Genomic DNA, 55942 nt, shown 5'->3' with positions numbered 1-55942 from the left:
TTGGGCTTGACCTTGGCTGCCACGCGTGCGCCATAGCCTGCAGAGTGGCCGACCGTGCCACCACCTGTGCCCTTGCCGCCGTTGGGGCCGCTGCTCTTTTCGGCAGAGCCGCTGCCGCCTGAGCCCGCAAGACCGGCCATGGCACGCAGGTTCTCCTGGCGAATACGCTCCAGTTCCTTGGCTGCCTTGGCATCCTTGGCGGCCTGCTCTTTCTTGCGCTTTTCTTCAGCCGCTTTTCTGGCAGCTTCCTGCTTGGCTTTTTCGGCCTTTTCTTTTTCCGCTTTTTCGCGAGCAGCCTTGTCCTTGGCGGCTTTTTCCTTGGCCGCCTTTTCTTTCTCAGCCTGCTCGCGTTTGGCTTTCTCTAAGCGTTCTTTTTCCAGACGCTCCTTTTCCAGGCGCTCTTGCTTGGCCTTCTCGGCTTTTTCGCGCTCGAGCTTTTCGCGGCGCTCCTGCTCTGCCTTTTCAGCCTTTTCCTTTTCGAGCTTGGCTTTTTCGGCCTTTTCACGCTCGGCCTTTTCCTTGGCCTTCTGGGCTTCCAGTTCGCGCTGTTTTTCCTCGGCTTCCTTTTTCTTGCGCTCCTGCAGTGCAATTTCTGCATCGCGCTGGGCTTGTAGCTCCTGCTGCGAAGGCTTGGGCGGCGCAGGTGGCGGCGGCGGTGGCAGCGGTATGGGTTCCGGCGCTGGCTCGGGTTCGGGCTCTGGGGCTGGCTCGGGCTCTGGCTGTGGTGCGGGCACAGGCACAGCGCGCGGCGCTGCCTGGACAAAGGTGTCAGACCACAGCTCTGCCTCTATGGCTGCGGGCTCCACGGCTTCAGGGGGAGAGACTTTCCACACCAGGGCGCCGACCAGCACGGCGTGTGCCAGCAGGGCCAGCACCCAGCTGCGCAGACGCCGGTTGTCGCGAGGAGGTGCAAAAGGATCGTGTTCGAGGCGAGAGGACATGGATGGGTCAGACAATCACATCAAGCGCTTACTGGGGCGAGGACTTCACGCCCAGCGCGACGCGTACATCAGCCGCCTGCAGCTGTGCCATGGCCTGCACCACGTTTTCGTAGGGCAGGGTCTTGTCTGCCAGGATCTGGATGGCGCTGTGCTCGGCGTCGCTGCCTTTCCAGGAGCTGGCCACAGCCTGCAGCTCGTCCAGGCTGATGGCCTGCTCGGTGTTCTGGGTCTTGAAGATGACGCTGCCGTCCTTGTTCAGCAGCACGTAGGCGATGTTCTTGGCGGCCGGTTTGGACGACTTGCCTGCCGTGGGCACATCAATATTGCCCGGCGTGAGCATGGGCGCTGTCACCATGAAGATGATGAGCAGCACCAGCATCACGTCGATGAAGGGCACCATATTGATTTCGTTGACGGTGCGGCGGCCGCGGCCTCGGGAACTCACTGCAGGCATGCTTTGCTCCTGTTGCTCAATAGCCGGAAGCGGTGGCGCTGGCAGCGGGTGCGCCGACATTGCGCTGCAGGATATTGGTGAACTCTTCCATGAAGGTTTCCTGGCTGGAGGCAATGCGGTCAATGGTGTTGGCGTAGCGGTTGTAGGCGGCTACGGCAGGGATGGCGGCAAACAGGCCCATGGCGGTGGCGACCAGTGCCTCGGCAATACCGGGGGCGACGGTGGCCAGGGTGATCTGCTCCATGCTGGCAAAGCCGGTGAAAGCGTGCATCACGCCCCACACGGTACCAAACAGACCGATGTAGGGGGTGATGGAGCCGACGGTGCCCAGGAAGGACAGGCCGGATTCGATCACGTCCATCTCACGCTGAAAGCTTGCGCGCATGGCGCGGCGTGTGCCGTCCATCAGCATGGCGCTGTCGCTGATATGGCGCTCGCGCAGTTTTTTGTATTCGCGCATGCCGCTGGCAAAAATGCGCTCCATGGGGCCCCCCGTCTTGGCGTTCTGGGTGGCGCTGCTGTAGAGGTCGTTGAGGCTGCTGCCAGACCAGAAGTCCTGCTCAAAGTCTTCGTTGAGCTGGCGCACGCGCTTGAGCATCTGCGCCTTGCGGAAGATGGTCGCCCAGCTGGCAACAGAGGCGGCGACCAGAATCAACATCACCAGTTGAACCACCCAGCTGGCCTGCATGATGAGGCTGAGGATGGACATGTCTTGGGCTGCGTTCATGAGAGTGTTTCCAGGATGGATTTCGGTATACGGGCAGGGCGCATGGTGGTGGAGTCCACCCAGCCGATGCGAATGCTGCCTTCACATAACAGTTGGGGTGCCTGATCGGATGACACTGGCTTCAAAAAAGCCTGCTGGGCAATCGTCATGGAGGCGCGGCCTGCAGACTCCAGCACGGTGGTGACTTCCATCACATCATCCAGCCGCGCAGGCTGGAGGTAGTTGATCTCTGCATGCGTCACCACAAACATGCCGCCCACTTCGTCACGCAGCTTCTGCTGTTCTACGCCCAGGTTGCGCAGCCATTCGGTACGCGCACGCTCAAAAAACTTGAGGTAGTTGGCGTAGAAGACGATGCCGCCTGCGTCAGTGTCTTCCCAGTACACGCGAATGGGAAAGGTGAAAGCCATCAAAGTTCCCCTTATTTGAAGAGCTGCTGCATGCGGCGCACGGCTTCCTGCAGCTGTTCCATGGAGTTGGCTGTGGAAAAGCGCACATAGCGCGCCGTGTCTGCCGTACCAAAGTCGCGGCCGGGCGTGATGGCCAGGTGGGCTTTTTCCATCAGGGCGTAGGCAAACTCCCAGCTGTCCTTGACGCCGAGCTTCTCGCACAGCGGTGTGCAGTCGGCCCAGGCGTAGAACGCGCCATCGGGCATGACATCAATGCCAAAGCCCAGTTCCTTGAGCGCTGGCAGGAAGTAGTCGCGGCGGGCCTTGAATTCGGCGCGGCGTGCTTCAAAGGTGGCAATGCTCTCGGGAGTAAAGCAGGCCAGGGCCGCGTGCTGTGAGATGGTAGAGGCGCAGATGAACAGGTTTTGCGCCATGCGCTCGACCACGGGCACCATGGCCTCGGGCACCACCATCCAGCCCAGACGCCAGCCCGTCATATTGAAGTACTTGCTGAAGCTGTTGATGGAGATGATGTCATCGCTGATGGCCAGCGCACTGTGGCCAAAGGCTTCTTCGTAGGACAGACCCAGATAGATTTCATCGACGATGGTGATGCCACCCCTGGCCTTGACCACTTCATGAATGCGGCGCAGCTCGGCCGGATCAATCGAGGTGCCGGTGGGGTTGGAGGGAGAGGCCAGCAGCACGCCACGGGTTTGTTCGCCCCAGTGCGCGGCGACTTGCTCGGCACTCAACTGGTAGCGCTCTGCAGCGCCGGTAGGAATCAGCTTGGCTGTGCCTTCTGCAGCGCTCACAAAGTGGCGGTTGCAGGGGTAACTGGGGTCGGGCATGAGGATTTCGTCTCCCGGCTCGATCAGTGCTAGGCAGGCCAGCTGCAGCGCCGCAGATGCGCCAGCCGTAATCACGATGCGCTGTGCAGGCACATCCACGCCAAAGCGGCTTTGGTACCAGGCGCTGATGGCTTCGCGCAGCGCTTCCAGCCCCAGGGCATTGGTGTATTGCGTGCTGCCTTGCGCAATGCAGGCACTGGCGGCCTGCTGCACTTGTGCTGGCGCGGTGAAGTCAGGCTCGCCAATGTTCAGAAAGATCATGGGCTCGGGGCCGTTGGCCACTTCCTTGGCCAGCTGCTGGGCCGCCTTGGCCACTTCCATCACATAAAAGGGTTCAATCTTGTCGGCGCGCGTAGAAAACTTCATGGGCAGGCAAAGCGCAAAGCGCTGTCACGTAGGGGTCTGAAAAGCAAGAAAAAAGGCAGCGGCCCGTGGAGCACGCTGCCTTTTGCAAGGAGCCATTATTAGGCGCTTTTGCCGGCCTTGTCGGCTTTGACCTCGTCGGGTCGCAGCTCAGGGGCCAGGGCATTGAGTACGCCGTTGACGTATTTGTGGCCGTCAGTGCCGCCAAATTCCTTGGCCAGTTCAATGACTTCGTTGAGCACCACGCGCCATGGCACGTCCATGCAGTGCATCAGCTCATAAGTGCCAATCCACATGCAGGCATGTTCGATGGGCGAGAGTTCGCTCAGCTGGCGGTCCAGCTTGGGAGCGATCAGCGCGTTCAGATCGTTCTCGGTGGTGATGCAGCCGTGCAGCAGTGCGTCGTAGTGCGCAGCATCACACTTGTGAAAGCCCGCCAGATCACGCGTGAACATGTCGATGGAGGCGGGGCTGTTCTTGCCGACCAGATGCTGGTAGAGGCCTTGCAGCGCGAATTCACGCGAGCGGGTGCGTGCCGATTTGGAAGCGGCTTTGCGCACGCCGGTGCTGGTCAGGCCCGTACGTTTTTGGCGGGGTGGGCGGCTGTTGCCAGCCGGTGTGGTGTGTTCGTCGCTCATGCTTGTTTCAGTTTTTGGAGCAGGCTAGCCATTTCAACGGCTACGCGTGCTGCATCCAGACCCTTTTCGGTCTGGCGTGCAATGGCCTGCTCGAGGTTTTCGGTGGTGATGATGGCGTTCGCAATCGGCAGCTTGTAGTCCAGGCTGACGCGGGTCACACCCGCTCCCGATTCGTTGGCCACCAGCTCAAAGTGGTATGTCTCCCCACGGATGATGCAGCCGATCGCCACCAGTGCATCGTAGCCGCCGCGCTCTGCCATGGCCTGTAGGGCAACAGGCACTTCCAGTGCGCCAGACACCATGACATGGTCAATAGCTTCAGCCTTCACGCCCAGTGTCAGCAATTCCTGGTGGCAAGCATTGGCCAGGGTATTGGTAATGCTTTCGTTCCAGCGGGCCTGGACCATGCCAATGCGCAGTCCCTGACCGTTGAGTTGTTGGGCCGTGCCTTTTTCTGCGTGCAGCATGTCTCTTATTCCTTTGTGATGTAGCCAGTAATTTCCAGGCCGTAACCGGCCATGCTGGGCATGCGGCGTGGGCGGCCCAGCAGTTGCATCTTGTGTACACCGCACTCGCGCAGAATCTGCGCGCCAATGCCGTAGGTGCGCAGGTCCATGCGGCCGCGCTCCGGGGCCTGTGCCGCACGTGCTTTGCCTTCGAACTGCGCCAGCAGCTGCTCGGCGCTTTCGCCACAGTTGAGCAGTACCGCGACGCCCTGACCGCGGGCGCTGATGTATTCCAGGCTGTTATCCAGGCCCCAGGAGTGCATGGAGCGGCCGACTTCCAGCGCGTCCAGCACCGACAGGGGTTCGTGCACACGCACGGCCACGTCGGTGTTGGCATCCCAGCTGCCCTTGACCAGTGCCATGTGCACGGAGTGGCTGGGTTTGTCCTGGAAGATGTGGGCGGTGAATTCGCCCCAGTGGGTATTCAGGGTGCGCGACCCTACTTTTTCCAGCAGCGACTCGGTGCGGCTGCGGTACTGGATCAGGTCGGCAATGGTGCCGATCTTCAGGCCGTGCTCGGCAGCAAACAGCTGCAGATCAGGCAGGCGGGCCATGGTGCCGTCGTCTTTCATGACCTCGCAGATCACGGCAGAAGGCGTGCAGCCAGCCAGTGCGGACAGATCGCAACCTGCTTCGGTGTGGCCTGCGCGGATCAGCACGCCGCCATCGACAGCCTGCAGCGGGAAGACGTGGCCGGGCTGTACCAGATCGGTGGGTTTGGCGTCTTTGGCGACGGCCGTCTTGATGGTGTGGGCGCGGTCGGCAGCAGAAATGCCGGTAGTCACGCCTTCTGCGGCTTCGATCGATACGGTGAAGGCGGTGCTGTAGACGGTGCCGTTGCGCGCTGCCATGGGAGGCAGCTTCAGATATTCACAGCGTTCGCGGGTCAGCGTCAGGCAGATCAGACCGCGGCCATACTTGGCCATGAAATTGATGGCTTCAGCGGAGACGTGGTCGGACGCCAGTACCAGATCCCCTTCGTTTTCACGATCTTCTTCATCCACCAAAATGACCATGCGGCCAGCGCGGATGTCCGCAATGATGTCTTCCACCGGCGAGATGGGCGCGGGAGTGAGGGGGGCGTTCATGGTGTTGTTCCTTGGATAACCTGTCTCGGTAGCCGGCTGCACGGCCTTGGTACGGGCGGACAGCCCTGCATGCGAAGTGCATGCGTCCAAAGAACATATGTGCAGACGTTACCGTCGCTTGCTGGCCGGCGCCGGATGGTGCGCGGTCTTATTGAATGGAAACCCGCATTTTAGTGCTTTGCAGCATGTCTGCAGGGAATGGATGGCGAATGGACTAGCTCTCGGGGGCTTGCAGGGTGACATCGCCATCCGGATAGGCCACGCAGGGCAGTACGCAGCCCTCGGCCTTTTCTTCCGGAGTGAGTCCGGGCCACTCTATCTTGTAATGCACGGAGCCCTGTTTGATCTGCCCCAGACAGGTGCGGCAGGTGCCATTGCGGCAGGAGCTGGGCCACTGCAGACCTCCCATTTCCATGGCGTCCAGCAGCGTATCTGTGGCCCATGCATCGCACTGTTCACCTTGGGGTGCGATGTAGAGGGTGTACAGCGGTGGGGTATCTGCGGGGGTCATGGTGCTCCTTGTCGTCAATCAGGCAGGCCGCCATTGTCGCTCTATCCGATGCAGGTCTGATGGTTGCTGGTGTGTGCTTAAAAAATGTGCAGCCTACTTGCGTGCCTTGCAGATCAAGCACTTGTGCGGCTTGTCGGGACTTTAGACAGGCTTATCCACATGGTTGTTCAGAAGAATTGGGGGCAACTGTGTTTTTTGAGACTCGCAACAAATGCCTTGCAGATCAAATGTTACGAATTGCTGAATCTGACTAAAAATTAATCATATTGATTTATTTCTAATAAAAACAACTACTTGTTATTGTTGTTTTATGGGTTTGTCTGATTTATCCACAGGATTGTTCATGATTTTTGGGGGCAAAGAACAAGTATGCTTTCGCTTGTGATTAAAAAATGTGCATTTGTAGGACATTCTTTCAAAACAAGGGCTTAGCGTGGTTGTTGGCGGTCATGCAGAGCTTGTCCACATGCTTGTGCTGCCTATCAGGGGATAAGCTGCAGTCGCATCGGTGAATGCTGCGGGGCAGCATGCTGCTTACAGTGTCTGGGTACAGATGCAACAAGGAGACAAAATATGCAGCAAAGCCTGTCATTTGAGGGTCAAGTCGCCATCGTCACTGGCGCTGGTGGCGGTTTAGGACGAGAGCATGCGCTTGCTTTGGCCAGGCGTGGTGCCAAGGTACTGGTCAATGATCTGGGTGGGGCTGTAGATGGCTCTGGTCGCTCGGTATCGGCAGCGCAGGCGGTGGTGGATGAGATTCGTGCCTTTGGCGGGGAGGCGATGGCCAATGGCGCCTCGGTGACCGACTTTGCCGCCGTGCAGGCCATGGTGCAGCAGGCGATCGATGCCTGGGGGTGTGTGGATATCTTGATCAACAACGCTGGCATCCTGCGCGACAAGAGCTTTGCCAAGATGGAACTGGAAGACTTTCGGCAGGTGGTAGATGTGCACCTCATGGGGGCGGTGCACTGCTGCAAGGCGGTGTGGCCCATCATGCAGGCGCAAAACTATGGTCGCATTGTGATGACGACCTCGTCTTCCGGTCTGTATGGCAACTTTGGCCAGAGCAACTACGGCGCAGCCAAGATGGCGCTGGTGGGGCTGATGCAGACGCTGGCGCTGGAAGGTGCCAAGTACCACATCCATGTGAATGCGCTGGCGCCCACGGCAGCCACACGCATGACCGAAGGCCTGATGCCCGAAGCCGTGCTTGCAGCCCTCAAGCCCAAGGCTGTGGTTCCAGCTATGCTGGTGTTGGCGCACACTTCGGCGCCAACACGCACCATCTTGTGTGCAGGGGCAGGTAGTTTTGAGGCAGCGCACATCACGCTCACGCAAGGGGTGTATGTGGGCATGGGGGAGGCAGCCCCTGAGCAGCTGGTGCAGCAACTGCATGCTGTGCTGGACCAGAGTAATGCTCTGGTGCCAGAAAGCGGCATGGCGCAGGGGCAGCTGGAAGTGGGCAAGGCCATGGCTGCGCGCGGTGCTGCGTCAGCATAGGATGGGCCTATCTAGGGCGTGTTCACGTAAACATTGGGTTCGCGCAGCCACGACAAGGCCGTCAATGCGCGACGCACGGCGCAGCGCGGGTGCGCACCCGCGTCAGGCGGGCAACACTGCAGGGGCGGCCTTGTCGTGGCTGCCCCTGATATTGAAATCACCAATGGGGTTGAAGGCTTGGGGCGGTCTGCGTTGTTGCGGTGGCTGGCAAGGCGCTCGGCATTGCTGCGCCACCGCGCCTAGCAGCCCATCCCCAAGCCTTCAACGCGAATTCCCAAGCTTTATGTGAACACGCCCTAGCGGCTACAAACTCAGTTTGCAAGCCGTAGCGATGGCGGCACAGCTTGTGCGTGGTTATGGAGAGGGCGAAGCTGCGCGTGTAAGAGCCTCGTCCTATGATTTCGTAACATCTGGGGTGCTGCATGCTAAGGTAGCGCCCCGTTTTCTGACCGTAACCGCTGACAAGCATGAATTCATCGCCCAAACCATTCTCCCTTCCCGCAGCAGAACGCCTTGCTGGCATACGCCGCGGTATTGAAAAAGAAGGTTTGCGCGTATTGCCGACGGGCTCGTTGGCGCTTACGCCGCACCCTGTCGCTTTGGGCGCGGCGCTGACCCACCCGCATATCACCACGGACTACAGCGAATCCCAGCTGGAGTTGATCACCGGTGTGCACCAGAGCGTGGAAGCCTGCCTGCAGGAGCTGCAGCAGGTGCACCAGTACACCTTGCGCAGCATGGCGCAGGTGAGCGAGGAAATGATCTGGAATTCCAGCATGCCCTGCCATCTGCCCACGGATGAAACCATTCCGCTGGCACGCTATGGCTCATCGCATGCCGGGCGTTCCAAGAGTGTGTACCGCATGGGGCTGGGCCACCGCTACGGCCGCCGCATGCAGACCATCTCCGGCATTCACTACAACTGGTCCATGCCGGGTGTGAGCAGCGAAGAATATTTCGCGCTGATTCGCAACTTCCGTCGCAATGCCTTTGTGCTGCTGTATCTGTTTGGTGCTTCGCCAGCACTGGGCCGCTGCTTTGTAGAAGGGCGTGAACACCGCCTGCAGCCGCTCGATGCGGCACAAAAGACGCTGCATCTGCCTTATGCCACTTCGCTGCGCATGGGGCGCCTGGGCTACCAGAGCGATGCGCAGGCGCAGATCAAGGTCAGCTACAACGGACTTGAAGGCTATGCACACTCCCTGCATCAGGCGCTGACTCAGCCATACCCTGCGTATGAGCAGCTGGGTATTCGCAACCCCGGTGGCGACTACAACCAGCTGGGCACCAGCCTGCTGCAGATTGAAAACGAGTTCTACAGCACCATTCGCCCCAAGCGCACTACACGCAGCGGCGAGCGCCCCCTGCATGCCCTGCGTGAGCGTGGCGTGGAGTATGTGGAAGTGCGCTTGATGGACATCGACCCGTTCGAGCCCCTGGGCATCAGCGCATCCACCATGCGCATGCTGGACGTGTTCCTGCTGCACTGCCTGCTCAGCGACAGTCCTGAGGATTCGCCCGAAGAAATCGAAGCCATCAAGCGCAACCAGCATCTGGTGGCAGAGCGCGGGCGTGAGCCCGGCCTGAAGCTGCAGTGCGGCGCGGAACAAGTGCTGCTGAGTGACTGGGCCAAACAGGTGCTCGACGACTGTCAGCCACTGGCAGCCATGCTCGATGGGCTGCACCAGACCGATGCCTATAGCCAGGCATTGGCCGAGGCGCAGCAGCGTGTGCAGCAGCCTGGCAGCACACCTTCCGCCCGTGTGCTGGAGCAGATTCGCAGCCTGCACCAAAGCAGCTTTGAGCGCTTTGGCAGGGCGCAGTCTCTGTGGGCACATGAGCACCTGCTGGCGCTGCCATGGAGTGAGGCACAGCAGCAGCATTACGCGCAGATGGCACAGGCGTCACTGGATGCGCAGAAAGCCATCGAGGCTGCTGATACAGGCACGTTTGAAGCTTGGCGTCAGCGCTATATGGACCCTGCTGCCCTGGGAGGCTGACAACGGGGTGGCTGTCATTGGAGTGTCATAGTGTTGACATTTTGTGACGCTAGATTCGCAGGCATCGTATGTAAAGATGTTTGCAGCAATGTCATCAACCAAGCTTTCTCTGGCTCCAGCGCCTGCCGCGGATGTGGTCAAGCGTTCTGTCTCCCCTGGCACTGCTCCTCGAAGAGGTTTGCTGCGTGACTGGCCGGTGGCAGCCAAGATGGCCTTCGTTTTTGGTGGCTTGCTGCTGTGCGGTGTGCTGGTGGCAGCAGGGCTGATCGCCTATCTGCAAAAGGTGGAATACAGCGCGGCCTTGAGTCTGGATCAGCACGATGCAGGCATTGCCCAGGCCCAGCAGTGGCAGGCACTGACACAAAAAGGGGTGGAAACTGCGCTGGCTAGCGTGCTGTCTTCGGAAGAAAACGTGATTGCCGCATTTGCGGACAAGGCACGTACGTATCTTGGGCAGGCTCGTGAGCTAGCGCAGGAGATGGCACACGGTCAGCCGTTGAGTGAGGCCCTGCTGCAGGAAGAGGCAGCGCTGGCGCAGAGCTATGAGGCGAGCTTCAGGGCCCGTGATCTGGGGATGGCCTGGGAGGCGGAGCGCCTGGTCAAAGAGTCGCTGAAGCCCGCTGCTCAGCGCTACCTGGAGTCACAGGTGCAGTGGCTGGCCCACCTGGAAGCGCAGCGCGACGCAGCCACGGCGGCGGCGGCGGACGCCCGCCAGCGGGCACAGCTGTGGGCTTTGCTGGTCTATGTGGTGTTGCTGGTGATTGGCGTGGGTATTTCTGTGGAAATTACGCGCTCCATTACCCAGCCCCTGGCGCGGGCTGTGGATCTGGCCGAGGCGATTGCCCATGGGGATTTGACGGAACAGGTGCGCGATAGCCGCAAGGATGAAATGGGCAGTCTGTTGCGGGCCTTTGACCGCATGGGGCAGCAGCTGCACGGGGTGGTGGCGCAGGTGCGCAGTGGCGTGGCCCATGTGGCGCAGACGGCCAGCCATCTCTCGCAGGGCAATGCCGAGCTGGCAGAGCGCACACAGCACACTGATATGCAGTTGCAGCAGGCGGTGACGAGCATTGAGCACATCAGTCTGCAGCTGGCAGATTCGGTGGCACATGCTGATCAGGCGCACAAGCTCTCGGCGTCGGCTGCGCAGTCCGCCAGTGATGGCGGAGTGGTGGTGCAGCAGATGGTGGAGAGCATGGGCAGGCTGCGGACACAGAGTACAGAGATTGCAGCCATTACGGGCGTGATCGATGGCATCGCTTTTCAGACCAATATTCTGGCGCTGAATGCTGCCGTGGAAGCGGCGCGTGCGGGTGATCAGGGCCGTGGGTTTGCTGTGGTGGCTGCTGAAGTGCGGGCACTGGCGCTGCGCAGTGCCAATGCAGCACGCCAGATCAAGGCGCTGATTGCCAATTCGCTGGAGCAGATGGAGTCTGGTGCTGGGCTGGCACAGGAGGCCGGTCAGCGCATGCAGCGCATTGTGCAGGACGTGCAGCAGGTCAGCGGGCTGGTGGCCAGCATTACGCACAAGGCGCAGGAGCAAAGTCAGTGCATGCTGCAGCTGCATGAAACCATGGTGGCCCTGGATGGCATGACCCAGGAGAACGCACACCTGGTGCAGGCCAGTAGCCGGGCTGCGGCCAGCCTGCATAGCCAGGCCGGGCACCTGTCTCAGCAGGTGGCGGTATTCAAACTGCAGGCAACACACACTTTGCCGGCATAGGGCGGCTGCCGCTGGCGGCGGCAGGCCTGAGCCAGCCGGAAGGTAACTGCCGCGAAGGCGATATCAAGATGGCTGGTCGTGCTGCTGCTCTTTGCGGCGGCGCAGCGCATACTGCCCCATGAAGGCTGCGCCCAGCACCAGCGCAAACCAGGCGGGGATGCGTGCGTGCACAAACAGCTCACGCGTGGGCGATGCGGCCATGAAATGCGGTGCTATCAGCAGCACCAGCCCGATCAGTACCAGGATGACGCCACGCACCAGCATGTCGTTGTTGAGTGGAGAGCGCGATGACTTGGGGTGTTGGGTGGTCATGATGAGGCAGCTGTGACGAGAAAACAGCTTGCGATTATCCTTGCGCCCCCAAGCATTGATTCCAAAAAAGAGAAAGCACGTCCATGGCAATCCAGTGGTTCCCCGGTCACATGAACTCCACGCGCAGGCTCATCGAGGAGCGCGTCAAAGACATTGACGTGGTCATTGAGGTGCTGGATGCGCGCATTCCAGGCTCCAGCTTCAACCCGCTGCTGCAGCAGCTGACCGGACACAAGCCCCGCATGAAGCTGCTGAACAAGCAGGACGTGGCCGACCCCGTCAAGACCCAGCTCTGGCTGGATTGGTACAACGCCCAGCCAGGCACCCGCGCCATTGCCATGGATGCAGAAGAAATTGCACCGGCACGCCGTCTGGTGGAAGTGTGCCGCCAGCTGGCATCCAACCGTGGCGGCATGGCCAAGCCCATGCGCGTGCTGATCTGCGGCGTGCCCAATGTGGGCAAGTCCACCCTGATCAACACCATGAGCGGCAAGAAGCAGGCCAAGGCCGCCGACGAAGCCGGTGTGACCAAGGATGAGCAGCGCATCGTGCTGGATCATGATTTCTACCTCTGGGACACTCCCGGCATGCTGTGGCCGCGTATCTCGATCGAGCAAAGCGGCTTTAACCTGGCGGCATCAGGCTCGATTGGCCGCAATGCCTATGACGAAGAGCTGGTGGCGCTGGAGCTGCTGTTGATTTTGCAAAAGCACTATGCCCAGAACCTGAACGAACGCTACAAGCTGGGCATGACGCTGGAGCAAATTCGTGACATGCCGGACTACGAGCTGCTTGAAGCCATTGGCCGCAAGCGCGGCTGTGTGATGAGCGGCGGCCGCGTGAATACGCAAAAGGCGGCCGAGGTGGTGATTACCGACTACCGCACCCATATGCTGGGCCGTATCACGCTGGAAACGCCCGAAGAGTTTGAACAATGGGCCGCTGCTGCTGCCATTGCTGATGCCGAGCGCGCCGCCAAGAAAGAAGCCATTGCCGCCGCCAAGAAAAAAGGCGTCAAGCGCTGGTAAGCGGCTGTGCGCATCAGGGCTGCACAGGAGTGCCGCCCTGATGCGTGGTTCAAGGCTTACTGGGCCTTGATGCCTGCTTTTTCAATCAGCACGCCATTGAGGGCGTAGTCACGGCGAATGGCTGCCGTGAAGTCTTCCACACTCATGGGGTGGGGTGTGTTGTCGAGCTTGCGCAGGCGCTGCTGCATGTCGCTGGTGGCAAGCAGACGCTGCACTTCCTGATTGAAACGCTCCACCACCTCGGGTGGTGTGTTGCTGGGTGCATAAAAGCCGAACATGGACACCAGATTGGCCTTGTCAAAGCCAAGCTCACCCAGTGTGGGCAGTTGGGGGTAGGAGGCAGGGCGTGCAGGGCCGGTGGTGGCCAGCACGCGCAGCTTGCCTTGCTCGATCAGTGCGTTGATGGGTGCAAAAGGGTTGGCCAGCAGCAGGTCAAACTGTGCGCCTGCGGCATCGGTGATCAGCTGGCTGCCGCCTTTGTAGGGCACGTGCACAAAGTTGCCGCCGGTGGCGCGAATCAGCTGCTCCACCATGATGTGGGCCAGCGTGCCGTAGCCTGAAGTAGCTACGCTCACGCCCTGGCTGGTGCGAGCCTGTGCCAGTACATCGTCCCATGTCTTGCCAGCAAAGGCTGTGGTGGCCAGCACCAGCACGGGGGAATACATCACGCTGGCAACGGGTTGTATGTCCTCCAGCGGGTGGTAGGCCACTGGCATCAGGTAGGGGTTGAGCGTCAGCGGGCTGATGGCGCCAAAGGCAAAAGTGTGGGCATCATTGGCCTTGGCCAGTTCCGCAATGCCAATGGTGGCGCCAGCCCCCGGCTTGTTTTCCACCACAAAAGGCTGGCCCAGACTCTGGGCCATGAGGTCGCCAAACATGCGGGCGACCACGTCATTCACACCGCCAGCGGGGTAGGGCACGATCATGCGGATGGGCTTGCTGGGCCATGGGGCGCTGGCATGGCTGAGCGTGCTCAGGCCGGAGGCAGCGAGGCTTGCGCTTGCCAGCAAAAGGGTGCGACGTGTGAGAGGGCGTGCAGTGGTCATGGTGAGTCCAGAAACAAAAAACCGCACCTGGGGTGCGGTTGGTAAACGCTGTGCTTATGGTGCTATCAACGTGCCTGCTCGAACCAGCGGCGTGCCAGCTGGTTCCAGAAGCGGGATCCCAGCTCGATATTGTCGTCGTTAAAGTCGTAGCCAGGATTGTGCAGGCCCACTCCGGGCTGGCCGTTCTTGCCATTGCCAATCCAGCCATAGGCACCGGGCACCTCTTCCAGCATGAAGCCAAAGTCTTCGGCGGTCATGGCAGGTTCAATGTCGGGGAAGGCATTGTCCTTGCCGACCAGCTCGGCCATCACGTCTGCCATGAAGCGGGCTTCCTTGGCGGTGTTGGTGGTGTTGGGGTAGCCGGGCTTGTGGATGTAGGTAGCCTCGCACATGTGGGCAGCAGCAACATGGCTGGAGATGCGCTTGAGGCCCTCGATCATGTATTCCTGTGTGGACTTCTTGAGCGTGCGCACCGTGCCATAGATGGCTGCTTCGTCGGGGATGATGTTTTCCACCGTGCCGCCTTCGATCTTGCCAATGGTCAGCACTGCGCTGTCCAGTGGGTCTACGCCGCGCGAGACCAGGGTCTGCAGCTGGCTGACGATGGCGCAGGCGACAGGAATAGGGTCCAGCGTCTTGTGGGGCATGGCAGCGTGGCCGCCCTTGCCGCGCACGCGGATTTCAAAGCGCATGGTCGATGCCATGATGGGGCCGACACGCACGGCCATCTGGCCCTGAGGCAGCGATGGCCAGTTGTGCAGGGCAAACACGGCATCGCAGGGGAAGCGCTTGAACAGGCCGTCTTCCATCATGGCCTTGGCACCCGCACCACCTTCTTCCGCAGGTTGGAAGATCAGGTGGACGGTGCCGTCAAAGTCGGGGTTTTTTGCCAGCAGGGTGGCTGCTCCCAGCAGCATGGTGGTGTGGCCATCGTGGCCGCAGGCGTGCATCTTGCCGGGTACGCAGCTGGCGTGCGCAGCGCCCGTGGTTTCTTGTACGGGCAGGGCGTCCATATCGGCGCGGATGCCGATGCTGCACCCGGGGTTGTCTTTGGAGTGGCCCTTGCCGTAGATGGTGGCCACGATGCCTGTCTTGCCCAGACCGCGGTGGATGGGCAGGCCCAGCGCATTCAGGTAGGCCGCAATCTTGTCCGCCGTGCGGTGTTCTTCATAGCGAAGCTCAGGGTTCGCATGCATGTCATGGCGGAAACTGAGCAGTTTTCCCAGATATGGGGTGATGTCGTTCGCGGTAGTCATCAGTTGTGGTGGCTGGTACAGCTTCGTGCAGCAGTCACTGATACGAGGATGAAGTCATTATGGGGCGGCCTGTGGAAACTGTCTGTGCGAATGGAATGTAAGTAAACGTACAAATCCCTGTGCATGTTGTATCGGTGTGGATGGCAAGTTTTTGATTTCTCATGGTTTCTGGCCGCATTTGCATGCAAAACAGGCATGAGGTAGCGAAATCGAAACATTCCAAACTTGCATGCAATGCTTGCGTGCGCCTTGGGCGAAAGCCTTGTGCTGTACGCAAGCACCATCGCGCAGCGACAATGGCGACAACATGAGAAAAAACATTCTTCCTTTGCAATTGCTGGTGCAGCCATCGCTGGAAAACGATGCGCGCCCCTACATCCTCTACCACGGTCGTCGCTGTGCGGACGGCTTTGGCGCGGCGCTGGCTGCGTGGCTGTACTTTGGTGACAAGGCCGAATACCGGGGGCTGGACCACGGTGAAATCCAGACCGTGGAAGACCTGGGCGAGCTCGATGGCCGCGCGGTCTATGTGATGGACTTTGCCTTTGGCCCCGAACTGCTGACTGCCATTGAAGCCAAGGTCAGCAAGCTGGTGGTGCTGGACCACCACAAGAGCGCGGCCGAAAAGCTGGAGGGCTACCAGTGCAACTGCGGCGTGGTGCACTTTGACATGAACAAGTCTGGTGCCAAGCTGGCCTGGGAGTTCTTCCACCCCGAAAAGCCCGTGCCCGGCCTGATCAAGTACATCGAAGACCGCGACATCTGGAAGTGGGAATTTGCAGAAAGCGCTCCTTTCCTGGCGGCACTGGACATGGAGCCACGTACCTTTGAGCGCTGGGCTGAGATTGCCGCCTTCACGCCTGAGCAGGAAACTGCCTTCATGGCGCGCGGCGGTGCGATGGATGAGAAGTTCCAGAGTCTGTGTGAAGACATCGCCAATGGCGCACAGGTGCTGACCTTCAATGGTTTTCAGGGCCTGATGGTCAACAGCCCCGGCGTGTTCCACAGCCAGGTGGGCGACATCCTCTCGCGCCAGAGCGGCAGCTTTGCACTGATGTGGCACGCAGGCACCAAGGGCGTGAAGGTGGGCCTGCGTTCGCGCTCGGAATTCAACTGCATTCCCCTGGCCGAGAGCTTTGGCGGCGGCGGCCATGCCCAGGCCTGCGGCTTCAAGATGGACAACGAGCGTTTGCTGGATCTGCTCTCGGGTGAGCTCAAGGCCGATCGTGCAGCGACCTACGAATTCGTGCCTGCCCCGCTGCTGGAGTTTGACGAAGAAGGCAAATGGATCAAGCCCAAGAAAGCTTGAATTTAATAGCTGCTAGCGCTGATAAATAAAGGGTTTCAGATACTTATCTATCTGAAGCCCTTTTATTTTTTGCGCAGGCAGCTATGTTTTTTATAAGGCCTGTGTGCTGGGAAGTGTGATGCCGCAGCTGGCTGGCAGACCGCGTGCCGTGGCCTGCCAGCCGGGCAGGGTCAGCAATTGCTGCCACTGCTGCACTTCCGGTACATGGGCCAGCTTGCGCCAGTCCGCGCAGAAATGCATGACTTCGCCCGTGCGCGGATGGGGAATGCTCAGCGCATGCGCGTGCAGCCACAGACGGTGCAGGCCAATGCGCTCGGCCCACCAGCGGTTCAGGGGGCCCTTGCCGTGGGTGGCGTCACCAATGATGGGGTGGGAGGTGTGCTTCAAGTGGCGGCGAATCTGGTGGCGGCGGCCCGTCCTGGGCAGGGCTTCCACCAGCGACACGCGCGTGCTGGGGTGGCGCGGGTCATAGGCCTCGGGCCAGTCCAGGTGGGCCAGGCAGCGCAGCAGGGTCTGCGCAGGCCGTGCGGGGGCGTCTTCCGGTGCATCGTCGGGCTTGAGGGCGTAGTCCACATCCACCTCATCAGGCAGCCAGCCGCGCGCCAGCGCCAGGTAGTGCTTGTGCGCCGTGTGGTCCATGAAGCAGGCTGCCAGCTTCTGGCAGCTTTCCTTGTTCAGCGCAAATACCAGCACGCCACAGGTGCCCTGATCGAGCCGGTGCACGGGCCAGACGTGCTGGCCGATCTGGTCGCGCAGGGTCTGCAGCACAAAGCGGGTTTCATGGCGGGCAATGGCCGTGCGGTGCACCAGCCAGCCTGCGGGCTTGTAGACCACGACCATGTCTTCATCCTGCCAGAGGATGTCCAGCGGATGGGTGTAGCAGGGGCGGTCAGTAGCTTCAGTCATGGTGGTGGGAGCAGGGCGCAAAGCGCGCAAGTGTAGTGCTGGCGCAGACGTGGAGTCGCACCTTCGCCAAATATGTGCACGCGCAAGGGCGAAAAATAGCGAGAATCACTGGTTTGGTGCGCGCGTGCGCTGTTTTGGCGCATGCTCACCGGTAAGTGAGCGTCATCGTGCGCACAAGCATAAGGGAGTGGGGATGTTTCAGGGCGTAGCGGCTTCGGTAGTGGCCTCGTGCATTTTTGGTGGCATTTACTACCTGGCCCCCTTGCTCCAGCCGCTGACGGGTGAACAGATCTTTGGCTGGCGCATGCTCATGACCATCCCGTTCACGACGGCATGGCTGTGCTACAGCAGTCAGGGCAAGGCTGTCTTGGCGCTGCTGCAGCGGGCGCGTGAGCACTGGCCGTTTGCGCTGATGCTGCTGCTGTCTTCGCTGCTGGCCGGTGTGCAGCTGTGGCTCTTCATGTGGGCACCGCTGCATGGGCATGCGCTGCCGGTGTCGCTGGGCTACTTTGTGCTCCCGCTGGCCATGGTGCTGGCGGGGCGGCTGGTGTTTCAGGAGCGGCTCACGCCCTGGCAGGCTGCTGCTTCGGCGCTGGCAGGCTGCGGCATGGCCTGGGAGCTGTGGCGTGCAGGCAGTGTGGCCTGGTCCACCTGGGTGGTGGTGATTGGCTACCCCGCCTACTTTGTGCTGCGGCGCAAGCTCCACACCAACAGCTTTGCAGGCCACTGGCTGGATGTGCTGCTCATGCTGCCTGTGTGCGCCTGGTTTGCCTGGGGGGATGCCTCGGCCGGCTACACGGGCTGGCAGGCCGTGACGCAGACAGCGCCGCTGCACGCGCTGGTGCCTTTGCTGGGCGTGCTCAGTGCGGTGGCGCTGGCTTTGTACATGACGGCCAGCCGCCTGCTGCCGCTGGGGCTGTTCGGGCTGTTGTCCTATGTAGAGCCGCTGCTGCTGGTGGTGGCCGCCTTGCTGATGGGCGAGCGTGTGCAGCCCGGGCAGGAGCCCATGTATGCGCTGATTGGTGCGGGTGTGGCCATGCTGGTGCTGGAAGGCGCCATGCAGCTGCGCAGACAGGCGCAGATGCGCGCGCAGGCTTCTGGCAGCAATACCTGAAGCTGTGCAGGAACAAGTGGCGGCAGAGACGAGCTCTGCTGCCGGAATTGGTAGTTTGGAAAAGGAAGTTGGTCTATGACGACAAAGCAGGCGAACCCGATCCGCATTGGCGTGGTTGGTTATGGCAATTTGGGCCGTGGTGTGGAAAACGCTGTGGCCAAGAACCCCGACATGGTGGTCGCTGGCATCTACACCCGCCGCGATCCTGCACAGCTCAAGCCTTTGTTTGAAGGCACGCCCGTGTTCTCGATGGCAGATCTGGACAGCCATGCCGACCGCATCGACGTACTGGTGCTGTGCGGTGGTTCCAAGGACGATCTGCCCGTGCAGTCGCCCGCGCTGGCAGCCAAGTTCTGCATTGTGGACAGCTTTGACACCCACGCTCGCATTCCCGAGCACTTTGCGGCCGTGGATGCTGCAGCCCAGGCGGGGCAGACCACAGCCCTGATTTCCGCTGGCTGGGACCCCGGCATGTTCTCCATCAACCGCATCATGGGCGAGTCCCTGCTGCCCGATGGCGCAACCTATACCTTCTGGGGCAAGGGCCTGAGCCAGGGGCACTCGGATGCCATCCGCCGCATTCCCGGCGTGGCAGGCGGCGTGCAGTACACCATCCCCGTGGAAGCTGCTGTGGAAGCCGTGCGCAGCGGCACACGCCCCGCGCTGACTACCCGCCAGAAACACGAGCGTCACTGCTACGTGGTGCTGGCCGAAGGCGCAGACGCTGAAACCGTGCGCCAGGCCATCGTGACCATGCCGCACTACTTTGATGAGTACGACACCACGGTCAACTTCATCAGCGCCGAAGAACTCAAGGAACAGCACAGCGCCATGCCCCATGGCGGTTTTGTGATCCGCAGCGGCAATACGACCGAGCAGAACAAGCAGGTCATTGAGTACCGTCTGCAGCTGGACAGCAACCCTGAGTTCACCTCCAGCGTATTGGTGGCTTACGCCCGTGCCGTGCATCGCATGAAGCAGTGGGGCATGACCGGCGCCAAGACCGTGTTTGATGTGGCTCCTGGCTGGCTTTCGCCCAAGAGCGCCGAGCAGCTGCGCAAGGAAGCGCTGTAAGGCACAGCGGCTGGCCGCCTAAAACAAAGCCCGCAGTTCCTGGCGGAACTGCGGGCTTTGTTTATGCATAAAAAATGGCTCTAAGGCTTATTAATACTGCGCTGAAAGCTATGAATTGAGTAGTCAGGAGTTGCTGGTGTGCTGGTTCTGGGCCTGCAGCTGGCGGCTGCGCTCGCAGCGGTCTGCCAGCGCACGCAGATAGCCTTCGGCAAAGAACACATCGTGGTAGGCCGTGCCTTCAAACAGGCGCAGCGGGTGTCGCTCGTTGTCAGTGACCACGGTGTCGCCATGCTGCATGGTGGCGTAGTAGCGCTGGCTTTGCTGGTCGCGGTGCAGCGCAAATTCCGCATTGCGCAGATTGAGTGGGCGGCTGTGCTTGCCAGACTTGTCGATGACATGCACGGTGCACATGTCTGCGGGGTCGAGGAACTCCCAGTCATCGCCCACGGTAGAGATGCGGGCCATCTGGCTCAGGGCATCTGCAATCTGGTTGGGGGTGGCTGTTTCGAGATTGATCGCTGTATCCCGCGTGGGGTAGCCCCCTAAGCGCTCATGCAACTCATTGCAGGCAGATAGACATGCACACAAACCCAGGATACCCATACCTCTCAGCACACAGCGCATAACAGTCAGATGTTTCGGAAAGCGAAGAACGGATTCAGACTGCTGAATATGTACGGAGACTGTGGTTTTTAACAATCATTTTTTGTAAAAAAATGCATCTATGGCTTTTATCTTACAGACTCGATGCATCTTCTAGTTTATTTACCTCGCGCAAAGGCTTGAACCACAGCATCCAGGTGCCCACCACGCCCAGCGTGCAGATGCTGCCTACGATGGCTGCTGGCACAGCGCCAATGCCTGCAGCCATGGCCCCAGCGCGGAATTCGCCCAGCTCGTTGCTGGAGCTGATAAACAGCATGTTGACGGCGTTGACGCGCCCGCGCATGGTGTCAGGGGTAGAGAACTGCACCAGCGATGAGCGTATGTACACACTCACCATATCTGCTGCGCCAGCAATCGCCAGCATGGCTGCAGACAGCCAGAACCAGTGCGAGAGTGAGAAAACCAGATTGGCCACGCCAAACACGGCAACTGCCGCAAACATCACCTTGCCTACACGTTGATTGATGGGGCGGCTGCTCAGCCACAGGCCCATGAGCACCTCACCCACGGACATGCTGGCGCGCAGGATGCCCAGGCCTTCCGGCCCGGCATGCAGCACTTCCTTGGCATAGACGGGCAGCAGGGCAATCACACCGCCAAGCAGCACGGCAAACAGGTCCAGCGAGATGGTGCCCAGCACAATCGGGTGGCTGCGAATAAAGCGTATCCCATCGCGTGCACGCAGCCACATCGTGCCCTGCAGTGGCTGGCGCGCTGCGGCGTAGCGCACCGGCACGCGCCACAGCAGCACAACGGCCAGGGCCAGGGCCATGGCGCACACGCCATAGGTCAGTTCTCCACCGCCCAGGCCGTACAGCACGCCACCCAGCACGGGAGCCGCAATGGCTCCGGTGCGCATGATCATGCTGTTGGTAGCCAGCGCCTGCGCCAGATACGCACGGGGCACGATCTGCGGCAGCAGGCTTTGCATGGCTGGGCCGGTAAAGGCGCGGCTGCAGCCAAACAGCACCAGTACGGCATAGATGCCGCCCACACCACGCACCCCCAGTGTGCTCAGCCACAGCAGCAGTGCAGCGCAGACGCAAGCCAGTGCCCAGCTGGCGGCCAGCATGCGCTTGCGGCTCATGCGGTCGGCCAGATCACCCGCCGGTATCAGGAGCAGCAACATGGGCAGGAACTGCGCCAGCCCCACATAGGCCAGTGACAGCGGATCGCGTGTGATGTCATACACCTGCCAGGCGACGACCACGGCCTGCATCTGCTGGGCAAACAACCCTAGCAGGCGTGCGGACAGAAAAGGCAGAAAACCAGGCTGCTGCAGGGCAGCGTTACGAAACAGGGCAGGGCGGGCGGTCACGAAATCAGCACATTCTCACAAGCAGGCGCAAAAAAGCCGCTGAAACAGCGGCGTGCAATTCAGGCATCAGCCCATGGTCACGACCACGGGTGCATGGTCACTGGGTTGCTTGTTCTTGCGGGGGGCGCGGTCCACCACGCAGGCTGTGGTTCTGGCCTTCAGTGCCTCACTCACCAGAATGTGGTCAATGCGCAGGCCGCGGTTTTTCTGGAAACCGAGCATGCGGTAGTCCCACCAGGAAAAGCTCTTTTCTGGCTGCTCGAACATGCGGAAGGCATCGGTCAGGCCCAGGTCCAGCAAGCTCTGGAAGTGTGCGCGCTCTTCGGGGGTGTGGTGGATGGTGCCGCGCAGGCCTTCGGGGTCGAAAGAATCACGGTCTTCGGGGGCTACGTTGAAGTCACCCACCAGCAGCAGCTGGGGATGCTGGGCCATTTCAGCCTGCACAAAGGCATGCAGCGCCGCCAGCCAACGCAGCTTGTAGGCAAACTTTTCGGAATCAGGGGCCTGGCCGTTGACAAAGTAGCAGTTGATCAGGCGCACTTCGCCCTGTGGTGTGTCCAGTGTGGCGGCAATCACGCGTGCCTGCTCATCGTCAAAGCCGGGAATGTTGCGCACCACATCGCGAACAGGGTGACGGCTCAGAATGGCGACGCCGTTATAAGTCTTCTGACCATGGCTGACAGCCTGATAGCCAGCCGCTTCCAGTTCGGCAAAGGGAAATTTATCGTCTGTGAGCTTGAGCTCCTGCAGCCCGATGGCATCCACCGGATTGACCTGCAGCCAGTCCAGCAACTGCGGGAGGCGAACGTTCAGGGAGTTGATGTTCCAGGTGGCAAATTTCATGGGCGTGCTTCTTGATCAATAGCTGGTGCTGCCGTGCAGGCAGTGCACAGCAGCCAGGGACGAAAACGCCGATTGTCCCAGCTTTGCTACACCAGTAAAGCTGGCGGGATTCGCCCGGTAGTGCTGGTCTGTCAGTGCCAGGAGAAGTCCTGAGCGCAGCTCATACACAGAAAGGGCGTGCACATCCCATGGTGCGAGCGCACGCTGGTCGAGCAAAGGCACTACAGTCAGTGCTTTGCCCATGAGGGGCTGAGTGATGCGCTGGTTTGCCGTGCCAGCGCTTGTGCGAATTCTTTGAAATCCATGACTGATGTGACTGCTGCCGCCGTACCTGAAACCCCACCTTCACCGCCTGGTGACAGCTCCTGGCGCGTGCATGTGGCACGCGTGCTCAACCTGCTGGGTGTGATTGCGGCGCTGGTGCTGATTGTCAGCATCTCGCTGGAAGCTTTTTCCGGTCAGGTGTTTCTGGAAGGGTCGATCTATGCCCGCGTGCAGTTGTGGGTGTGCGTGTACTTTCTGCTGGACATCTTCTTGCTGATGGCGCTGGCACCCAAGAAGATGCGCTTTTTCTTCAGACACTTTCTGCTGATTCTGCTGTCTGTGCCGTACTTGAGCCTGATCGATTTTTTTGCACTGTCGTTTTCCAACGAGGCGCAGTATCTGCTCAAGTTCCTCCCCATCATGCGCGGTGGCGCGGCCCTGATCGTGCTGGTCAAGATGGTGGTGAGCAACAAGCTCACAGGTCTTTTTATTGCGTACCTGGTGAGCTTTTTCTCCGTGGTGTACTTTTTTACCCTGGTGTTTTTTGTGTTCGAAGGGGGCATCAACCCGCTGGTGAGCAGTTACTACGATGCCTTGTGGTGGGCGTCCATGACGGTGACTACGGTGGGCTCGAACATTGTCCCAGTGACCGTTCTGGGCAAGGTCGCAACGGCTGTGCTGGCTACTGTTGGCATGACGGTGTTTCCTATCTTTACCGTCTACATCACCTCACTGGTGCAGCGCATGAACCAGAGCCGTATCGAGCAGGAAGGGCAGGCACAGTAAAGCCCTGCGGCACTCTGTCTTCCTTAATTTCAGTAATTACTGAAAGTTAAGTATTTTGAGATATAGTGCAGCCATCGGGTGGGGATTACCCGAGAACGCTTGTAACTGCTTGCCACCTCACTGCTGTGAGGTGGCTTTTTTTGTGCCTGATGAGTCGGCGGCAGCCTTGTGCTGTGCATGGCGCAAAGCGCAGGTTGAGCACGATAAAGAGCGTAAAAAAGCGCCCTGCAGGCAAGGCGCTTCAGGGGGGGGCAGATGGGCGCGATGTGTGCTGGTCGGCTGCTGCGCAGCAGCTTCACCCTGGATGCAGGGTGACAGCCACAAGCATGCTTATTTCTGTGGTGAACAGAAATCGAAGCCATAGCGTTCGCAGTATGGATCACCCAGATTCGGCAGCCAGCTGGGAGCGTTGTGGTACTTCTGGGCCACGGATTTCAGCACGGTATCCCGGTACTTTTCGAAATTGAAGTTGGTGCCATCAACAAAATAGAAATCGACACCATCCACCTGCATGGTTTGAGGCTGTATTTCATCGAAATATGCCTTGTAGAAATCATGATTTTGCTGCCTGCCCGTGTAGATGCGAATGGTCTTGCCCGCAAAATCCTTGAAGTCAATGATCTGGTCATCCTGTCTGGAGTGGAACTTGCCTTCCCCAAAAACCGGTACATATGCCTTGTGATAGAAGGCAAGGGTTGCTGCGGGGCTGTATGCGTAGGCCATGATGACGCCATCGGCGGGCAGCGAGCTTTCCAGGTTCTGGGTAATCTGGTCTGCCTTGTGCAGGAATACGGCCTTGTGCTGGAGATTGAATTTGCCCCAGAAGCTCATGGGCGCAAACAAAATGGTCAGAAAAATCAAAAAGTGGGGGATAGACAGATAAATCGTCCACTTGATGGATTTTTGCAGATGCTCGGTGTGCAGGCGGTAGGCTGCCCAGATCATGAAAAATGGCACGAAGCCAATGACCCAGTGCAGGCCAATCGATCGCTTGATGCTCAGCACCAGGAACAGCGCAAAAGGCACGCTCCACAGCGCCAGCGCGCTGTACACCAGCTTCTTGTCGGTGGCGAATGTTTTTTTGCTCTTGAAAGCATAAAAAATCGTCCAGGGTGTAATGATGTACACCACCATGGCGATGTATCCAATGAGCGTGCCGATGGACCATTGCTTGTCCTGATTGCGGTTAAACACATTGAACATGATGTTGCTCCAGCCGTGTGTGGCGTTGAACCACAGGTTGAAGCAGATGGCGGGCAGGGCGAAGGCCAGAATCACAAATGGGGCCCAGAGGCGCTTGCGTCGGAAAAGCAGGCAGTGAATGGCAAACGCAAATCCAAGCAGTGCAGAGAAGTACTTGGACAGGAAGGCCAGGCCCAGCAAGATACCGCACAAGGCATAAAGTACCAGCGCCTTGGAGTCAGATGCCTGTCGGTCTGCCAACATGTACACCAGCCCGGAGCAGAACATGAACAACACCAGCGTGGTATCTGTGGTGACCATGAAGAACAGCCAGGACCATGGCAGGCACAGATACAGCGCACCAATCAGCCAGGCATGTGCCTGGTATTTTTGATCCAGGGTTTTCTGGCACAGCAGGACAATGCCCAGGCCAATGATGCTGGTGAGCAGCACGGTGAATGCACGCAGAATCAGTGGGTGCTCACCCAGCATGCGCAGCAGGAAAATCAGCCAGCCCACCATGGGAGGGTGGTCGGAATATCCAGCGGCAGGAAATACCCCCCACTGATAAAAAAATGCCTCATCCCCCGTCATGGGCGTGAAGTAGGCAAGGAATATTTTGACCAGCAGTGTGATGCAGAATATTTTTATGAATAGATTTTTATAAGTATTGCTGTTCATATTAAATCCGATGGGTGCTTGCAATCAGTGTGACGCCAATAAGAATCAAGGCGCCACCTAGAGCGGCCTGCCAGCTCACGTTTTCATGCAGGAAAAACTTGCCGATCAGCATGGTCAGAATAAAACCCAGGCTGACCATGGGGTAGGCAACGCTCACCGGCAGCCGTGAAAGTACCCACAGCCAGATGACTGCGCTCAGGCCATAAAAGCCGATGCCTAGCCAGACATAAGAGTTCAGCAATGCCTGTAAATAGATGGATTTGAGGTCGCTGCTGTCTGCACGGCCTGCGCTCATGCCATATTTCATGGCAATCTGGGCGAGTGATGACATGGCAATGCATACCAGCGCGATGACGTAGGTAAAAAAATTCATGCTTCTCCGACCATGGCAATGCTTGCGAATATGAAAATCAGGGAAAGGCAGATCCAGCTGGGTTTGTCTTTCAGGGAAAACTGCAGGGGATCTTCACCAGTGAGCTCGTTTCTTCCGGTTTTGATCCAGATTCTCATGATCCATGCCAAAAATATCGCTGGAGTGATCCACAGAAGTTCGGGCAAATTGTAGTTAATAAAACTGGTAGGACTTTCTATGTAGAGCGCCAGTACCAGCGCACTCATGAAGCCGCTGGCAATGCCCATGCTTCTGACGGTTTCAAGGTCATCGATGGAGTAGCCTCTGCCTTGAATTTTCGCCAGACCTGCATTTTTGATGCGAGTGATTTCTGCACAGCGTTTGGCCAGTGCCAGGCTGATAAAGACAAAAATAGAAATTGCCAGCAGCCATTTGGAAATTTGAATATTCGATGCAACCCCGCCAGCAATAATGCGGATGGTGTAGAGAAAGGCCAGCACAAGAATATCCAGAATAGCGATTTTCTTGAGCTTGACGGAGTAGGAGAGTGTCAGCGCCGTATAGATCAGCAGGGTCAGAAAGAAGGCAGGCGACAGAGAGAGGGCTGTCACGGCCGCTGCTGCCAGCAAGAGAGCGGACAGTGCGCAGCCCTGCAGAACAGGCATGCGGCCAGAAGCCAGGGGGCGCTTGGATTTGATCGGGTGACTGCGGTCGTTGGGAATGTCCAGCAGGTCATTGATCAGGTACGTGCCGGATGCGCACAGGCCAAAGGCCAGAAATGCCAGCAGTGCCTGGGTCCAGGCAGGTACTTCCAGGCAATGGGCCGCCAGCAGGGGAAGAAAAATCAATGCATTCTTGGTCCAGTTATTGATACGAATGGACTTCAGAAATACTTTCAATGGCTGCCTCGCTGCAACCATTTCAATGATGTTGCTGTGCTGCTGCCTGAGTTTTTTCAGCACGCTGGCTGGGGTATCCACTGCAATAGCCAGACTTGCTTTTTCCCACACAGCCAGATCGTCATGGCTGTTGCCTGCATAGGCATATTCCGTAAAACCGAGTGCAGCAGCATGCGCTGCAATCGCAGCCTGTTTGTTGGCGCCACTTAAGTTGGTGGCATCGTGCTGGTTGGTCGCGATGATGTCATCAAATATCTGCAGATACTCCGCCACGGCGCGCACGATACGAATATCTGCAGCGCTGGCCAGAATCAGCTTTCTGCCTTTTTGCTTTTCCGCACGCAGTAATTCCAGCAGATGCTGGTTATAGGGCAGCGTGCTGGCATCCAGGGAAGCGAGCTGGGCAGTCGTTGCCTTGAACGCAGATTTGCCCTGGAGCAGGCTGCGCAGTGCCTGGGGCAGTGCGAGCGGCTGGCTGCGGAGTACTTCCGTCAATGCTTCGTGCAGTGTATCTACGGGGGTCAATGTGCCATCGAGATCCACATACAGCGGCTCCAGGGCGTTGAATGTATCTTGCACAGTATTGGATGGAGAAATGGGGCGTTTCTTAAAAATATGCGACCTGATGGTCGTGGGCATCGCCCTTTTGCATGCTTGCCAGCAAGACAGGTAATGACAGAAGGTCCTGGTGGTGAGTGCCAGCGCAGATCAGTGCGGCCTCAGCAAAAGATGCACTTTTTTACAGGGTGGCAGTGTATATGCAGTGCCGTGTGCAAGCTGGCTTGCACCTGCTTTCAGGCAGAGTGTGCTGTGTTTTTCTCGGGCTGCAGAAAGCCTGTTGTGGCGTGCTGGCTGCCATCATCAAAGACCAGCGCACGTTCGGGCCAGCGCAGGGCTGCCAGCTTCATGTGGGCATGTGGCTGGTCAAAGGTACGCGCCTGCGCGCGTGCACCGACGGAGTAGTCCACGCAGAACACATTGCCCAGTTGGCCGTGCCAGGCATAGGGGCTGATGTCGCTGAACAAGCCCTCCTGCGTGCTCTGGTGCGGCAGGGTGGAGCGCCAGTAGTGGCCCATGACGACGGGCGTGGGCTCGGCGTATTGCTCCCACCAGGCCATGCGTTCGACAAAGCGCCATTTGTTGCCCGCAAAAAATGGCGCATGGGTCTGGCGTTCCAGGCCACAGGTCAGTACCTTGAGCGGGTTGACCGTGGCCTTGTTAAGTTCGTTGTCGCAGTGTGCCTGCAGGAATGGTGGGTGGCGCTCGCCATCTTCCAGGCTGTGGGGCCAGCGGTTTTTTTCCTCGGCCATGCGCTCGGCAATGCGGCGCTGCACAGCGATTTGCGCGGCCTGCGTTTCCCAGTGGTCGTAGGCGGCGCGCGCACCGCCCAGCGGCATGCTGCGGGCCTTGGCGACGTCGGGGGCATGCCATGCAGCGTGGATGACGCGCAGATCCTCGCGCTCCAGCCCCAGGGGCAGGCTGTTCAGAAAAGTTTCAATGCGTGCACGCTGCAGCGTGGTGGTGGCGCGGGCGAACTGGCGGTATTTGCGCAGATCGCTGTCCAGCCGGGCATCAAAAAACCAGCCTGCGCCGTCCTTGGCATCATGGCGCAGCAGGTTGATTTCATGGTTGCCCGCGATGGCGCGGGCATGCCCTGCTTCCACCAGGCGCTGCACCACATCGACCACGCCGGGGCTGTCCGGGCCGCGGTCTACAAAGTCGCCCACAAACACCAGGGTGCGCGACTGTGGGTGGCGGCCATCCGCGTCATAGCCCAGGTGGCGCAGCAGATCCAGCAATGCATGCAGCTCGCCGTGGATGTCTCCGACGATGTCAAGCGGGCCGGGGGGCAGGGGCTGGATCAGGCTCATGGTGGGGCGTTTTCAACAAAGGTCTGCGCAAAAGCGATCGAGCGTTCTATATTGTTGCAATGCAGCAAGCACGTCAATCCTGCCTTGTTCTTCCTGCAGCCGACCTCGGGAAATCACTAGTCAGTCAGCCGCGTGCTGTCGCTCGTAGCGCACAAAGCTGAACGGCAGCCCCTTGGCGCTGACATGGTCTTCGCGTGCGGTTTCCCGCCACTGGGCATCCAGCTCGGGGGCGTAGGCATCGCCTGCATAGTCCTGGTGAATGATGGTCATTTCCACCACATCGGCCAGAGGCAGTGCCTGTGCATAGATCTGCGCCCCGCCCATGACCCAGACGGTGTTGCCGTGCTGGGCGCCGATGCGCAGTGCCTCTTCCAGACTGCTGGCGTGCACCACGCCGTCAGCGCTCCAGTCGGTATTGCGTGTCACCACGATATTGGTGCGGCCGGGCAGGGGGCGGAAGCGCTCGGGCAGCGAATCCCAGGTTTTGCGCCCCATGATGACGGGGTTGCCGCTGGTCAGCTGCTTGAAGTGCGCCAGGTCTTCCGGCAGGTGCCAGGGCATGCTGTTGTTCAGACCAATCACGCCATTGGCTGCGCGTGCATAAATCAAATGGATAGCCATAGGGCTCAGGACAGTGTCTATTTAAAAAAGAGAGCTGCTAGCGCTGATGATTCATAGACTTTGGATAGATTTATATCTGAAATCTATGAATATCAAGCGCTAGCAGCTCCTGTTTTTGATATTTGCTCTTTTCCGAGAGGTAACTCGCTGAGCAAAAGAACCAATACGGAGTGAGACGTCAAACGGCTACGGGTGCCTTGATGGCTGGGTGGTGTTCGTAGCCCAGCACTTCAAAGTCCTCAAACTCATAGTCGAAGATGGACGCTGGTTTGCGCTTGATATGCAGTGTCGGATATGCAAAGGGCTGGCGTGACAACTGCGTCTGCACTTGCTCAAAGTGATTGTTATAGATGTGGCAATCTCCCCCGGTCCAGATGAAATCGCCTACATCCAGGTCACACTGTTGGGCCAGCATGTGCGTGAGCAGTGCGTAGCTCGCAATGTTGAAGGGTACGCCGAGGAAAATATCTGCACTGCGCTGGTACAACTGGCAGGAGAGCTTGGCTTTGCCACCAGGCTCTTGCGCAGGTGCCACATAGAACTGAAAGAAGGCGTGACAGGGCATGAGTGCCATCTGATCGAGGTCAGCCACATTCCAGGCACTCACAATGATGCGACGGCTGTCAGGATTGTTCTTGAGCTGTTGAACCACTTCGGCGATCTGGTCGATGTGGCCGCCGTCAGGCTTGGGCCAGCTGCGCCATTGGACGCCATACACAGGGCCAAGAGAGCCGTCTTCACGGGCCCATTCGTCCCAGATCGTGCATCCACGCTCTTGCAGCCACTTCACATTGCTGTCACCGCGCAGGAACCACAGCAGTTCGAGAATGATGGATTTAAGGTGAACTTTCTTGGTCGTGACCAGTGGAAAACCTTCACTTAGGTCAAAGCGCATCTGATGGCCAAACACGCTGCGTGTGCCGGTGCCGGTACGGTCACTTTTGCTCACACCATGTTCGTAGACATGGCGCATAAAGTCTTCGTACTGAGAACGGACTGGGCGGTTGGTGGAAAGTGTCATGCGGAATCTCGTAAAGCAAAACCGCCCAAGCCAATGAGCCGGGCGGCCAATGGTTCATTGTGCCATGAGCCGAAAAAAGGTCCGTGAGGCAGGATATGCGGTGTTGGCGGACAGGCGCACCGGTGTCAGGCCATCAATAATGTCAATGGAGGACGCAGTAAGACGCAATGGGGCGTCTTGCAGTCCATGCAGAGCGGATGCCTGCTTCACACTTTTTTTGGAGGCCCTTATGAAATTGCGTTTTTCTTCTTCTGCACTGCAGGTCGCAGCGGTACTGGCTGCTGCTGTGGCATTGTCGGCCTGTGATCGAGCGAGTACGGACAACACCTCGGGCGCAGCACCTGCACCGCAGGAAGAGGTGGTGACTGCTGAGAGCGTGGTGGTGGAAAATGCTCCAGCCCCTGAGGCCAGTACACCTGCCAGCACTGCCTCCACTTTGCAGGAACTGGAAAAGAGTGTGGGCACTTATCCTGGAGACAACAGCTATCTGGTCTCCGGTGTCTTGGCAGAGCGCCTGAAGGCACTGCTGGGTGAAGATACCTATAAGCTCGTGCTGCAGAATCTGGAAGTGGCCAGCCCGCTGAGCAAGGATGGTGAACGCCTGTTCATCACGGGCAACCGTGCGCATCAGGGTGGTGAAGAAATGGCAGCCATCGTGGTGGATCCTGCACAGAATGCCGTTCGCGTGTGGCTGAGCACGGAGGGCAAGAGCCAGGTGTTCCAGGACCCTGCACAGGTGGAGGTGCCATGGCCTGCTGATGTGCAGACCATGATCAGCAACTTCCAGGAATCCAAGCAGTAACAAGCGTAAGCCCTGGTCACGGGGCTCACTCAGCAAAAAACGCCGCAAGCATGCAAGCTGCGGCGTTTTTTCTTGGTTTTCTTGGGGCAGGCAGTTTCAGCGCTGCAGGATGCAGCCTGGGTTCATGATGCCCTGCGGGTCCAGTGCCTGCTTGATGGCGCGCATCATCTGCAGCGCCACGGGTGACTTGTAGTGCACCAGCTTGTCAGCCTTGAGCGCGCCTACGCCATGTTCGGCGGAGAAAGAGCCGCCAAACTGCGCCACGGCGTCATAGACCAGTGTGTTGACCATGTCTTCTTTCTCTTGCAGAAAGACTTTGCCGTCCTGCCCTTCCGGCACCTGCACGTTGTAGTGCAGATTGCCGTCGCCCAGGTGTCCAAAGTTCACGAGGCGCACGCCAGGAATGGCACGCTGCAGCAGCGCGTCCGTGTGCGCGACAAAGGCAGGGATGCGCGAGGCCTGGATGGAAATGTCGTGCTTGATGTTCAAGCCTTCCTCAGCCTGTGCCAGCGGAATGCTCTCGCGGATATGCCACAGCTCATGCGCCTGGGTCATGTTCTCGGCCACCACAGCATCGAGCACGCAGCCATCTTCCAGCGCCAGCTCCAGCAGATGCTCAAAGCGCGCTCGGGCATGGGTTTCGGATTCGCTGTCGGAGTTTTCCAGCAGCACGCAGTAGGGCGCATCGGCCATGTCGGCAAAGGGCACACGCAGCTGGGGCATGTGCTTGACGACGAGAGACAGCGCAAATTTCCCCATCACCTCAAAACCTGTCAGCCCGGCCGCCAGATGCCTGTGGGCCAGGCCCAGCAGGCGCACGGCAGCTTCCATGCTGGGCACGGCGGCAAAGGCAGTCAGCTGGGCCGCAGGTTGCGGGAACAGCTTCATGGTGGCGGCGGTGATGATGCCCAGCGTGCCTTCGCTGCCGATAAACAGGTCGCGCAGGTCGTAGCCCGTGTTGTCCTTGCGCAGGCCGGAAAGCCCATCCCAGATTTCGCCCTGAGGGGTGACTACCTCGAGGCCCAGGCACAGCTCGCGCGTATTGCCGTAGCGCAGCACCTGGGTGCCGCCAGCGTTGGTGCCCAGATTGCCGCCAATGGTGCAGCTGCCTTCGGCAGCGAGAGAGAGCGGAAACAGAAAACCGGCCTGTGCGGCTGTTTCCTGCAGGGTCTGCAGCACCATGCCCGCTTCGACGGTGATGGTGAGGTTGTCTGCATCGAGCTGGCGCACGGCATGCATGCGCTGCAGGTTCAGCACAATCTGCTCGCCGCTGGTGTCGGGCGTAGAGCCTACAGAAAGCCCGGTATTGCCCCCCTGGGGAACGATGCTCACATGCGCGGCAGCACAGGCTTTGACCACGGCAGCCACTTCCTGTGTGCTGCCTGGGCGCACCACGGCAAGCGCCTTGCCATGCACACGCTTGCGCCAGTCCTGCTCATAGGCGCTGAGGTCACCATCGGTCAGCACATGGGCTGCGCCGACGATGTCGCGCAGTTGTGCCAGAAGTGCGGCTTGTTTCATGTCTCTTTGCTTTCTCAATGTTCTGGTGTGACTGGTGCTGCGGGCTGAGCCTTGGCGGTCTGCAGGCGGATACGCACATGCAGTACACAGGCCACAAACAGCAGCAGGCAGAAAAAGATTTCCAGCATGGCAAGGTAGTTGCCCGGTGCCCGGTCACTCCAGGCACGGACCACGCCTTCGGTGAAGTACAGCCAGATCAGCAGGCTGACCCAGCGGTAGGTATACATGCGGCGCTTGAGCAGGCCCACCAGCGGAATACACAGCGGCAGGGCCTTGAGCACCAGCCAGGAGCCGCCGGGGCGCAGCGGTGCCAGCCACAGCTCCCATGCGACGCACAGAATGATCAGGCCCAGCAGGCTGCCTACGGCCAGCCAGCGAGAGGCAGCAACGACGGGGCTGCCGGAGAAATTGTTGCTTGCAGAATTCATTGGGGTGGCATCATACGGCCCATGTCTGAGATTTTTCACCGTGCACGCCAGCGGCTGGTTCAGCTGGGGCAAATGCTGCGCACATTTCCCTGGCGCAATACCTTGCACATCCTCAAGCAACGCTTCAGTGAAGACCAGCTGGGCCTGACAGCCAGCAGTCTTACGTTCACGACGCTGCTGGCGCTGGTGCCATTTTTCACGGTGTTGCTGGCCGTGTTTACGGCTTTCCCCAGCTTTGGGCGTCTGCAGGAAACCTTGCAGACCTGGCTGATCGACAAGCTGATCCCCGTAGAGATTGCCGAGCAGGTGATTGACTATCTGACGCAGTTTGCCAGCAAGGCCAGTCAGCTGGGTATTGTGGGGCTGGCCTTTTTGCTGCTCACCGTGGTCAGCTTGATTCTGACCATGGACAAGACCCTCAACCGCATCTGGCGCGTGCCCCGCATGCGTCCACTGGGGCAGCGGCTGCTGATCTATTGGGGCGTGCTCACGTTTGGTCCGCTGCTCATGGGGCTGAGCATTGCGACCACGTCCTATGTGCTCTCTGCCTCGCGTGGGCTGGTGGCAGTGCTGCCGGAGAGCGCACAGGTAGCCTTTAATTCACTGGAGTTCCTGTTGCTGTCCGCAGCCATGACGGCGCTATACCACTTCGTGCCCAATACCCCGGTGAAGTGGCGCTATGCCTGGGCGGGTGGTCTGTTTGTGGCGATCGGCATGGGGCTGGCCAAGACGGCGCTGGGCATGTATCTGTCCACAGTGCCCACGTACTCGGCCATTTATGGCACGTTCGCCACGCTGCCTATCTTGCTGATCTGGATCTACACCTGCTGGATCATCTTTCTGCTCGGTGCCGTCGTTGCCGCCTATTTGCCCGGTCTGCTGGCGGGTTCTGCACGTGATATGCGCCATGCGGGCTGGCAGCTGGCGCTGGCGCTGGAAGCTATTGCAGTGCTCGACCCCCTGCGCACGCAGCCTCAGCGTGGTCTGTCTGCGCGCGTACTGGCCAAGCGACTGCGCGTGAGCAAGCTGCAGCTGGAAGCAGCACTTGGCGCTTTGACGAGCCTGCGCTGGGTGGCGGCCATGCCTGCCAGTGGCACGGCTTATCTGGAAGAAGGCGAGCCCTGCTTTGTGCTGCTGGCTGACCCGGATACGACCTTGCTTGCACCGCTGATGGAGCACATGTTGCTTGCGCAGACGGAAAGTACAGCGACCTTGTGGCAGCAAAGCGGGTGGGCAGAGTGCGCGCTGCGCCAGGTGCTGCCGGCTGAGGCTGGCGTGCCAGCGCCTGCAGGTCTGGGCTTGCCAAGGTAAAATATTGGTGTTTTATGGCGTAAACCCTTGATGGATAAGCGCTAAATGCTTCTTTATTGGAAGCAAAAAGGCCTTGGTAAGTGTTCGCTAGCATAGATGTCATGCTGCAGTACTACCAAGGCCTTTTACCTTGGTGTGTCAGAACAGAAGTATGCGTATGGCATGCAGCATCTGGCATGGATCTCTGGATGAGAAGCAGCAGACCTGCGCAGGTCCGGCCTGCTGGCCAATTCCCTGTCAACCTACACGTACGCTTGGAGCACGGCCTTAGGCTGTGCTCTGGTGCATTTATTTTTATCTCGTATGAGCGTAACTGTCTCTCCACCATGGCAACAAGCCAGCCTGGCCCATATGTTGCAGGCACGTGTTGCTGCCAGCCCGGCACTGCCAGCCTATCGTGAATCTGTGGGCAAAGACCTGCCCTGGAAGCAGCTGAGCTGGGGCGAAGTGGGAGCAGCCGTGATGCAGTACCGCTGTGCCTTGCAGCGCAGCGGCATTGTGCATGCAGACCGTGTGGGCATCTGGCTGCCCAACAGCATATATGCCATGTGCATGGACCAGGCGGCCCTGCAGATTGGAGCGATTGCGGTGCCCGTGCACAGCACCGATAACCCCGCCAGCATTGCCTACATTTTTGACAATGCAGAAATCAGCCTGCTGGTGCTGTCCAGCCTGAGCCAGTGGGAGCGCGTGCGTGGCACCGAATACGCCATGGCCAGCCTGCGTACGGTGGTGGTCATTGATTTGCCAGAAGATGTACCTGCCCAGCCGGGCGAACCCCGCGTGCTCAGCCTGGCGCAGTGGCTGCAGGAAGGCGAAGCGCTGGCAGATGCACCTGCCCCCGCCCTGCCGCAACGAGAAGATGTGGCGGCCATCGTCTACACCTCGGGCACCACGGGCAAGCCCAAGGGCGTGATGCTCACGCACGGCAACGTGCTGGCAGACGTGACGGATTTTGTCGATCGTCTGGGTCCCAATGAAGACGACCGCTTTCTGTCATTCCTGCCGCTGTCGCACACCTTTGAACGCACCTGCGGCTACTACCTGAGCATTGCCTGCGGCGCCTGCACCTCGTATGCGCGCTCGGCAGCACTGTTGATGCAGGACATGCAGACTGAAAAGCCCACCATCCTCGTGTGTGTGCCGCGCATCTACGAACGCGCCCATGCCAAGGTGCTGGAAAAAGTGCTGGCAGGCCCTGAGGATGAGCGCGAAGCCTTCTTTCGCTGCGTGGAGTGGGGCTGGGCCAACTTCTGTGCACGCCAGGGCATTACGGACTTGCACAAGCACGACGCCAGCCTGATTGGCACGCCAGCGCCTGCGGCCTACCCTGCGCTGTCGGAGCAGATTGCCAACCTGTTTGGTGGCTGTGTGCGCATGGCGATTACCGGTGGCGCAGCCATTCCACACAGCACAGCCAAGGTGTTCCTGGCGCTGGGTGTGACCTTGCTGCAAGGCTATGGCATGACGGAAACCACGCCTGTGATTTCCGTGGTCACGCCGGACAGCAATGACCCCGCCACCGTGGGCGAACCACTGCCCTGCGTGCAGGTACGCATTGGTGAGCAGCGCGAGCTGCAGGTGCGTGGCCCCACGGTGATGAAGGGCTACTGGAAGCGCCCTGAAGACACGGCCGCTGCTTTTACCGAAGACGGCTGGCTGCGTACGGGCGACCAGGCCGAGCTGGTGCGTGGTCGTATCCGCCTGATGGGGCGCCTGAAGGAAATCATCGTGACATCGACGGGTGAAAAGCTCTCGCCCGCCGATCTGGAACTGGCCCTGCTGGCTGATCCGCTGATCGACCAGATCATGGTGCTGGGCGATCACCGCCCTTATGTCAGCGCGATTGCTGTGCTCAATGCCGAGAACTGGGCCGTGCTTGCGGCCGAGCAGGGCTGGGATGGGCAGAGCCTGGAAACCCTGCGCCAGCCTGCAGTGGTTCAGACCGTGCTCAAGCGTCTGCAGGCCTTGAGCGCCGATTTCCCCAGCTACGCACAGCCCCGTGCTTTGTTGCTGAGCATGGAGCCCTGGAGCGTGGAAAACCAGCTGCTCACGCCTACGCTCAAGGTCAAGCGCAAGCAGGTCATGGAGCGTTACGCGGAAGATATTGAAGGGCTGTACGGCAAGCGCCGCGTGGCTTAAATCAGCCCGCTGCATGCTCCAAAACGAAAGCCCCGGTTGCTGCTGCAGCCGGGGCTTTTTGACATCCACCTAGACTTGGTGCGATGCAGTTGCTGCCTGTATCGGCAGGGTTGCGAAAAACTTCAGCCCGTAACTCAGGCCCTGACAGGCTGTGTCAGAAAATCGCGCAGCGCAAACAGCGTTTCGTCGGGTGCCTCTGTCATCTGGTTGTGGCCCATGGGCAGCATCACCGTTTGCACCTGCTTGCCTGCCGCCTTGGCGGCATTGATCAGTCCTTGTGCGGCTTTGGGCGGTGTCATCTGGTCCTGCTGGCCCAGCGCAAACAGAACAGGGCACTGCACGGCGGCAATGGCTTGCTCGCCGTTGGCGTAGCTGTCGCAGGCCTTGAAGCCCGTGTAGAGCAGATTGGTGTTGTGGTTGCTCGCCAGCACACGGCGGCCCAGCGCCATGCCCGCGCCATGGACCCAGCTGCCCGCACCGCTGGGCGGCGAGAGCGTGGCGCGCGAGAAGGTCTGAATCATGGCAATCGCTTTTTCCGGCGTGTGCTGTGCGCTTTCGAGCAGGGCAGCAGAGACTTTCATGGGATATGCCGTGCCGACCAGGGCCAGATGGCTCACGCGTGGGCCGAGCTGTGCCGCAGCTTCCAGTGCAATCAGGCTGCCCCAGCTGTGGCCAACCAAGGCCGCCTGCTGCAGGCCAGCGGCATCCATGAGCTGGGCGATGGTGTGTGCTGCGGCTTCCACGCTGTCAGGGGCAGCGCCGTTGCTGCGGCAGTGGCCGGGCAGATCTATGGCCAGCACATTCCAGCCGTGGTGGGCCAGATAGCGGCTTTGCAGCGCCCAGACGCTGTGGTCGCAGAGCACGCCGTGAATCAGGATGGCGGTGGGCTTGGTGGCATCAAAAGGCCTGCCGCCGGTGTAGGCGTAAAGCTGTGAGTCATTGACTTTAAAAAACATAGCTGTCTCCGCAATATAGATAAGCGCTAGTGGCTGTTTTTGTTATGAATTTCAGGCGGCTTTCTCTGCCGCCTTCAGCGCACGCTTGAGGTCGTCGATCAGGTCGTCCGCATCTTCCAGGCCAATGGACAGGCGAATCGTGCCCTGACCGATGCCAGCCTGTGCCAGCGCTTCATCGCTCATGCGAGAGTGTGTGGTGCTGGCCGGGTGGATCACCAGGCTGCGGCAGTCGCCCACGTTGGCCAGATGGCTGAAGACTTTGAGCGTCTCGATGAACTTCTTGCCTTGGTTGCGGTTGCCTGCAATATCAAAGCTGAACACCGAGCCCGCGCCGCGCGGCAGCAGTTTTTGCGCCAGGCGGTGCGAAGGGTGGGATTCCAGCATGGGGTGGCCCACACGGGCGACCATGGGGTGGGTGGCCAGGAACTGCACCACTTTTTCGGTGTTCTTCATGTGCCGCTCCATGCGCAGCGGCAGGGTCTCAATGCCCTGCAGGATCAGCCAGGCACTGTGCGGACTCATGCAGGCGCCAAAGTCGCGCAGCCCCTCACGGCGTGCGCGCAGCAAAAAGGCGCCCACCGTGCTCTCTTCGCTGAACACCATGTGGTGAAAGCCGTCGTAGGGCTCGGTCAGTTCGGGGAATTTGCCCGAGGCTTCCCAGTCAAAGCTGCCGCCATCCACCACGATGCCGCCTATCACCGTGCCGTGGCCGCAGAGGAACTTGGTGGCTGAGTGGTAGACCAGATCCGCCCCATGCTCAAAGGGTTTGATGAGCCACGGCGATGTCAGCGTGGAATCCACCAGCAGCGGCACACCCGCTTCGTGCGCGATGTACGAGACGGTGGGAATGTCCAGCACGTCCAGCGCCGGGTTGCCCACGGTTTCGCCAAAAAACAGTTTGGTGTTGGGGCGGATGGCGGCCTTCCAGCCGTCAATGTCTCCGGGTTGGACAAAGGTGGTTTCAATCCCAAAGCGGCGCAGCGTGTAGTGCAGCAGGTTCTGGCTGCCGCCATACAGTGCCGTGCTCGCCACGATATGGCTGCCCGCACCCATGAGCGTGGCAATGGACAGGTGCAGGGCGGCCTGGCCGCTGGCTACGGCAATTGCGCCAATGCCGCCTTCGAGCGCTGCTACGCGCTGCTCCAGCACGGCATTGGTCGGGTTGCTGATGCGGCTGTAGACGTGGCCCGGTCTCTCCAGGTTGAACAGGCTGGCCGCGTGGTCGCTGGATTCAAAGACAAAGGACGTGGTCAGATGAATTGGCACCGCGCGTGCACCCGTGGCCGGGTCGGGCTGCGCGCCTGCATGCAGGCTCAGGGTGTCAAAGCCAGGGTCGCTATAGCCGGGCATTGCAATGTCTCCATAGATCTATATAGGTATGAGTGGATGCAATGCTGGCACAGAAGCTGTGGGCGGTCAGCGCCTTGGTGACGCAGGATACCGTCTGCTACAAAGCAAAGAGCGCCTCAGGCTGCTTGGATATGGAATTGAACGCAAAAATATTGTGAAAACAAGGTTTCATCAGCGCAAAGCGCTATTTTTTTGAATGCTGCGGGGCAAGATGCAAGCCTTGTGGCTTTGCGTTGTTGAGGCACCGTCGATGTGGGCTATATTTGTTCACATGGACAAAGACTTGGTTTTGGAGATCTACCAATGAAAGTGAGCGACATTCTCCACTTCAAAGGCAATAGCCTGTATGTGGCGCAGGCAGATGATGCCTTGGCAGATGCCGTGGCCGTGATGGCTGAAAAAGACGTGGGCTCACTGGTGGTCATGGAGCACGGTGATGTCGTAGGCGTGCTGACTTTCCGCGAGGTCATTCAGGCCATTGCCAAAAACGGCGGTAGCCTGGGCACCACCCGTGTGCGTTCGGTGATGGACGATGCGCCGCTGACCTGCACAGCGGAAACCGAGCTGGATGAAGTGCGCCGCATGATTCTGGACCACCATGCGCGCTACATGCCCGTGATGGACAAGCGCCAGTTGATCGGTGTGGTGAGCCTGTATGACGTGGCCAAGGCCGTGGTGGAAAGCCAGAACTTTGAGAACAAATTGCTCAAGGCCTATATCCGCGACTGGCCTGAACAGGAAAAAAACGCCTCCTGATCTACGACCGGCCTGCAAGCCTCAGACAGAGTTTGCAGGCCATTTTTTCGTGTATGCACAGCCGATTGCGTACGCTTTTTGGTGCTGTTGAGCCACAAAATTCCTGTTTTTTGCTGCTTTATTGATTAAATCAATCACTTTATTGGAAAAATCAAACAGAAAAGCTTGAATGGCGCTATAAGTGGGCGTAGCACTCGTAAATCATGGTTTTTACCTAGATTTCTGACGTCTGCTGTGGTCGATAAAGCGTCTCAAATAAGAAAAAATCATATTAAATTTATTTAAAAGTGTTGACTGGTAATTTGGGCGAAACATAGAATCCGCCCACTTCGAACCACAACACGGTTCGTCTTCGCATTTGCTCAGTCCGTTCGTTGACGGATGCTCATGCCCCCAAGGCGCTGGGGTGTTGCATGAGATGACAGTAGCTATCGAACCCAGGCTGGTTTGCCAGTGCGCCCTCTGCGGCCTATATCCAGCCTCGAGAAAGGAAACGCCATGTCCAAGTCAGGAAACTGGGCGGCTTCTGTACGCACGATAGCGTCAGACATCGCCGAGGGTTTTCTTGAAATTACCCACAACAGCTTTGCCCTCATCGGTCTGGTTGTTGCATTTGCTGCTATCGCATTGTTTGCGCAACCTGAGTTGCGTCAGCAAGGCGAGGCACAGCTGCGCACCTGGCTGCAGGAGCGGCATGTTGCTGTGGTCGGGGTCACACCCGAGCCCAGCGCGATTGAGCGCGCAACGGCTGTGAACCCCAAGGAATTGCCGAAAGACCAGGCCGCTGTTGCGTACTGGATCAGCAAAAAGTACCGCGTGGCACCTGAGCCCATTGGTGCGCTGGTGGAAGAGGCTTACCAGATTGGTGAGCAGTACAAGATCGACCCCACACTGCTGCTGGCCGTGATGGCGATCGAGTCGCGCTTTAACCCGTTTGCCCAAAGCTCTGTCGGTGCGCAGGGACTAATGCAGGTGATGACGCGTGTGCACACCGAGAAATACGACAACTTTGGCGGCAACCATGCCGCGTTTGACCCCATCAGCAATCTGCGTGTGGGGGCGTCGATTTTGCGTGAGTACATGCAGATCACCGGCTCGGTGGAAGGTGCACTCAAGTACTACGTCGGTGCTGCCAACCATGGCAATGACGGTGGCTATGTTGCCAAGGTGCTGGCTGAGCACAGCCGCATGCGTCAGGTAGCAGGTCGTTCCACGCCTGAAACCACCGTGCGCCCAGGCCTGGTGGCCAAGCGCCAGATCACCCCGATCAAGATGGAAGAGGGCGAAGCTGCTGCTGAACAAAAGGCCGCAGAGACCGAAGGCCCCGCTTCCGTGGCGGTGAACCGTACCCAGGATGAAGCATCTCAGGTGGTGGCAAGCTCCAACCTCTGATTGCCCATAGACCCCTGCTGCGCCCCAATGCACAGGCACGCGTAGAGCCCAGAGCTTCTGCAGTGCTTGTGCATTGTTGTTTCTAGGGTATGGCGGCTGGGCTACACTTACAGGGTACGCAACTGGCGATAGGTGCAGCAGTTTTTCCACTGCCTTGCACTGACGTGGAATCGCTGCAGGGCCTGTCAGCCCTGCCAACCACCGGGGAGCGTACCGCCCAGTCTGTTCGGGCGTTTCAGCCGTTCGCCTGGGCAGCCCTTTTCCAAGGGAATACAAGTTCACAGGACTGCCAAACTCATGTTCCAACGCACCAATACCGTCGAGATCGTCGACCCAGAAGTCTTTGCTGCCATCCAGGCTGAAAACCAGCGCCAGCAAGACCACATCGAACTGATCGCGAGCGAGAACTACTGCTCGCCCGCCGTGATGGAAGCCCAGGGCTCCCAGCTGACCAACAAGTACGCCGAAGGCTACCCAGGCAAGCGCTACTACGGTGGTTGCGAGCACGTGGACGTGGTGGAGCAGCTGGCCATTGACCGCATCAAGGCCATCTTTGGTGCCGAAGCTGCCAACGTGCAGCCCAACTCCGGCTCTCAGGCCAACCAGGCTGTGCTGATGGCCTTTGCCAAGCCCGGCGACACCATTCTGGGCATGAGCCTGGCCGAAGGCGGTCACCTGACCCACGGCATGGCGCTGAACATGTCTGGCAAGTGGTTCAATGCCGTGGCCTACGGTCTGAACGACAAGGAAGAGATCGACTACGAACAGCTGGAAAAGCTGGCGCGTGAGCACAAGCCCCGCATCATCGTGGCTGGCGCTTCTGCCTACGCCCTGCGTATCGACTTTGAACGCTTCGCCAAGATCGCCAAGGAAGTCGGCGCCATCCTGTGGGTGGACATGGCCCACTACGCAGGTCTGATCGCTGCTGGCGTCTACCCCAACCCCGTGCCTCATGCTGACGTGGTCACTACCACCACCCACAAGAGCCTGCGCGGCCCCCGTGGCGGCGTGATTCTGATGAAGGCTGAGCACGAAAAGGCCATCAACAGCGCCATCTTCCCCGGCCTGCAGGGCGGCCCTCTGATGCACGTGATCGCTGGTAAGGCTGTGGCTTTCAAGGAAGCACAGTCGCCTGAATTCAAGGCTTACCAGGAACAAGTCGTGAAGAACGCCAAGGTCATGGCTGATACCCTGACCGAGCGCGGTCTGCGTATCGTGTCTGGCCGTACCGAAAGCCATGTGATGCTGGTGGACCTGCGTTCCAAGGGTATTACTGGCAAGGCTGCTGAAGCGGCTCTGGGCCAGGCGCACATCACCATCAACAAGAACGCCATCCCCAACGACCCCGAGAAGCCCTTCGTGACCAGCGGTATCCGCGTGGGCACACCTGCCATGACCACCCGTGGCTTCAAGGAAGAAGAAGCGCGCATCACTGCCAACCTGGTGGCTGACGTGCTGGAAAACCCCAGCGACGAAGCCACACTGGCACGCGTACGCGCTGAAGTGGCCAAGCTGACAGCCCGCTTCCCCGTCTACAAGTAATCCGCAGCCCTATGAAGTGCCCCTTTTGCAACCATATGGATACCCAGGTCGTGGAAACGCGCATGGGTGAAGAGGGGGCCTTCATTCGCCGCAGGCGCCAGTGTCTGAGCTGTGCCAAGCGCTTTACCACCTACGAACGCCCCGATGTGAGCTTTCCGACCGTGGTCAAGAAAGATGGCCGCCGTACGGAATTCAGCCACGACAAGCTGCAGGCCTCGTTTGTGCTGGCGCTGCGCAAGCGTCCAGTCGCTTCGGCCGAAGTCGATGCAGCGATTGACCATGTGGAAGAGAAGCTGCTGAACGCCGGTGTACGCGAGGTAGCGTCCAGCCACATTGGCGAGCTGGTCATGCATGAGCTGCGCAAGCTCGATAAGGTGGCCTATATCCGCTTTGCCAGCGTCTACCGCAGCTTTGAGGATATTGATGACTTCAAGCACCTCGTGGATGAAGTGCGTACATAAAGACACGTCATGCAGAAAAGACAAAGGCCGCTGATGCGGCCTTTGTTATTGCTGAGGGCTTTAAAAACTATAGCTGCCAGCGCTGGTTATTCATAGATTTCAGATGCTTTTATATCTGAAATCAAGTGTTGATCAGCGCTGGCAGCTCTTTTTTAAGAAGCAGATGCCGGAATGGGGCCGGGCTCCTGGTGCACATCGCCACACTGTGCGCGGTGGCGCAGCGCATGGTCCATGACCACGAGTGCCAGCAGCGCCTCGGCAATCGGCGCAGCGCGAATGCCTACACAGGGGTCGTGACGGCCCTTGGTGATGACTTCGGTGCTGTTGCCATGCACATCAATGGATTCGCGGGGGCTCAGGATGGAGCTGGTGGGTTTGATGGCAATCGAGACTTCCAGGTCCTGCCCGGTGCTGATGCCGCCCAGAATGCCGCCAGCATGGTTGGTGCGAAAGCCTTCGGGGCTCATGGAGTCACCATGCACCGTGCCGCGCTGGGCCACGCTGGCAAAGCCCGCACCAATCTCCACGCCCTTGACGGCGTTCAGGCCCATCATGGCGTAGGCGATGTCGGCATCGAGCTTGTCATACAAGGGCTGGCCCAGGCCCACGGGCATGCCCGTGGCCTGCACGCGAATGCGCGCGCCGCAGCTGTCGCCGGACTTGCGCAGTGCGTCCATGTACGCTTCCAGCGCTTCTACATCCGCTGCTGGGGCAAAAAACGGGTTGTGGGGCACATGCTCCCAGCTCTCAAACGCAATAGGCAGTTCGCCAAGCTGTGTCATGCAGGCGCGGAACTCCGTGCCGAACTTTTGCTTGAGCCACTTTTTGGCCACTGCGCCGGCTGCTACGGTGGGTGCAGTCAGGCGCGCGGAAGAGCGGCCACCACCACGGGGATCGCGCACGCCGTATTTGTGCCAGTAAGCGTAATCCGCATGACCGGGGCGAAAGCTTTGCGCGATATTTGCATAGTCCTTGCTACGCTGATCGGTGTTGCGAATCAGCAGTGCAATCGGTGTGCCTGTAGTGACGCCTTCGTACACGCCGGACAGGATTTCGACCTGATCAGCTTCCTGACGCTGGGTCACGTGTCGGCTGGTGCCGGGGCGGCGGCGATCCAGATCGGTCTGGATGTCTGCCTCTGCCAGCGGCAATCCAGGGGGACAGCCGTCGATAACACAGCCAATGGCTGGTCCGTGCGATTCACCAAAATTGGTGACCGTAAAAAGGGTTCCGAAAGTATTGCCGCTCATGGACAATGATTATGCCTGCGAGAATCACGGCTTCCATGGAGGGACGCTGACTGCCAATTCTTGACTTTTATTTCTTGGAACTGTTTGATGACACATAGGATGCCAGCCACAGACCTTGAGGTCTGGTTACAAGCACTGCAAAGCAGCGACAGTGCTTGGCTCATCACGGATGATCATTTCAATACCGTTGCCATCAACGACGGTTTCACGCGTCTGACGGGCTATACGCTGGCTGATATGCAGGGTCACAGGCCGCTGCAAAAGCTCATGGCATCCGGCCCCGAGCTGGATACACACATCCTGGAGCAGCTGCAGTGTCATGGAGCTTTTAACGGTGAGTTGCTGCTGCAGCACCGTGATGGGGCAGCCCTGTGGGTGGCGGCTATGGTGAACAACCTGAACCGGCAGCCGGTGCATGCCAATGAGGCATGTGCGCAGGTCATCGTGCTCACGGACATTGGATTTACCAAGCGCTTTGAAGCCCTGCAAAGGGAGGTGCTGGAAGACATCGTGCATGAAAAGCCCCTGGCGCTGCTCATGCGCAATATGTGCTGCTCGCTGGAGGAAATCTTGCCAGACGTGCATGTCAGCATCCTGTCTGTACAGGATGGTGCCTTGCATTCGCTGGCGGCGCCGAGCTTGCCAGAGGGCGTCACCTGCTTGATCGACGGTCTGCGCATCGGCCCAGATGTAGGCTCCTGCGGCAAGGCCGCATATCTGGGCAGCGAAGTGGTCAGTCAGGATTTGTCCAGCGACCCCAACTGGCGCTTGTACGCCGCACCGTTTCTGGCAGCAGGGCTGCGTGCCTGTTGGTCTTGCCCCGTCAAGAACCATGACAACCAAGTAATTGGCACGTTTGCGCTGTACTTTGATACGCCACGTGTGCCCAATGCATTGCACCAGCAGCTGGTTAAGGCCTTTTTGCACCTGACGGCCATCGCCATGGAGCGCGATGCCAGCAAGCAGCGTATCCGGCAGCTGGCCTATTACGACTCGCTCACACGTTTGCCGAATCGCACCATGTTCAATGAATGTGCGCAGCAGGCATTGCACACGACACGCGGCCAGCAAGGCCTGCTCTTTTATCTGGATCTGGATCGCTTCAAATACTGGAATGACAGCATGGGTCATGGTGCGGGCGATGCCTTGCTGTGTGAGGTTGCACACCGGCTGACGCAGTGCACCAGGGCGGAGGACATCATCGGCCGCCTGTCCAGCGATGAGTTCGTGGTCTTCATGCCCTGTTGCACAGAGGCGCAGATTCCCGAGCTGGCAAGGCATCTGCTCGACGCCATTGCACAGCCTTTCAGCATCAACGGCGTCATGACCCTGCCCAATGCCTGCATTGGCGTGTGCGCATATCCCGAAGACGGCACTGATATTGAAACCCTGCTGCGCCATGCAGACCAGGCCATGTATGCCGCCAAAAGCCAGGGGAGTCAGTTGTGGGAGCGCTATCGCCCTGAGTTGGGGCAGATCAGCCAGGAGCGCGCAGACATGGAGCGGGAGCTGCGCCTTGCACTGGCCAATGGTGACTTGCAGCTGCACTTTCAGCCCCAGGTGCGCCATCCGGAGACGCCTGTGCTGTATGGGCTGGAGTCCTTGTCGCGCTGGCACTATCCAGAGTGGGGCTGGGTGTCACCCGCGCGCTTTATTGCCGTGGCAGAAGACAGTGGCCTGATTCATGCGCTCACCGCATGGCTGCTGGATGCAGCCTGCTCGCAGCTGGCGCAGTGGCGCAAGCAAGGGCTGCCTATACCGCATGTAGCGGTTAACCTGTCTACCAACAACTTTCATGCGCAGGGTTTTGCGCAGCAGGTGCAGTTCACCCTGCACAAGTACGGGCTACAGAGCAGTGATTTGGTACTGGAGATCACGGAAAGCGTCATGCTGGACAACAGCCCCGTGACGCTGGAAAACCTCAAGGCCTTGCATGCGATGGGGCTTCGTCTGTCCATGGATGACTTTGGCACGGGCTACTCCAGCCTGAGCTATTTGCATCGACTGCCCATTTCCGAGCTCAAGCTCGACAAAAGCTTTGTGCAGGATGTGGTGAGCAGCTCTGCTGCCAGTGCGCTCACACGCTCCGTGCTCAATATTGCCACCAGTCTCAATATGACCGTGGTCGCAGAAGGCGTGGAAACCGAGGAGCAGGCCAGCTGGCTGGCAGAGCAGGGTTGTCGGGTTCTGCAGGGGTATTTGTTTGCCAAGCCCATGGCTGCTGAGGCTGTTCCGGTGTGGCTGGACAGCGTGGCACTGAAACAAAGCGCCTGAATCTACCGTGTATGCAGGCATGAAGTGTGCTCAACCCTGCCATGCTGTGACACATTTGTACCCAGTGATGCTTTGGATCTGTTCAATTAGCAGCGAAAATACCTGTATGCGTGTGAGTGTGCTGCTTCAGCCTGCTCGCACATGACACCAAGCCCTTCATGCTTTGCGGGATGAAGGGCTGTTTCCTATTTCATGATCTCTAATTTATTTGCAGCAAAATGTCCGACGCACCTGAAATGAATGCCTCCCCAGCCAAGCACACAGAGGTTCATCCGCTGGATGCACTGACTGGTGGTGCGTTCTCGGCCGCTACATCCGGCGAGCGCGCTGCCTGCATCCGTGAGTGGCTGGCTTCCCAGCCATCCAGTGAGCAATTGCAAGAGGTGTTCAAAGAACTGAGCGTGCGCGACAAAAGCGTGGCACGTCTGGTGCGCGAACGCATGGATGACATTCGCCGTGCCAAAGAGCAGGAAGTCATCGCTGTGGAATGGGCTGAGAAAGCCCGTGCTTTGCTCGCCGGTGCAACCCTGAATGTCGCGGAAGCCGTGGCGTGGCAGCGCGATGCAGCCAAGGCTGGCGCTCCGCTGTCCCGCGAGCCACTGTCTGCTCTGAAGCAGGAGCTGGCCGAGCGCATCAAGACGATTGAAGACCTGCAGCACCGTGTGCAGGTGCAGCGTGAAGCGGCTGTCTTGCTGGCTCAGCGCATTGAAGTGCTGTCCACCAAGTCGTGGAAGGCCGCAGAAGCAGCGCAGGAAGGTCTGGTCAATGATGTCGCGCACTGGCAGGCACAGGCCGAGGTGCTCACCAATGATGCCAGCTGGAGCAGTGTCAATGACCGTTTCCCTCCGCTGCTGGAGGCATCGCGTGCGCAATTGCTGGTGGTCTGGGAAGCATTCCAGTCGGCCCTGGCTGTGACGCAGGCCGCTGCAGCTGACGAAAACGCTGAGCTGCCTCCCGTACCCGTGTGGGCTGATGAAATCCGTGTGGCGCGTGGTCTGCCTTCTCAGCTGGCGGCAGCCGTCCCCAGCAAGCCCGCAGCAGCGGCCAAGCCAGCCAAGCAGGACATGGCACAGAAGCAGCAGGCAGCAGTTCAGGCTGTGCTGCCAGCACTCAAGGCACTGGCTGAAGCCTCTGCAGAACAAAAGGCTGAGGCTATTGCAGCCCTGCGTGCAGTGTTGAAGCAACATGGCCGCTGGCTGGATCAGGCGGTTGCCCAGCAGGTGCATGAACAGCTGCTTGCTGCTGGTGATGCACAGGGCTGGCAACCCCAGCAAGTAGACCGTCTGCGTGAAGAGCTGATTGCCAAGGCAGAAGCTTTGAGCGCACGCCCTGAAGGACAGGCACTGGGTGGCCGCAAGCTGCAGGAATCCCTGCGCCAGCTGCGTGAGCAGTGGAAGCAGGCAGACCAGGGTGCTATTCCTAACCATGCGCTGTGGAAAAAGTTTGATGAGGCTTGCAATACTGCCTACAAGCAAGTGGAAGCATGGCTGGAGCGCGTGCGTACAGAATCCACGCAGCACAAGGCAGCACGCCTGGCGTTGATTGATGAAATCAAGGCATGGGCCCAGCAGCAACAGAGCAGCCAGGACTGGAAGGGCATGGCGCGCGCCTTGCGCCAGTTTGCTGAACGCTGGCGCGAAAGCGGCCATGTGGGCGAGAAGGTGTTTGCAGAGCTGCAGACTGCTTTCAAGCAGGCTATGACGGCTGCGGAAGCGCCGCTCAAGGCTGCGCAAAAGGCAAGTGTCGAGCGCCGCAATGCCATGATTGCCGAAGCCCAGGAGCTGGCGCAGGCAGCTGCACTGCGTATTGATGCCATCAAGGCACTGCAGCAGCGCTGGCAGGCGGAAGCACAGGCGGTGCCGCTGGATCGCAAGTTCGAGCAAAAGCTGTGGGACACCTTCCGCAAGCCGCTGGACGAAGCCTTTAGCCGCAAGAGCGTAGAGCGCGGTGTGCGTGTGCCTGCTGCAGAAAATCTGTCTGCACACGACCGTGCTGTGCTGGAGGCTGCCAAGGCTTTGCAGGCAGCCAATGCCGGCGGTGATGTGCAGCAAATCCGTGCGGCCATGGCAGCGCTGGAAGATGCTGTGCGCAATCCTGCTGCAGAGGCAGCGCCTGTGGCAGCAGAGCCAGAAGCTGCGCCTGTGGTGGAGGCCAATGCTGCATCCAAGGCGGTGGTGGCTGTGCGTGGTGATGATCGCCCTGGTGCCAAGAAAGAAGCAGCACCAGCTGTGGCGGCCAAGCCTGCTGCTCGCAAGGATGTGCGTCCTGCACGTGCCGAGCGTGCGCCTCGTCTGGGTGATGCTGCATTCCGTGCACAGCGCGATGCCATGGAGGCTGCGCAGTATGCGCTGCGCAAGCTGGCGGCGCAGGCGCACGGCGAAGCCCTGAGCAAGCTGATGGATGCCTGGAGCAAGCGTGATGCAGCCCTGCTGCCTGCTGCGCAGGAGCTGGGTGCCAAGATGAACGCGCAGGCTCGCAAGGCCTGGGAGCAGGCGCTGGGTACACCAGCTACAGGTGATGCTGCCGAGGCGCTGCTGCGTCTGGAGATTGCAGCGGATGTATCTACGCCTGCAGAGCATCTGTCTGCGCGTCGCATGCTGCAACTGCAGCTGCTCACGCGTCGCAACGCACCTGCACCCGAGCAGACCTGGACACAGGACGTGGCAGCCGTTCTGGCAACGGCATACGCTGATGCAGTTGCGCGTCGCCTGCAGAATGTGCTGAAGGTGCTGCTGCGCAAATAAGGCGCTGCCGCTGCACCTCCTCTGAAACCACCTGTGCTTTGTGCACAGGTGGTTTTTTTATGGTCTGGATGTTGTGAAGGAGGGGTAAAACAAAAAAGGTCACTGCAATTGCTTGCAATGACCTTTGCTTGTCTGGTGCCCAAGAGAGGACTCGAACCTCCACGGAGTTACCCGCTAGTACCTGAAACTAGTGCGTCTACCAATTCCGCCACCTGGGCAAATAAGAGCTGATTTTTATAAGAAGTGTGGTAGCACTTCACAACCCATATCTGTTGGCATGACAAATGCCGCAAATTTTGGTGCCCAGGAGAGGACTCGAACCTCCACGGAGTTACCCGCTAGTACCTGAAACTAGTGCGTCTACCAATTCCGCCACCTGGGCAAAAGACAAGTTGTTTTTTAGTAAGTGAGGTAGCACTTAACAACCTGCTTTTGTTGATGCCTGCAAAACAGACATCGCAAATTTTGGTGCCCAGGAGAGGACTCGAACCTCCACGGAGTTACCCGCTAGTACCTGAAACTAGTGCGTCTACCAATTCCGCCACCTGGGCAAAAGACAAATTGTTTTTAAATAAGTGAGGTAGCACTCAACAATTTGCTTTTGTTGATGCCTGCTGAACAAGCAGGCATCGCAAATTTTGGTGCCCAGGAGAGGACTCGAACCTCCACGGAGTTACCCGCTAGTACCTGAAACTAGTGCGTCTACCAATTCCGCCACCTGGGCTGATATTTCCTGAAACAAGAAGTTTCAAAAAATTTCAAATTTTTCTCTGAAGCCTTGAATTCTACTCACAAAAAAGATGGCAAAAAATGAAATTTGCAAACTTTTTTTGTTCGCCGATACTGTTGCCAGTTATCGTTAAACTTGGTGCCCAGGAGAGGACTCGAACCTCCACGGAGTTACCCGCTAGTACCTGAAACTAGTGCGTCTACCAATTCCGCCACCTGGGCTTTCAGGAAAGATTTAGATTGTATAGCAAAAAAATGGACCCACGCACCAACTCGCGCAATTCGCTCAAGGAAATTGAAGGAACGGTGCAAGGGCATCGAGACGGTCATGGATTCGTCATTCGTGACGATGGCGAGGCCGATATCTACATTCCCGCCAACGAAATGCGTGCCGTGCTCCACAAGGATCGCGTGCGCGTGCACATTGTTCGCCAGGACAAGCGCGGCCGCCCGGAAGGGCATATCGTGGAGATCATCGAGCGGCCTACCAAGACCTTGATTGGCCGCCTGCTGCAGGAAAGCGGCGTCTGGCTGGTGGCGCCCGAAGACAAGCGCTATGGTCAGGATGTACTGGTGCCTCAGGGGGCAACGGGGCAGGCCAAGACGGGGCAGGTGGTGGTGGTTGAGTTGACCGAGGCTCCAGCCCTGTTTGGTCAGCCTGTAGGCCGCATTCTGGAAGTGCTGGGGGAGATGGATGACCCCGGCATGGAAATTGAAATTGCGGTGCGCAAGTACGGCGTGCCCCATGTGTTCTCGGAAGCCTGTCTGGCGGCAGCCAAGGCCTTGCCGGAAAAGGTGATGGCCAAGGATCGCAAGGGTCGCATTGATCTGCGCGATGTGCCGCTGTGCACCATTGATGGCGAAGATGCGCGCGACTTTGACGATGCTGTGTACTGCGAGCCTGCCAAGGTCGGTCGCAGCAAGGGCTGGCGTCTGCTGGTGGCGATTGCCGATGTGAGTCACTATGTGCAAAACGGCAATGCGATTGACGTGGATGCCTACGAGCGCGCGACCAGTGTGTACTTCCCGCGCCGTGTGATTCCCATGCTGCCGGAAAAGCTCTCCAACGGCCTGTGCTCGCTCAACCCTGATGTGGATCGCCTGTGCATGGTCTGCGACATGCTGATCACCGCCAAGGGTGAGGTGCATGCCTATCAGTTCTACCCCGGTGTGATGCACAGCCATGCGCGCTTTACCTATACGGAAGTGGCGGCGATTCTGTCCAATACCCGTGGCCCGGAAGCTTCGCAGCGCAAGGAGCGCGTGCCTGATCTGTTGAACTTGCACGGCGTGTTCCGCGCTTTGTTGGAGGCGCGCAAGCAGCGCGGAGCTGTGGACTTTGATACGGTGGAGACGCAGATCGTCTGCGATGAAAGCGGTCGCATTGAAAAAATCGTGCCCCGCACGCGCAATGATGCGCACCGTCTGATCGAAGAGTGCATGCTGGCTGCCAACGTCTGCGCGGCAGACTTTATTAAGCAAAACGGCCGTATGGCGCTATTCCGCGTGCATGACAAGCCTTCGGCAGAGAAGATTGATTTGCTGCGCGGCTACCTCAAGGCCATTGGTGTGAACATGTCCGTCAGTGATTCACCGCGCCCTGAGGAATTCCAGGCGATTGCGGATGCGACCAAGGAGCGTCCGGATGCGCAGCAAATCCACACCATGCTGCTGCGCACCATGATGCAGGCCATGTATACACCCGACAACGGCGGCCACTTTGGTCTGGCCTTTGATGCGTATACGCACTTCACCAGCCCGATTCGCCGCTATCCGGACTTGCTGGTGCATCGCGTCATCAAATCCATTCTGCATGACGTCAAGTACAAGCTGCCCCAGCTGCCTGTGCCCGGTGAGGCGCAGGAAAAGCTGGCCAAGCGTCTGGCCAGCCGTGTGACCGAGCCGCAGATCAAGCCGTGCAGCAAGCTGGCGCAGGCCGAGCTGCAGGGGTGGGAGGCCGCCGGTCTGCACTGCAGTGCCAATGAGCGTCGTGCCGATGAAGCCAGCCGCGATGTGGAAGCCTGGCTCAAGTGCAAGTACATGCGTGACTACCTGGGCGAGGAGTTTACGGGCACGGTCACGGCGGTCACCAGCTTTGGCATTTTTGTGACGCTGGATGCCATGTATGTGGAAGGGTTGGTGCACATCACCGAGCTGGGTGGGGACTACTTCCGCTTTGATGAGCAGCGCCAGGAGCTGCGTGGCGAGCGCTCGGGCGTGCGCTACACGATTGGCTCTCGCTTGCAGGTGCAGGTCAGTCGTGTGGATCTGGATGGGCGCAAGATTGACTTTCGCATCGTGCAGGATGAAGCCATGGCTGCCGCGTCTGCACGCAGTGGTGGCGGCCGCCAGCGCGCCGCGCGGCATGAACGCCGCGAAGCGCAGGAAGCGGTGCCTGCTTATGCAGAGCCAGCGCCACGCGCCCGCCCTCAGGCAGGTAAAAAGCGCGGAGCAGCTGCATCACCCAAAAGCGGTGGCAGTGCCTGGGTAGATCCAGTGGCTGCGGCAGGCTTTGGTGTTGTGCGTGGGCAGAAAGGCAATCCCGCCAAAGCATCAGTCAAGCCGCAGGGTAAGCCGGTGGCCAAGTCGGGCAAAAAGCGCCGTTAAGCCTGGCTTCAGACTGATAGCTCTTAATAAGTGAGCTGTTAGCGCTTGAATATGCTTGTTTTCAGATGCTTTTGTATCTGAAATACAGATGTAGTAAGCGCTGGCAGCTCACTTTTTTATATAACCTGCCATGGCGTACAGGCCAGTGCAGAGGCGGTGAGTGGCTGGGTGCTGGGCCAGTTTTCGGCCAGAGCGCCGTGCTCCCACACGGCTTCGCAGGCCGCCAGGTGCGTTGATGGCTGCTGCTGCCAGCGTGCGGCGACCATGCCGGCCAGTACGTCGCCCGTGCCGCCAATGGCCAGGCGGGCGTTGCCGGTGGGGTTGATGTGTGGCGTTTGCGCTGGGCTGGCAATGATGCTGCCTGAGCCCTTGAGGACCACCGTGCATTGCAGGCGTTCAGCCAGCGTCTGTGCAGCTTGCAGACGATGGGCTTGAATATCTGCTGTGCTTTGTTGCAGCAGCCGTGCGGCTTCCAGTGGGTGGGGTGTGAGGATGGTGGCTTGCCCCCGCGCGCGGCGTGCCTGCAGGGCGGTTGCCAGAGAAGCATCCTGCGCGATGGCATTCAGTGCATCGGCATCCAGCACCAGTCGGGGTGTCTGCTGCAGCACTTCAGGCAGCCATGCATGAATGGCGCTGCCTCCGCCGCAGCCACACACCACGGTCGCGCTGCCCAGCAATGCGCGGGTGCTGCTGGCGTCCGGCTGCATCAGGTCGGGGGCGATGGTACGGTGGCAGCTGGTATTGGGGGCAAGCAGGTGCAGCAGTGTGCGGCCAGCGCCGTGGTGCAGGGCGGCTGTGGCGGCCAGGATGGCTGCTCCCGCCATGCTGCTGGCGCCGCCAATGACCAGTACATCGCCAAAGCTGCCTTTGTGGCTGTTGTGGTGGCGCTGTATGTGCGTGGGTGTGGCATTGAGCCAGGCGGTGGGTGGGTGTTGCTGGAGGGTGTCGCTGCATGCCAGATCGTCCCACCATATCTGTCCGCAGGCGTCACGACCATGGTGGGTGAATAGGCCTGGCTTGAGGGTGAGCAGGCTCAGGGTGTGGCGGCTGCTGGGTTGCCAGTGTGCAGGAGGTGTAAAGCCGGGGAGCCATGCGCCGCTGTCGGTGTCCAGGCCGGTGGGTACATCCACTGCCAGTGCGTGTGCAGGGCTGGCGTAGCTGTGCTGCAGCAGTGTCTGCAGTGATGAGTTGGAGCTGCCCGGGCGTGCTTGCTGACCCAGGCCGAGCAGGGCGTCGATGACGATGTCATCGGCTTGCAGGGTGGGAATGTTTTCGGGGGTAAGCCAGTGCACAGGGTAGGGTTTCAGCTGCTGCCAGGCGCTGTTGCTGTCGGCACTGCATGCATCCGGTGTGCCGAGCCAGTGTACCCAGACGGTGAGGCCGCGCTGCACCAGGTGGCGCGCGGCTACCAGACCGTCGCCGCCGTTATTGCCGGGGCCGCAGAGCACCCAGGCCTGGCGTGCGTGCGGTGCCATCGCGCAGGCCAGCTGGGCGATGGCCAGGCCGGCGCGCTCCATCAGGCTGGGGTGCTGGGGCTGGCTGAGCGCCTGTTGCTCAATCAGCTTGCTGCGCTGCGCATTCCACAGCGGCTGGGGGGTGGTGTTAAGCCAGTGAATACGCTGCAGCATGGTTTTTCCTAAAAGCGCAAGGGAGAGAAGGCCTGCATGTCGACCGCTGCATCGTGCCCGGCCAGCATGTCTGCCAGCGCACGCGCGCAGCCTGCAGCCAGGCTGATGCCGTGGCTGCCATGCGCCACATTGAGCCAGATGCCTGGGTGCTGGCTGGCGCCCACGGCAGGCAATCCGTCTGGCAGGTAGCCGCGTGCGCCACGCCATATCTGGGTCTGTGCGGATGCGAGCTGCACGCCGCCTGGAAACCAGTCATTGAGCAGGTGGTACATGCGCTGCAGCGTGGGTTGGTGGTGTGCAGCCTCAGGCGTGCTGCCCATTTCCAGTCCGGCTGTGATGCGCACGCGCTGACCCATGCGGCAGATGGTGGCCTGCTGCTCCCAGTCCATGATGGCACTGCGTGGTGCGTGCAGCGGATCGCGCACGGGAGCCGTGACGCTGTAGCCCCAGATGGACATAAGAGGCAGCGCTATGCCGCATGCAGTCAGCAAGCTGCGCTGTGCGCCGGTGCAGATCACTACATGCTCGAAAGGGTGTAGCTGGCCGTTGACTTCTACGCCCACGGGGTTGTGGTGGATGCGGGTGATGTCCATGCCCGTGTGAAAAGCTACGCCCAGTTCCTGGGCTTGCAGTCGCAGGTGCTGCGCCCAAAGACGTGGGTTGATGCTTTCGCCATCGGGAAAGTGCAGGGCGTGCAGCCAGGCAATGTCCTGTCCAAGGCCGGGTTCCAGCTCCTGTGCCTGTGCGGTGTTCAGCAGCTCGCAGCGCACACCTTGCTCTTTCAGTGCAGGAATCTGGGTGCTCCAGAAGCTGGCTTCCTGCGGTGTGCGCAGGAGGATCAGGGTGCTGCGCTTGCGCTCGGCCAGTGCTTCGCTGTCTTCGCAGTGCTGCCAGCGCAGGCTGTCACTGAATTGACCCATGGCATGCAGCGCGGCGCCGAAAGGGTTGCTGCCATGCTTATGGATCAGTGCTTCGTTTTTCTTCCACTGGCGCATCCAGCGCCAGGTGGGGGAGCCCAGTCGGCCCGATGCCTGCAGCAGGCTGGTGTTTTTCTGCAGCTGCCTCAGGGGCATGCCCAGACCGGGGGCGGTCAGGCTGTGCGCTGCCAGCGGGGTCAGCCAGCCGCCAGGGGCAAAGCTGGCGTCCTCGGCCGCGGCATTGCGTTGTTCAAAAACGGTAACCTGGTGTCCATCCCGGGCAAGTTCCAAGGCTGTGGAGATGCTGGTTATGCCAGCTCCCACGATGGCGATCTTCATGGCGTGTGTAAGCGCTATCACTATTGAAAAGAGTGATTTTGACCTGCAAAACCTATCGTCAATAGCGCAGCGCACAAAGAAACCTTAAGAACTTCCTTTGTTGTCTGTTTGTCGGCATCTATGGCGGTTTGGTAGTGTGCGGCGGCTCGTGCAGGACTGTCTTGTGCTAAAATCTTTCGGCTTTGCAGTTGGTTGCTTGGATTTCAAGCCTGAAACCTGGGCAAAGCAAATAGCAAATCGGCTTCCACAAGGTGTCGCTCTTCCTGATGTCAGGGGCGAAATCGAGCCGAATTTAAGACCCAACCTTTGGAGAAAAACATGTCCGTTACCATGCGCGAAATGCTGGAAGCTGGTGTCCACTTTGGTCACCAGACTCGTTTCTGGAACCCCAAGATGGCTCCGTTCATCTTCGGTCACCGCAACAAGATTCACATTATCAATCTGGAAAAGTCCCTGCCCATGCTGCAGGAAGCCCAGAAGTTTGCCAAGCAGCTGTCTGCTAACGGCGGCACCATCCTGATGGTGGGTACAAAGCGTCAAGCCCGTGAACTGG

The 55942-nt window shown here is 59.4% G+C and carries 49 protein-coding genes, 5 tRNA genes and 1 riboswitch (2 of these 55 cut by a window edge); of the genes, 19 read left to right on the top strand and 35 right to left on the bottom strand.

Features of this window, described 5'->3' with window-relative positions; genetic code table 11:
- From tolA to F7P80_RS04685, 9 genes are all read right to left on the bottom strand, one after another.
- Positions 1–941 carry the 5' portion of a cell envelope integrity protein TolA gene (tolA, locus tag F7P80_RS04725; protein WP_058879773.1) on the bottom strand. The gene continues 223 nt to the left of window position 1, outside the view, so the window shows 941 of its 1164 coding nt (coding positions 1–941); its start codon is at positions 939–941; its stop codon lies beyond the left edge, outside the window.
- Positions 942–969: 28 nt separating this feature from the next.
- A complete protein-coding gene (locus F7P80_RS04720; protein ID WP_054066671.1) occupies positions 970–1395 on the bottom strand; it encodes an ExbD/TolR family protein in 426 nt (141 codons plus the stop codon).
- A gap of 16 nt (positions 1396–1411) precedes the next feature.
- Entirely contained in the window at positions 1412–2122 is a 711-nt protein-coding gene (gene tolQ / locus F7P80_RS04715) for a protein TolQ (RefSeq protein ID WP_151043116.1), read from the bottom strand.
- On the bottom strand, positions 2119–2532 hold the full coding sequence (gene ybgC, locus F7P80_RS04710; protein ID WP_151043114.1) for a tol-pal system-associated acyl-CoA thioesterase: 414 nt from the start codon (positions 2530–2532) through the stop codon (positions 2119–2121). Before ybgC ends, tolQ begins: the two co-directional genes overlap by 4 nt.
- 11 nt (positions 2533–2543) lie before the next feature.
- Positions 2544–3728 (bottom strand): pyridoxal phosphate-dependent aminotransferase, encoded by a 1185-nt coding sequence (locus F7P80_RS04705; RefSeq protein WP_058879774.1) that lies wholly within the window; start codon positions 3726–3728, stop codon positions 2544–2546.
- 98 nt (positions 3729–3826) lie between these two features.
- Positions 3827–4363 carry a transcription antitermination factor NusB gene (nusB, locus tag F7P80_RS04700; protein WP_054066675.1) on the bottom strand — a complete coding sequence of 179 codons (537 nt, stop codon included), beginning with the start codon at positions 4361–4363 and terminating at the stop codon, positions 3827–3829.
- Complete coding sequence (gene ribH / locus F7P80_RS04695) at positions 4360–4830, bottom strand: 6,7-dimethyl-8-ribityllumazine synthase (protein WP_054066676.1); 471 nt, start codon at positions 4828–4830, stop codon at positions 4360–4362. Before ribH ends, nusB begins: the two co-directional genes overlap by 4 nt.
- A gap of 5 nt (positions 4831–4835) precedes the next feature.
- Positions 4836–5957: a bifunctional 3,4-dihydroxy-2-butanone-4-phosphate synthase/GTP cyclohydrolase II gene (ribBA, locus tag F7P80_RS04690; RefSeq protein ID WP_151043112.1), complete on the bottom strand. Its 1122-nt coding sequence runs from the start codon at positions 5955–5957 to the stop codon at positions 4836–4838.
- Between the two features lie 214 nt (positions 5958–6171).
- Complete coding sequence (locus tag F7P80_RS04685; protein ID WP_054066678.1) at positions 6172–6468, bottom strand: 2Fe-2S iron-sulfur cluster-binding protein; 297 nt, start codon at positions 6466–6468, stop codon at positions 6172–6174.
- 573 nt (positions 6469–7041) lie between these two features.
- Between F7P80_RS04685 and F7P80_RS04680 the strand changes: the two genes are divergently transcribed.
- The 3 genes from F7P80_RS04680 (at position 7042) to F7P80_RS04670 (ending at position 11691) form a co-directional block, all read left to right on the top strand.
- A complete protein-coding gene (locus F7P80_RS04680) occupies positions 7042–7968 on the top strand; it encodes an SDR family NAD(P)-dependent oxidoreductase (RefSeq protein ID WP_151043110.1) in 927 nt (308 codons plus the stop codon).
- Between the two features lie 467 nt (positions 7969–8435).
- On the top strand, positions 8436–9968 hold the full coding sequence (gene gshA / locus F7P80_RS04675) for a glutamate--cysteine ligase (protein WP_151043108.1): 1533 nt from the start codon (positions 8436–8438) through the stop codon (positions 9966–9968).
- An 88-nt stretch (positions 9969–10056) separates the two neighbouring features.
- Positions 10057–11691: a methyl-accepting chemotaxis protein gene (locus F7P80_RS04670; protein WP_170265336.1), complete on the top strand. Its 1635-nt coding sequence runs from the start codon at positions 10057–10059 to the stop codon at positions 11689–11691.
- A gap of 63 nt (positions 11692–11754) precedes the next feature.
- On the opposite strand, the gene F7P80_RS04665 is transcribed toward F7P80_RS04670, so the two are convergent.
- A complete protein-coding gene (locus F7P80_RS04665) occupies positions 11755–12003 on the bottom strand; it encodes a hypothetical protein (RefSeq protein ID WP_054066822.1) in 249 nt (82 codons plus the stop codon).
- An 83-nt stretch (positions 12004–12086) separates the two neighbouring features.
- Here F7P80_RS04665 and ylqF point away from each other — a divergent pair, with 83 nt between their 5' ends.
- Complete coding sequence (gene ylqF, locus F7P80_RS04660; RefSeq protein WP_151043104.1) at positions 12087–13031, top strand: ribosome biogenesis GTPase YlqF; 945 nt, start codon at positions 12087–12089, stop codon at positions 13029–13031.
- A gap of 56 nt (positions 13032–13087) precedes the next feature.
- Here ylqF and F7P80_RS04655 read toward each other — a convergent pair whose 3' ends face one another.
- Both F7P80_RS04655 and F7P80_RS04650 read right to left on the bottom strand, forming a co-directional pair.
- A complete protein-coding gene (locus F7P80_RS04655; RefSeq protein ID WP_151043102.1) occupies positions 13088–14077 on the bottom strand; it encodes a Bug family tripartite tricarboxylate transporter substrate binding protein in 990 nt (329 codons plus the stop codon).
- Positions 14078–14142: 65 nt separating this feature from the next.
- On the bottom strand, positions 14143–15333 hold the full coding sequence (locus F7P80_RS04650) for a M20 aminoacylase family protein (protein ID WP_054066825.1): 1191 nt from the start codon (positions 15331–15333) through the stop codon (positions 14143–14145).
- Between the two features lie 307 nt (positions 15334–15640).
- On the opposite strand from F7P80_RS04650, the gene F7P80_RS04645 reads away from it, so the two are divergent.
- Positions 15641–16642, top strand: coding sequence for a DHH family phosphoesterase (locus F7P80_RS04645; protein ID WP_054066937.1), 1002 nt, complete (start codon positions 15641–15643; stop codon positions 16640–16642).
- Between the two features lie 90 nt (positions 16643–16732).
- On the opposite strand, the gene F7P80_RS04640 is transcribed toward F7P80_RS04645, so the two are convergent.
- The gene (locus F7P80_RS04640; protein ID WP_151043100.1) at positions 16733–17548 is read right to left on the bottom strand and encodes a pseudouridine synthase; all 816 of its coding nucleotides are present in this window, start codon (positions 17546–17548) and stop codon (positions 16733–16735) included.
- Positions 17549–17741: 193 nt separating this feature from the next.
- Here F7P80_RS04640 and rarD point away from each other — a divergent pair, with 193 nt between their 5' ends.
- Entirely contained in the window at positions 17742–18662 is a 921-nt protein-coding gene (gene rarD / locus F7P80_RS04635; RefSeq protein WP_151043098.1) for an EamA family transporter RarD, read from the top strand.
- Between the two features lie 75 nt (positions 18663–18737).
- Positions 18738–19736, top strand: coding sequence for a diaminopimelate dehydrogenase (locus tag F7P80_RS04630; RefSeq protein WP_151043096.1), 999 nt, complete (start codon positions 18738–18740; stop codon positions 19734–19736).
- Positions 19737–19859: 123 nt separating this feature from the next.
- On the opposite strand, the gene F7P80_RS04625 is transcribed toward F7P80_RS04630, so the two are convergent.
- The 4 genes from F7P80_RS04625 to F7P80_RS04610 all read right to left on the bottom strand — a co-directional run bounded on the left by F7P80_RS04625 (position 19860) and on the right by F7P80_RS04610 (position 22806).
- Positions 19860–20339, bottom strand: a complete 480-nt coding sequence (locus F7P80_RS04625) for a hypothetical protein (RefSeq protein WP_130932675.1) — start codon at positions 20337–20339, stop codon at positions 19860–19862.
- Positions 20340–20472: 133 nt separating this feature from the next.
- Positions 20473–21720, bottom strand: coding sequence for an MFS transporter (locus F7P80_RS04620; protein WP_249041378.1), 1248 nt, complete (start codon positions 21718–21720; stop codon positions 20473–20475).
- A gap of 66 nt (positions 21721–21786) precedes the next feature.
- Positions 21787–22563 carry an exodeoxyribonuclease III gene (gene xth / locus F7P80_RS04615; protein ID WP_151043094.1) on the bottom strand — a complete coding sequence of 259 codons (777 nt, stop codon included), beginning with the start codon at positions 22561–22563 and terminating at the stop codon, positions 21787–21789.
- A gap of 15 nt (positions 22564–22578) precedes the next feature.
- On the bottom strand, positions 22579–22806 hold the full coding sequence (locus tag F7P80_RS04610; RefSeq protein ID WP_151043092.1) for a hypothetical protein: 228 nt from the start codon (positions 22804–22806) through the stop codon (positions 22579–22581).
- Positions 22807–22866: 60 nt separating this feature from the next.
- Between F7P80_RS04610 and F7P80_RS04605 the strand changes: the two genes are divergently transcribed.
- On the top strand, positions 22867–23613 hold the full coding sequence (locus F7P80_RS04605) for a potassium channel family protein (RefSeq protein WP_249041377.1): 747 nt from the start codon (positions 22867–22869) through the stop codon (positions 23611–23613).
- A gap of 330 nt (positions 23614–23943) precedes the next feature.
- On the opposite strand, the gene F7P80_RS04600 is transcribed toward F7P80_RS04605, so the two are convergent.
- The 6 genes from F7P80_RS04600 to F7P80_RS04575 all read right to left on the bottom strand — a co-directional run bounded on the left by F7P80_RS04600 (position 23944) and on the right by F7P80_RS04575 (position 30240).
- Entirely contained in the window at positions 23944–25389 is a 1446-nt protein-coding gene (locus F7P80_RS04600) for an ArnT family glycosyltransferase (protein WP_170265335.1), read from the bottom strand.
- 88 nt (positions 25390–25477) lie between these two features.
- Positions 25478–25849, bottom strand: a complete 372-nt coding sequence (locus F7P80_RS04595; RefSeq protein ID WP_054066834.1) for an EamA family transporter — start codon at positions 25847–25849, stop codon at positions 25478–25480.
- Positions 25846–27366: a UbiA family prenyltransferase gene (locus tag F7P80_RS04590; protein ID WP_151043088.1), complete on the bottom strand. Its 1521-nt coding sequence runs from the start codon at positions 27364–27366 to the stop codon at positions 25846–25848. Before F7P80_RS04590 ends, F7P80_RS04595 begins: the two co-directional genes overlap by 4 nt.
- Positions 27367–27521: 155 nt before the next feature.
- Positions 27522–28598 (bottom strand): metallophosphoesterase, encoded by a 1077-nt coding sequence (locus tag F7P80_RS04585; protein WP_151043086.1) that lies wholly within the window; start codon positions 28596–28598, stop codon positions 27522–27524.
- A gap of 120 nt (positions 28599–28718) precedes the next feature.
- A complete protein-coding gene (locus F7P80_RS04580) occupies positions 28719–29219 on the bottom strand; it encodes a dihydrofolate reductase (protein ID WP_151043084.1) in 501 nt (166 codons plus the stop codon).
- A gap of 178 nt (positions 29220–29397) precedes the next feature.
- Complete coding sequence (locus F7P80_RS04575; RefSeq protein ID WP_054066838.1) at positions 29398–30240, bottom strand: thymidylate synthase; 843 nt, start codon at positions 30238–30240, stop codon at positions 29398–29400.
- 229 nt (positions 30241–30469) lie between these two features.
- Here F7P80_RS04575 and F7P80_RS04570 point away from each other — a divergent pair, with 229 nt between their 5' ends.
- Positions 30470–31042 carry an Ivy family c-type lysozyme inhibitor gene (locus F7P80_RS04570; protein ID WP_077344855.1) on the top strand — a complete coding sequence of 191 codons (573 nt, stop codon included), beginning with the start codon at positions 30470–30472 and terminating at the stop codon, positions 31040–31042.
- 96 nt (positions 31043–31138) lie between these two features.
- On the opposite strand, the gene F7P80_RS04565 is transcribed toward F7P80_RS04570, so the two are convergent.
- Both F7P80_RS04565 and F7P80_RS04560 read right to left on the bottom strand, forming a co-directional pair.
- On the bottom strand, positions 31139–32563 hold the full coding sequence (locus F7P80_RS04565; protein WP_151043082.1) for an FAD-binding oxidoreductase: 1425 nt from the start codon (positions 32561–32563) through the stop codon (positions 31139–31141).
- 14 nt (positions 32564–32577) lie between these two features.
- Positions 32578–32991 (bottom strand): DUF2069 domain-containing protein, encoded by a 414-nt coding sequence (locus F7P80_RS04560; RefSeq protein ID WP_151043080.1) that lies wholly within the window; start codon positions 32989–32991, stop codon positions 32578–32580.
- Between the two features lie 21 nt (positions 32992–33012).
- Between F7P80_RS04560 and F7P80_RS04555 the strand changes: the two genes are divergently transcribed.
- Both F7P80_RS04555 and F7P80_RS04550 read left to right on the top strand, forming a co-directional pair.
- On the top strand, positions 33013–34302 hold the full coding sequence (locus F7P80_RS04555; protein WP_151043078.1) for a YihY family inner membrane protein: 1290 nt from the start codon (positions 33013–33015) through the stop codon (positions 34300–34302).
- 303 nt (positions 34303–34605) lie between these two features.
- The gene (locus F7P80_RS04550; protein WP_151043076.1) at positions 34606–36444 is read left to right on the top strand and encodes an AMP-dependent synthetase/ligase; all 1839 of its coding nucleotides are present in this window, start codon (positions 34606–34608) and stop codon (positions 36442–36444) included.
- Between the two features lie 134 nt (positions 36445–36578).
- On the opposite strand, the gene F7P80_RS04545 is transcribed toward F7P80_RS04550, so the two are convergent.
- Both F7P80_RS04545 and F7P80_RS04540 read right to left on the bottom strand, forming a co-directional pair.
- Entirely contained in the window at positions 36579–37400 is an 822-nt protein-coding gene (locus F7P80_RS04545) for an alpha/beta fold hydrolase (RefSeq protein ID WP_054066844.1), read from the bottom strand.
- A gap of 51 nt (positions 37401–37451) precedes the next feature.
- Positions 37452–38750, bottom strand: coding sequence for an O-acetylhomoserine aminocarboxypropyltransferase (locus F7P80_RS04540; RefSeq protein WP_151043074.1), 1299 nt, complete (start codon positions 38748–38750; stop codon positions 37452–37454).
- Positions 38751–39053: 303 nt separating this feature from the next.
- Between F7P80_RS04540 and F7P80_RS04535 the strand changes: the two genes are divergently transcribed.
- The 4 genes from F7P80_RS04535 to nrdR all read left to right on the top strand — a co-directional run bounded on the left by F7P80_RS04535 (position 39054) and on the right by nrdR (position 42901).
- Complete coding sequence (locus tag F7P80_RS04535) at positions 39054–39506, top strand: CBS domain-containing protein (protein WP_054066846.1); 453 nt, start codon at positions 39054–39056, stop codon at positions 39504–39506.
- A gap of 498 nt (positions 39507–40004) precedes the next feature.
- Positions 40005–40898 carry a lytic transglycosylase domain-containing protein gene (locus F7P80_RS04530; protein WP_151043072.1) on the top strand — a complete coding sequence of 298 codons (894 nt, stop codon included), beginning with the start codon at positions 40005–40007 and terminating at the stop codon, positions 40896–40898.
- Positions 40899–41006: 108 nt separating this feature from the next.
- Positions 41007–41158, top strand: a riboswitch (ZMP/ZTP riboswitch).
- 37 nt (positions 41159–41195) lie between these two features.
- Positions 41196–42440, top strand: coding sequence for a serine hydroxymethyltransferase (glyA, locus tag F7P80_RS04525; protein WP_054066848.1), 1245 nt, complete (start codon positions 41196–41198; stop codon positions 42438–42440).
- A gap of 11 nt (positions 42441–42451) precedes the next feature.
- A complete protein-coding gene (nrdR, locus tag F7P80_RS04520) occupies positions 42452–42901 on the top strand; it encodes a transcriptional regulator NrdR (protein WP_054066849.1) in 450 nt (149 codons plus the stop codon).
- A gap of 152 nt (positions 42902–43053) precedes the next feature.
- On the opposite strand, the gene aroC is transcribed toward nrdR, so the two are convergent.
- Positions 43054–44151 (bottom strand): chorismate synthase, encoded by a 1098-nt coding sequence (gene aroC / locus F7P80_RS04515; RefSeq protein ID WP_058879793.1) that lies wholly within the window; start codon positions 44149–44151, stop codon positions 43054–43056.
- Between the two features lie 87 nt (positions 44152–44238).
- Between aroC and F7P80_RS04510 the strand changes: the two genes are divergently transcribed.
- Both F7P80_RS04510 and F7P80_RS04505 read left to right on the top strand, forming a co-directional pair.
- Positions 44239–46425, top strand: coding sequence for a sensor domain-containing protein (locus tag F7P80_RS04510; RefSeq protein ID WP_249041376.1), 2187 nt, complete (start codon positions 44239–44241; stop codon positions 46423–46425).
- Positions 46426–46643: 218 nt separating this feature from the next.
- Positions 46644–49169, top strand: a complete 2526-nt coding sequence (locus tag F7P80_RS04505; RefSeq protein WP_151043070.1) for a DUF349 domain-containing protein — start codon at positions 46644–46646, stop codon at positions 49167–49169.
- Positions 49170–49302: 133 nt separating this feature from the next.
- Here the strand turns inward: F7P80_RS04505 and F7P80_RS04500 are convergent.
- From F7P80_RS04500 to F7P80_RS04480, 5 genes are all read right to left on the bottom strand, one after another.
- Positions 49303–49387: transfer RNA gene (locus F7P80_RS04500), tRNA-Leu, on the bottom strand.
- Between the two features lie 79 nt (positions 49388–49466).
- A tRNA-Leu gene (locus F7P80_RS04495) sits at positions 49467–49551 on the bottom strand.
- Between the two features lie 84 nt (positions 49552–49635).
- Positions 49636–49720: transfer RNA gene (locus tag F7P80_RS04490), tRNA-Leu, on the bottom strand.
- An 88-nt stretch (positions 49721–49808) separates the two neighbouring features.
- Positions 49809–49893, bottom strand: a tRNA-Leu gene (locus F7P80_RS04485).
- Between the two features lie 142 nt (positions 49894–50035).
- Positions 50036–50120 (bottom strand) — tRNA-Leu (locus F7P80_RS04480).
- Between the two features lie 33 nt (positions 50121–50153).
- Between F7P80_RS04480 and rnr the strand changes: the two genes are divergently transcribed.
- On the top strand, positions 50154–52505 hold the full coding sequence (rnr, locus tag F7P80_RS04475) for a ribonuclease R (RefSeq protein WP_151043068.1): 2352 nt from the start codon (positions 50154–50156) through the stop codon (positions 52503–52505).
- A 116-nt stretch (positions 52506–52621) separates the two neighbouring features.
- On the opposite strand, the gene F7P80_RS04470 is transcribed toward rnr, so the two are convergent.
- Both F7P80_RS04470 and F7P80_RS04465 read right to left on the bottom strand, forming a co-directional pair.
- Complete coding sequence (locus tag F7P80_RS04470; protein ID WP_151043066.1) at positions 52622–54133, bottom strand: NAD(P)H-hydrate dehydratase; 1512 nt, start codon at positions 54131–54133, stop codon at positions 52622–52624.
- An 8-nt stretch (positions 54134–54141) separates the two neighbouring features.
- Entirely contained in the window at positions 54142–55389 is a 1248-nt protein-coding gene (locus F7P80_RS04465) for an NAD(P)/FAD-dependent oxidoreductase (protein ID WP_151043064.1), read from the bottom strand.
- A 318-nt stretch (positions 55390–55707) separates the two neighbouring features.
- On the opposite strand from F7P80_RS04465, the gene rpsB reads away from it, so the two are divergent.
- A protein-coding gene (rpsB, locus tag F7P80_RS04460; protein WP_054066939.1) for a 30S ribosomal protein S2 crosses the window boundary here: on the top strand, positions 55708–55942 show its start. The gene runs 518 nt beyond the window's last position; 235 of the gene's 753 nt are visible here — the first part of the coding sequence; it begins with the start codon at positions 55708–55710; its stop codon lies beyond the right edge, outside the window.

This window comes from Comamonas kerstersii, assembly GCF_008801935.1.
In the GTDB taxonomy this organism is placed as follows: domain Bacteria; phylum Pseudomonadota; class Gammaproteobacteria; order Burkholderiales; family Burkholderiaceae_C; genus Comamonas; species Comamonas kerstersii.
Note: the sequence above shows the minus strand (reverse complement) of the source record. Positions and strands in the feature narration are given on the sequence as shown.

What these genes read in the sequence shown, in the direction of transcription:
- F7P80_RS04720 (WP_054066671.1), bottom strand. Translation starts at nt 1,395, where the DNA reads ATGCCTGCAGTGAGTTCCCGAGGCCGCGGCCGCCGCACCGTCAACGAA.
- tolQ (WP_151043116.1), bottom strand. Translation starts at nt 2,122, where the DNA reads ATGAACGCAGCCCAAGACATGTCCATCCTCAGCCTCATCATGCAGGCC.
- ybgC (WP_151043114.1), bottom strand. Translation starts at nt 2,532, where the DNA reads ATGGCTTTCACCTTTCCCATTCGCGTGTACTGGGAAGACACTGACGCA.
- F7P80_RS04705 (WP_058879774.1), bottom strand. Translation starts at nt 3,728, where the DNA reads ATGAAGTTTTCTACGCGCGCCGACAAGATTGAACCCTTTTATGTGATG.
- nusB (WP_054066675.1), bottom strand. Translation starts at nt 4,363, where the DNA reads ATGAGCGACGAACACACCACACCGGCTGGCAACAGCCGCCCACCCCGC.
- ribH (WP_054066676.1), bottom strand. Translation starts at nt 4,830, where the DNA reads ATGCTGCACGCAGAAAAAGGCACGGCCCAACAACTCAACGGTCAGGGA.
- ribBA (WP_151043112.1), bottom strand. Translation starts at nt 5,957, where the DNA reads ATGAACGCCCCCCTCACTCCCGCGCCCATCTCGCCGGTGGAAGACATC.
- F7P80_RS04685 (WP_054066678.1), bottom strand. Translation starts at nt 6,468, where the DNA reads ATGACCCCCGCAGATACCCCACCGCTGTACACCCTCTACATCGCACCC.
- F7P80_RS04680 (WP_151043110.1), top strand. Translation starts at nt 7,042, where the DNA reads ATGCAGCAAAGCCTGTCATTTGAGGGTCAAGTCGCCATCGTCACTGGC.
- gshA (WP_151043108.1), top strand. Translation starts at nt 8,436, where the DNA reads ATGAATTCATCGCCCAAACCATTCTCCCTTCCCGCAGCAGAACGCCTT.
- F7P80_RS04670 (WP_170265336.1), top strand. Translation starts at nt 10,057, where the DNA reads ATGTCATCAACCAAGCTTTCTCTGGCTCCAGCGCCTGCCGCGGATGTG.
- F7P80_RS04665 (WP_054066822.1), bottom strand. Translation starts at nt 12,003, where the DNA reads ATGACCACCCAACACCCCAAGTCATCGCGCTCTCCACTCAACAACGAC.
- ylqF (WP_151043104.1), top strand. Translation starts at nt 12,087, where the DNA reads ATGGCAATCCAGTGGTTCCCCGGTCACATGAACTCCACGCGCAGGCTC.
- F7P80_RS04655 (WP_151043102.1), bottom strand. Translation starts at nt 14,077, where the DNA reads ATGACCACTGCACGCCCTCTCACACGTCGCACCCTTTTGCTGGCAAGC.
- F7P80_RS04650 (WP_054066825.1), bottom strand. Translation starts at nt 15,333, where the DNA reads ATGACTACCGCGAACGACATCACCCCATATCTGGGAAAACTGCTCAGT.
- F7P80_RS04645 (WP_054066937.1), top strand. Translation starts at nt 15,641, where the DNA reads ATGAGAAAAAACATTCTTCCTTTGCAATTGCTGGTGCAGCCATCGCTG.
- F7P80_RS04640 (WP_151043100.1), bottom strand. Translation starts at nt 17,548, where the DNA reads ATGACTGAAGCTACTGACCGCCCCTGCTACACCCATCCGCTGGACATC.
- rarD (WP_151043098.1), top strand. Translation starts at nt 17,742, where the DNA reads ATGTTTCAGGGCGTAGCGGCTTCGGTAGTGGCCTCGTGCATTTTTGGT.
- F7P80_RS04630 (WP_151043096.1), top strand. Translation starts at nt 18,738, where the DNA reads ATGACGACAAAGCAGGCGAACCCGATCCGCATTGGCGTGGTTGGTTAT.
- F7P80_RS04625 (WP_130932675.1), bottom strand. Translation starts at nt 20,339, where the DNA reads ATGGGTATCCTGGGTTTGTGTGCATGTCTATCTGCCTGCAATGAGTTG.
- xth (WP_151043094.1), bottom strand. Translation starts at nt 22,563, where the DNA reads ATGAAATTTGCCACCTGGAACATCAACTCCCTGAACGTTCGCCTCCCG.
- F7P80_RS04610 (WP_151043092.1), bottom strand. Translation starts at nt 22,806, where the DNA reads ATGGGCAAAGCACTGACTGTAGTGCCTTTGCTCGACCAGCGTGCGCTC.
- F7P80_RS04605 (WP_249041377.1), top strand. Translation starts at nt 22,867, where the DNA reads ATGACTGATGTGACTGCTGCCGCCGTACCTGAAACCCCACCTTCACCG.
- F7P80_RS04600 (WP_170265335.1), bottom strand. Translation starts at nt 25,389, where the DNA reads ATGACGGGGGATGAGGCATTTTTTTATCAGTGGGGGGTATTTCCTGCC.
- F7P80_RS04595 (WP_054066834.1), bottom strand. Translation starts at nt 25,849, where the DNA reads ATGAATTTTTTTACCTACGTCATCGCGCTGGTATGCATTGCCATGTCA.
- F7P80_RS04590 (WP_151043088.1), bottom strand. Translation starts at nt 27,366, where the DNA reads ATGCCCACGACCATCAGGTCGCATATTTTTAAGAAACGCCCCATTTCT.
- F7P80_RS04585 (WP_151043086.1), bottom strand. Translation starts at nt 28,598, where the DNA reads ATGAGCCTGATCCAGCCCCTGCCCCCCGGCCCGCTTGACATCGTCGGA.
- F7P80_RS04580 (WP_151043084.1), bottom strand. Translation starts at nt 29,219, where the DNA reads ATGGCTATCCATTTGATTTATGCACGCGCAGCCAATGGCGTGATTGGT.
- F7P80_RS04575 (WP_054066838.1), bottom strand. Translation starts at nt 30,240, where the DNA reads ATGACACTTTCCACCAACCGCCCAGTCCGTTCTCAGTACGAAGACTTT.
- F7P80_RS04570 (WP_077344855.1), top strand. Translation starts at nt 30,470, where the DNA reads ATGAAATTGCGTTTTTCTTCTTCTGCACTGCAGGTCGCAGCGGTACTG.
- F7P80_RS04565 (WP_151043082.1), bottom strand. Translation starts at nt 32,563, where the DNA reads ATGAAACAAGCCGCACTTCTGGCACAACTGCGCGACATCGTCGGCGCA.
- F7P80_RS04560 (WP_151043080.1), bottom strand. Translation starts at nt 32,991, where the DNA reads ATGAATTCTGCAAGCAACAATTTCTCCGGCAGCCCCGTCGTTGCTGCC.
- F7P80_RS04555 (WP_151043078.1), top strand. Translation starts at nt 33,013, where the DNA reads ATGTCTGAGATTTTTCACCGTGCACGCCAGCGGCTGGTTCAGCTGGGG.
- F7P80_RS04550 (WP_151043076.1), top strand. Translation starts at nt 34,606, where the DNA reads ATGAGCGTAACTGTCTCTCCACCATGGCAACAAGCCAGCCTGGCCCAT.
- F7P80_RS04545 (WP_054066844.1), bottom strand. Translation starts at nt 37,400, where the DNA reads ATGTTTTTTAAAGTCAATGACTCACAGCTTTACGCCTACACCGGCGGC.
- F7P80_RS04540 (WP_151043074.1), bottom strand. Translation starts at nt 38,750, where the DNA reads ATGCCCGGCTATAGCGACCCTGGCTTTGACACCCTGAGCCTGCATGCA.
- F7P80_RS04535 (WP_054066846.1), top strand. Translation starts at nt 39,054, where the DNA reads ATGAAAGTGAGCGACATTCTCCACTTCAAAGGCAATAGCCTGTATGTG.
- F7P80_RS04530 (WP_151043072.1), top strand. Translation starts at nt 40,005, where the DNA reads ATGTCCAAGTCAGGAAACTGGGCGGCTTCTGTACGCACGATAGCGTCA.
- glyA (WP_054066848.1), top strand. Translation starts at nt 41,196, where the DNA reads ATGTTCCAACGCACCAATACCGTCGAGATCGTCGACCCAGAAGTCTTT.
- nrdR (WP_054066849.1), top strand. Translation starts at nt 42,452, where the DNA reads ATGAAGTGCCCCTTTTGCAACCATATGGATACCCAGGTCGTGGAAACG.
- aroC (WP_058879793.1), bottom strand. Translation starts at nt 44,151, where the DNA reads ATGAGCGGCAATACTTTCGGAACCCTTTTTACGGTCACCAATTTTGGT.
- F7P80_RS04510 (WP_249041376.1), top strand. Translation starts at nt 44,239, where the DNA reads ATGACACATAGGATGCCAGCCACAGACCTTGAGGTCTGGTTACAAGCA.
- F7P80_RS04505 (WP_151043070.1), top strand. Translation starts at nt 46,644, where the DNA reads ATGTCCGACGCACCTGAAATGAATGCCTCCCCAGCCAAGCACACAGAG.
- rnr (WP_151043068.1), top strand. Translation starts at nt 50,154, where the DNA reads ATGGACCCACGCACCAACTCGCGCAATTCGCTCAAGGAAATTGAAGGA.
- F7P80_RS04470 (WP_151043066.1), bottom strand. Translation starts at nt 54,133, where the DNA reads ATGCTGCAGCGTATTCACTGGCTTAACACCACCCCCCAGCCGCTGTGG.
- F7P80_RS04465 (WP_151043064.1), bottom strand. Translation starts at nt 55,389, where the DNA reads ATGAAGATCGCCATCGTGGGAGCTGGCATAACCAGCATCTCCACAGCC.